52 protein-coding genes, 7 tRNA genes and 5 pseudogenes (1 of these 64 running past the window's edge) are annotated in these 57,671 nt (G+C 45.6%); 14 read left to right on the forward strand and 50 right to left on the reverse strand.

Annotated elements, in window-relative coordinates; all coding sequences use genetic code 11:
• Nucleotides 1-929 precede the first annotated feature (929 nt).
• From guaA to DXA13_RS10505, 6 genes are all read right to left on the reverse strand, one after another.
• Nucleotides 930-2,471: a glutamine-hydrolyzing GMP synthase gene (guaA, locus tag DXA13_RS10480; RefSeq protein WP_118244211.1), complete on the reverse strand. Its 1,542-nt coding sequence runs from the start codon at nt 2,469-2,471 to the stop codon at nt 930-932.
• Nucleotides 2,472-2,681: 210 nt separating this feature from the next.
• On the reverse strand, nt 2,682-3,833 hold the full coding sequence (gene iadA / locus DXA13_RS10485; protein ID WP_118244213.1) for a beta-aspartyl-peptidase: 1,152 nt from the start codon (nt 3,831-3,833) through the stop codon (nt 2,682-2,684).
• 129 nt (nt 3,834-3,962) lie between these two features.
• Complete coding sequence (gene uvrA, locus DXA13_RS10490; protein ID WP_118244215.1) at nt 3,963-6,812, reverse strand: excinuclease ABC subunit UvrA; 2,850 nt, start codon at nt 6,810-6,812, stop codon at nt 3,963-3,965.
• 95 nt (nt 6,813-6,907) lie between these two features.
• Entirely contained in the window at nt 6,908-8,689 is a 1,782-nt protein-coding gene (locus tag DXA13_RS10495) for a M20/M25/M40 family metallo-hydrolase (protein ID WP_181995613.1), read from the reverse strand.
• A 142-nt stretch (nt 8,690-8,831) separates the two neighbouring features.
• Nucleotides 8,832-9,599 (reverse strand): (S)-ureidoglycine aminohydrolase, encoded by a 768-nt coding sequence (gene allE, locus DXA13_RS10500; protein ID WP_118244218.1) that lies wholly within the window; start codon nt 9,597-9,599, stop codon nt 8,832-8,834.
• A gap of 41 nt (nt 9,600-9,640) precedes the next feature.
• Nucleotides 9,641-9,907, reverse strand: a complete 267-nt coding sequence (locus tag DXA13_RS10505; RefSeq protein WP_118244219.1) for a cupin domain-containing protein — start codon at nt 9,905-9,907, stop codon at nt 9,641-9,643.
• 438 nt (nt 9,908-10,345) lie between these two features.
• Between DXA13_RS10505 and DXA13_RS10510 the strand changes: the two genes are divergently transcribed.
• Complete coding sequence (locus DXA13_RS10510) at nt 10,346-11,167, forward strand: GntR family transcriptional regulator (RefSeq protein ID WP_181995614.1); 822 nt, start codon at nt 10,346-10,348, stop codon at nt 11,165-11,167.
• A complete protein-coding gene (locus tag DXA13_RS10515) occupies nt 11,140-11,397 on the forward strand; it encodes an FCD domain-containing protein (RefSeq protein WP_181995615.1) in 258 nt (85 codons plus the stop codon). The genes DXA13_RS10510 and DXA13_RS10515 overlap by 28 nt, the downstream gene beginning before the upstream one ends.
• A gap of 117 nt (nt 11,398-11,514) precedes the next feature.
• On the opposite strand, the gene DXA13_RS10520 is transcribed toward DXA13_RS10515, so the two are convergent.
• From DXA13_RS10520 to allB (DXA13_RS10535), 4 genes are all read right to left on the reverse strand, one after another.
• The gene (locus tag DXA13_RS10520) at nt 11,515-12,879 is read right to left on the reverse strand and encodes an NCS1 family transporter (RefSeq protein ID WP_118244222.1); all 1,365 of its coding nucleotides are present in this window, start codon (nt 12,877-12,879) and stop codon (nt 11,515-11,517) included.
• A gap of 146 nt (nt 12,880-13,025) precedes the next feature.
• A complete protein-coding gene (allB, locus tag DXA13_RS10525) occupies nt 13,026-14,429 on the reverse strand; it encodes an allantoinase AllB (protein WP_118244223.1) in 1,404 nt (467 codons plus the stop codon).
• Nucleotides 14,430-14,628: 199 nt separating this feature from the next.
• On the reverse strand, nt 14,629-15,987 hold the full coding sequence (locus DXA13_RS10530) for an NCS1 family transporter (protein WP_118244224.1): 1,359 nt from the start codon (nt 15,985-15,987) through the stop codon (nt 14,629-14,631).
• A gap of 45 nt (nt 15,988-16,032) precedes the next feature.
• On the reverse strand, nt 16,033-17,391 hold the full coding sequence (gene allB, locus DXA13_RS10535; RefSeq protein WP_118244226.1) for an allantoinase AllB: 1,359 nt from the start codon (nt 17,389-17,391) through the stop codon (nt 16,033-16,035).
• 608 nt (nt 17,392-17,999) lie between these two features.
• On the opposite strand from allB (DXA13_RS10535), the gene DXA13_RS10545 reads away from it, so the two are divergent.
• Nucleotides 18,000-18,359 (forward strand): VOC family protein, encoded by a 360-nt coding sequence (locus DXA13_RS10545; RefSeq protein WP_118244231.1) that lies wholly within the window; start codon nt 18,000-18,002, stop codon nt 18,357-18,359.
• A 214-nt stretch (nt 18,360-18,573) separates the two neighbouring features.
• Here DXA13_RS10545 and DXA13_RS10550 read toward each other — a convergent pair whose 3' ends face one another.
• Entirely contained in the window at nt 18,574-19,377 is an 804-nt protein-coding gene (locus DXA13_RS10550) for an IclR family transcriptional regulator (protein WP_118244234.1), read from the reverse strand.
• Nucleotides 19,378-19,646: 269 nt separating this feature from the next.
• On the opposite strand from DXA13_RS10550, the gene DXA13_RS10555 reads away from it, so the two are divergent.
• The gene (locus tag DXA13_RS10555) at nt 19,647-21,326 is read left to right on the forward strand and encodes a thiamine pyrophosphate-binding protein (RefSeq protein WP_118244236.1); all 1,680 of its coding nucleotides are present in this window, start codon (nt 19,647-19,649) and stop codon (nt 21,324-21,326) included.
• A 234-nt stretch (nt 21,327-21,560) separates the two neighbouring features.
• Nucleotides 21,561-22,971: pseudogene (locus DXA13_RS10560) on the forward strand (amidophosphoribosyltransferase).
• A 132-nt stretch (nt 22,972-23,103) separates the two neighbouring features.
• Here the strand turns inward: DXA13_RS10560 and DXA13_RS10565 are convergent.
• The 6 genes from DXA13_RS10565 to DXA13_RS10585 form a co-directional block, all read right to left on the reverse strand.
• Complete coding sequence (locus tag DXA13_RS10565; RefSeq protein ID WP_118244238.1) at nt 23,104-23,616, reverse strand: PepSY domain-containing protein; 513 nt, start codon at nt 23,614-23,616, stop codon at nt 23,104-23,106.
• Between the two features lie 174 nt (nt 23,617-23,790).
• Complete coding sequence (locus tag DXA13_RS10570; protein ID WP_118244240.1) at nt 23,791-25,242, reverse strand: 4Fe-4S dicluster domain-containing protein; 1,452 nt, start codon at nt 25,240-25,242, stop codon at nt 23,791-23,793.
• Between the two features lie 23 nt (nt 25,243-25,265).
• Nucleotides 25,266-26,447, reverse strand: a complete 1,182-nt coding sequence (locus DXA13_RS10575) for a SpoIIE family protein phosphatase (protein ID WP_118244243.1) — start codon at nt 26,445-26,447, stop codon at nt 25,266-25,268.
• Complete coding sequence (locus DXA13_RS10580; protein ID WP_347559820.1) at nt 26,448-27,989, reverse strand: [Fe-Fe] hydrogenase large subunit C-terminal domain-containing protein; 1,542 nt, start codon at nt 27,987-27,989, stop codon at nt 26,448-26,450.
• Nucleotides 27,986-28,177: a 4Fe-4S binding protein gene (locus DXA13_RS23080; protein ID WP_347559821.1), complete on the reverse strand. Its 192-nt coding sequence runs from the start codon at nt 28,175-28,177 to the stop codon at nt 27,986-27,988. The genes DXA13_RS10580 and DXA13_RS23080 overlap by 4 nt, the downstream gene beginning before the upstream one ends.
• The gene (locus DXA13_RS10585; protein ID WP_118244245.1) at nt 28,123-28,422 is read right to left on the reverse strand and encodes a (2Fe-2S) ferredoxin domain-containing protein; all 300 of its coding nucleotides are present in this window, start codon (nt 28,420-28,422) and stop codon (nt 28,123-28,125) included. The genes DXA13_RS23080 and DXA13_RS10585 overlap by 55 nt, the downstream gene beginning before the upstream one ends.
• A gap of 441 nt (nt 28,423-28,863) precedes the next feature.
• Here DXA13_RS10585 and DXA13_RS10590 point away from each other — a divergent pair, with 441 nt between their 5' ends.
• The 5 genes from DXA13_RS10590 to DXA13_RS10610 all read left to right on the forward strand — a co-directional run bounded on the left by DXA13_RS10590 (nt 28,864) and on the right by DXA13_RS10610 (nt 32,533).
• Nucleotides 28,864-29,943 (forward strand): ABC transporter substrate-binding protein, encoded by a 1,080-nt coding sequence (locus tag DXA13_RS10590; protein ID WP_118244247.1) that lies wholly within the window; start codon nt 28,864-28,866, stop codon nt 29,941-29,943.
• Between the two features lie 133 nt (nt 29,944-30,076).
• Nucleotides 30,077-30,802 carry an ABC transporter permease subunit gene (locus DXA13_RS10595; RefSeq protein WP_347559822.1) on the forward strand — a complete coding sequence of 242 codons (726 nt, stop codon included), beginning with the start codon at nt 30,077-30,079 and terminating at the stop codon, nt 30,800-30,802.
• Complete coding sequence (locus DXA13_RS10600; RefSeq protein WP_118244249.1) at nt 30,784-31,362, forward strand: ATP-binding cassette domain-containing protein; 579 nt, start codon at nt 30,784-30,786, stop codon at nt 31,360-31,362. Before DXA13_RS10595 ends, DXA13_RS10600 begins: the two co-directional genes overlap by 19 nt.
• Nucleotides 31,363-31,506: 144 nt before the next feature.
• The gene (locus tag DXA13_RS10605) at nt 31,507-32,106 is read left to right on the forward strand and encodes a recombinase family protein (protein ID WP_118244252.1); all 600 of its coding nucleotides are present in this window, start codon (nt 31,507-31,509) and stop codon (nt 32,104-32,106) included.
• A 193-nt stretch (nt 32,107-32,299) separates the two neighbouring features.
• Complete coding sequence (locus DXA13_RS10610) at nt 32,300-32,533, forward strand: hypothetical protein (protein WP_118244254.1); 234 nt, start codon at nt 32,300-32,302, stop codon at nt 32,531-32,533.
• On the opposite strand, the gene DXA13_RS10615 is transcribed toward DXA13_RS10610, so the two are convergent.
• From DXA13_RS10615 to DXA13_RS23095, 8 genes are all read right to left on the reverse strand, one after another.
• A complete protein-coding gene (locus DXA13_RS10615) occupies nt 32,508-33,305 on the reverse strand; it encodes a TIM barrel protein (RefSeq protein ID WP_118244257.1) in 798 nt (265 codons plus the stop codon). The genes DXA13_RS10610 and DXA13_RS10615 overlap by 26 nt on opposite strands.
• Nucleotides 33,274-34,368 carry an ABC transporter ATP-binding protein gene (locus DXA13_RS10620; protein ID WP_243009072.1) on the reverse strand — a complete coding sequence of 365 codons (1,095 nt, stop codon included), beginning with the start codon at nt 34,366-34,368 and terminating at the stop codon, nt 33,274-33,276. Before DXA13_RS10620 ends, DXA13_RS10615 begins: the two co-directional genes overlap by 32 nt.
• Nucleotides 34,341-34,484, reverse strand: a complete 144-nt coding sequence (locus tag DXA13_RS21740) for a hypothetical protein (protein WP_243009073.1) — start codon at nt 34,482-34,484, stop codon at nt 34,341-34,343. Before DXA13_RS21740 ends, DXA13_RS10620 begins: the two co-directional genes overlap by 28 nt.
• Before the next feature lie 29 nt (nt 34,485-34,513).
• The gene (locus tag DXA13_RS10625; protein WP_118244259.1) at nt 34,514-35,338 is read right to left on the reverse strand and encodes a carbohydrate ABC transporter permease; all 825 of its coding nucleotides are present in this window, start codon (nt 35,336-35,338) and stop codon (nt 34,514-34,516) included.
• Nucleotides 35,328-36,218: a sugar ABC transporter permease gene (locus tag DXA13_RS10630; RefSeq protein ID WP_118244261.1), complete on the reverse strand. Its 891-nt coding sequence runs from the start codon at nt 36,216-36,218 to the stop codon at nt 35,328-35,330. The genes DXA13_RS10625 and DXA13_RS10630 overlap by 11 nt, the downstream gene beginning before the upstream one ends.
• A gap of 117 nt (nt 36,219-36,335) precedes the next feature.
• Complete coding sequence (locus tag DXA13_RS23085; protein WP_347559823.1) at nt 36,336-36,620, reverse strand: hypothetical protein; 285 nt, start codon at nt 36,618-36,620, stop codon at nt 36,336-36,338.
• 5 nt (nt 36,621-36,625) lie between these two features.
• A complete protein-coding gene (locus DXA13_RS23090) occupies nt 36,626-36,913 on the reverse strand; it encodes a hypothetical protein (RefSeq protein ID WP_347559824.1) in 288 nt (95 codons plus the stop codon).
• Complete coding sequence (locus DXA13_RS23095) at nt 36,892-37,731, reverse strand: extracellular solute-binding protein (RefSeq protein ID WP_347559825.1); 840 nt, start codon at nt 37,729-37,731, stop codon at nt 36,892-36,894. Before DXA13_RS23095 ends, DXA13_RS23090 begins: the two co-directional genes overlap by 22 nt.
• 174 nt (nt 37,732-37,905) lie before the next feature.
• Between DXA13_RS23095 and DXA13_RS10640 the strand changes: the two are divergent.
• From DXA13_RS10640 to DXA13_RS10650, 3 genes and pseudogenes are all read left to right on the forward strand, one after another.
• Nucleotides 37,906-38,771: pseudogene (locus DXA13_RS10640) on the forward strand (AraC family transcriptional regulator).
• Nucleotides 38,764-39,680: pseudogene (locus DXA13_RS10645) on the forward strand (DMT family transporter). The pseudogenes DXA13_RS10640 and DXA13_RS10645 overlap by 8 nt, the downstream one beginning before the upstream one ends.
• Nucleotides 39,664-40,086, forward strand: coding sequence for a DUF2000 domain-containing protein (locus DXA13_RS10650; protein ID WP_118244263.1), 423 nt, complete (start codon nt 39,664-39,666; stop codon nt 40,084-40,086). The pseudogene DXA13_RS10645 and the gene DXA13_RS10650 overlap by 17 nt, the downstream one beginning before the upstream one ends.
• A gap of 18 nt (nt 40,087-40,104) precedes the next feature.
• Here the strand turns inward: DXA13_RS10650 and DXA13_RS10655 are convergent, their stop codons facing one another.
• The 22 genes and pseudogenes from DXA13_RS10655 to DXA13_RS10755 all read right to left on the reverse strand — a co-directional run bounded on the left by DXA13_RS10655 (nt 40,105) and on the right by DXA13_RS10755 (nt 52,766).
• Entirely contained in the window at nt 40,105-40,533 is a 429-nt protein-coding gene (locus DXA13_RS10655) for a prepilin-type N-terminal cleavage/methylation domain-containing protein (protein ID WP_118244265.1), read from the reverse strand.
• 12 nt (nt 40,534-40,545) lie between these two features.
• A complete protein-coding gene (locus tag DXA13_RS10660) occupies nt 40,546-41,070 on the reverse strand; it encodes a sporulation initiation factor Spo0A C-terminal domain-containing protein (protein WP_243009080.1) in 525 nt (174 codons plus the stop codon).
• 249 nt (nt 41,071-41,319) lie between these two features.
• Nucleotides 41,320-42,446: pseudogene (locus tag DXA13_RS10665) on the reverse strand (aldo/keto reductase).
• Nucleotides 42,447-42,508: 62 nt separating this feature from the next.
• Nucleotides 42,509-43,587 (reverse strand): annotated as a pseudogene (gene rsgA / locus DXA13_RS10670) (ribosome small subunit-dependent GTPase A).
• Nucleotides 43,588-43,623: 36 nt separating this feature from the next.
• Nucleotides 43,624-44,118 (reverse strand): YARHG domain-containing protein, encoded by a 495-nt coding sequence (locus DXA13_RS10675; RefSeq protein WP_118244269.1) that lies wholly within the window; start codon nt 44,116-44,118, stop codon nt 43,624-43,626.
• 193 nt (nt 44,119-44,311) lie between these two features.
• Nucleotides 44,312-44,391 (reverse strand) — tRNA-Leu (locus DXA13_RS10680).
• A gap of 83 nt (nt 44,392-44,474) precedes the next feature.
• A tRNA-Lys gene (locus tag DXA13_RS10685) sits at nt 44,475-44,547 on the reverse strand.
• A gap of 4 nt (nt 44,548-44,551) precedes the next feature.
• Nucleotides 44,552-44,623: transfer RNA gene (locus DXA13_RS10690), tRNA-Gln, on the reverse strand.
• A gap of 38 nt (nt 44,624-44,661) precedes the next feature.
• Nucleotides 44,662-44,735: transfer RNA gene (locus tag DXA13_RS10695), tRNA-His, on the reverse strand.
• Nucleotides 44,736-44,775: 40 nt separating this feature from the next.
• Nucleotides 44,776-44,849, reverse strand: a tRNA-Arg gene (locus DXA13_RS10700).
• 366 nt (nt 44,850-45,215) lie between these two features.
• A complete protein-coding gene (locus DXA13_RS10705) occupies nt 45,216-45,662 on the reverse strand; it encodes an Hsp20/alpha crystallin family protein (protein ID WP_118244272.1) in 447 nt (148 codons plus the stop codon).
• Between the two features lie 216 nt (nt 45,663-45,878).
• The gene (locus tag DXA13_RS10710) at nt 45,879-46,517 is read right to left on the reverse strand and encodes an HAD family hydrolase (protein ID WP_118244275.1); all 639 of its coding nucleotides are present in this window, start codon (nt 46,515-46,517) and stop codon (nt 45,879-45,881) included.
• Nucleotides 46,518-46,675: 158 nt separating this feature from the next.
• Nucleotides 46,676-46,746: transfer RNA gene (locus tag DXA13_RS10715), tRNA-Gly, on the reverse strand.
• A gap of 26 nt (nt 46,747-46,772) precedes the next feature.
• Nucleotides 46,773-46,846 (reverse strand) — tRNA-Pro (locus DXA13_RS10720).
• A gap of 116 nt (nt 46,847-46,962) precedes the next feature.
• Nucleotides 46,963-47,457, reverse strand: a complete 495-nt coding sequence (locus tag DXA13_RS10725; RefSeq protein ID WP_118244277.1) for a YfcE family phosphodiesterase — start codon at nt 47,455-47,457, stop codon at nt 46,963-46,965.
• A gap of 1 nt (nt 47,458) precedes the next feature.
• The gene (rdgB, locus tag DXA13_RS10730; RefSeq protein ID WP_118244279.1) at nt 47,459-48,064 is read right to left on the reverse strand and encodes an RdgB/HAM1 family non-canonical purine NTP pyrophosphatase; all 606 of its coding nucleotides are present in this window, start codon (nt 48,062-48,064) and stop codon (nt 47,459-47,461) included.
• Nucleotides 48,064-49,482, reverse strand: a complete 1,419-nt coding sequence (locus DXA13_RS10735) for a lectin like domain-containing protein (protein ID WP_243009074.1) — start codon at nt 49,480-49,482, stop codon at nt 48,064-48,066. The genes rdgB and DXA13_RS10735 overlap by 1 nt, the downstream gene beginning before the upstream one ends.
• Nucleotides 49,479-50,600, reverse strand: a complete 1,122-nt coding sequence (locus tag DXA13_RS10740; RefSeq protein WP_118244406.1) for a class I SAM-dependent RNA methyltransferase — start codon at nt 50,598-50,600, stop codon at nt 49,479-49,481. The genes DXA13_RS10735 and DXA13_RS10740 overlap by 4 nt, the downstream gene beginning before the upstream one ends.
• 62 nt (nt 50,601-50,662) lie before the next feature.
• Entirely contained in the window at nt 50,663-51,235 is a 573-nt protein-coding gene (gene yfcE / locus DXA13_RS10745; RefSeq protein ID WP_118244282.1) for a phosphodiesterase, read from the reverse strand.
• Between the two features lie 58 nt (nt 51,236-51,293).
• On the reverse strand, nt 51,294-51,632 hold the full coding sequence (locus tag DXA13_RS10750; RefSeq protein WP_243009075.1) for a rhodanese-like domain-containing protein: 339 nt from the start codon (nt 51,630-51,632) through the stop codon (nt 51,294-51,296).
• A 133-nt stretch (nt 51,633-51,765) separates the two neighbouring features.
• The gene (locus tag DXA13_RS21000) at nt 51,766-51,936 is read right to left on the reverse strand and encodes a hypothetical protein (protein ID WP_181995617.1); all 171 of its coding nucleotides are present in this window, start codon (nt 51,934-51,936) and stop codon (nt 51,766-51,768) included.
• 86 nt (nt 51,937-52,022) lie between these two features.
• Entirely contained in the window at nt 52,023-52,766 is a 744-nt protein-coding gene (locus DXA13_RS10755; protein ID WP_181995618.1) for a C40 family peptidase, read from the reverse strand.
• Between the two features lie 511 nt (nt 52,767-53,277).
• Between DXA13_RS10755 and DXA13_RS10760 the strand changes: the two genes are divergently transcribed.
• The gene (locus tag DXA13_RS10760) at nt 53,278-53,835 is read left to right on the forward strand and encodes an NUDIX hydrolase (RefSeq protein WP_118244284.1); all 558 of its coding nucleotides are present in this window, start codon (nt 53,278-53,280) and stop codon (nt 53,833-53,835) included.
• Nucleotides 53,836-53,868: 33 nt separating this feature from the next.
• Here DXA13_RS10760 and DXA13_RS10765 read toward each other — a convergent pair whose 3' ends face one another.
• From DXA13_RS10765 to DXA13_RS10775, 3 genes are all read right to left on the reverse strand, one after another.
• Nucleotides 53,869-54,864 carry a kinase gene (locus DXA13_RS10765; protein ID WP_118244287.1) on the reverse strand — a complete coding sequence of 332 codons (996 nt, stop codon included), beginning with the start codon at nt 54,862-54,864 and terminating at the stop codon, nt 53,869-53,871.
• 99 nt (nt 54,865-54,963) lie between these two features.
• The gene (locus DXA13_RS10770) at nt 54,964-56,469 is read right to left on the reverse strand and encodes an AAA family ATPase (protein WP_181995619.1); all 1,506 of its coding nucleotides are present in this window, start codon (nt 56,467-56,469) and stop codon (nt 54,964-54,966) included.
• Nucleotides 56,470-56,485: 16 nt separating this feature from the next.
• Nucleotides 56,486-57,671, reverse strand: the 3' end of a protein-coding gene (locus DXA13_RS10775; RefSeq protein ID WP_118244291.1) for a HAMP domain-containing protein. The gene runs 1,508 nt beyond the window's last position; the window shows 1,186 of its 2,694 coding nt (coding positions 1,509-2,694); the start codon falls outside the window, past its right edge; its stop codon occupies nt 56,486-56,488.

Consider the following 57,671-nt stretch of genomic DNA (forward strand, 5'->3'; position numbering starts at 1 on the left):
CTTTAGTGTTGGCAGATTAACTCATACCTCTTTTGATAATATGTCATTTTATAAATGTATTAACTCATACCTCTTTTGATAATATGTCATTTTATAAATGTATATTTCATAGAATTTGTTTTAATAATGTGGAGTTTATAGGTAAAACCATTTTGAATCAGACATCTATTTTCTCCCCATCACGTAATTTTAATATTGCATTCCGTGGTACTATGGAAGATTTTAGTATTGACTCAAGATGTAAAATCACTGCTTTTTCATTTCATGACATAGTCAATTTTTCTAGTATACGACAACTTAAAATATACAAAATATGGAAACGTTCTATATATGAAGAAGTAGCCAACACCTATTATTCTATAGAACAAATATGGGCTTCTAATCATATTCGAGAAGAAGATAATCATATTGCTAATTTTTTATTATCAGCGTAAGAAAGCAGAAACAAGAAGTAAAAAAAGGCATATCCACTATACCTTGTTTTTTATTAGAATCAACTATTGGATATGGCGAGAAACCTTCTAGGGCTTTTATAAGTATCACTTTATTGATATTTCTATTTAGTATTATTTATATGTTTACGGGCTTCACTCCAGCTTCATCACAACTACCAATAAACTACTTTTATAATTTCAATTTCTCATTTAACTTTCAACTATTAAATGATTGGTTTCAGAGTTTATTTTATAGTTTCTTTACACTTATAACCGTAGGGCAAGGAAGTGCAGCGCCTTCATCAGGTGCCACACAATTTGCTATGTCGATAGAATTATTATGTGGCTCGATTTTAATGACCTTATTTACTGCAACCTTATTCAGAAAGTACACGAAATAAAATCATTTTATGATATAGGTATCAAACAGGTATCACGCCACACACAAAGAGCCGGAAAGTCCGCTGTTTAAGCGGCTTCCCGGCTCCCTTTCTACTATTCAAACTCTATCGTTGCCGGCGGCTTCCCTGTGCAGTCATACAGCACTCTGTTCACGCCTTTCACTTCGTTTACAATTCTGCTTGTCACTTTTCCGAGCACCTCCCATGGAAGGTCTGCGGACTCGGCTGTCATGAAATCGGATGTCAGTACGGCACGCAGTGCGATCGCATAGTCATACGTTCTTCCGTCACCCATACAGCCTACGGAACGCATATTGGTAAGGGCTGCAAAATACTGGCCGAGGTTCTTATCCACGCCTGCTTTTGCGATTTCTTCACGATAAATCGCGTCTGCCTCTTGAACGATCTTAACCTTTTCTGCCGTCACTTCACCGATGATGCGGACGCCCAGACCGGGACCTGGGAACGGCTGTCTGTATACGAGATATTCCGGAATGCCAAGTTCCAGACCTGCTCTGCGTACTTCATCCTTAAACAGAAGTCTAAGCGGCTCAATAATCTCCTTGAAATCCACATAATCCGGAAGGCCGCCCACATTGTGATGGGACTTGATTACTGCGGATTTTCCCAGCCCGGATTCGATAACGTCCGGATAGATGGTTCCCTGTACCAGGAAATCAACAGCCCCGATCTTCTTTGCCTCTTCCTCAAATACACGAATAAATTCTTCACCGATAATCTTTCTTTTTCTTTCCGGATCTTCTACTCCGGCCAGCTTTTCATAAAAGCGTTCTTGTGCATTCACGCGTATGAAGTTCAGGTCATAGTGGCCGTTTGGACCGAATACAGCCTCTACTTCATCCCCTTCATCCTTACGGAGAAGTCCATGGTCCACAAATACGCAGGTAAGCTGTTTTCCTACCGCCTTTGACAGTAGAACTGCCGCTACGGAAGAGTCTACTCCGCCGGAAAGGGCACAGAGGACACGGCCTGATCCAACCTTTTCGCGCACTTCTTTAATCGTGGTTTCTACAAAGGAATCCATCTTCCAATCTCCGGAACAGCCGCATACATTATATACGAAATTGGACAGCATCTTCATGCCTTCCTTCGTATGCATCACTTCCGGATGGAACTGGACTGCGTACAGTTTCTTTTCCGGCATTTCCATTGCTGCTACCGGGCATACAGGAGTATGGGCAATTACCCGGAAGCCTTCCGGAGCTTTCTCAATATAATCCGTATGACTCATCCAGCATACGGTCTTTGGAGACACATCACCGAAAATGACAGAGGAAGGATCCACTTCCACCTCTGTATGACCGTACTCGCTGACAGGAGCCGTCTTTACGCTTCCGCCCAGAAGATAGCTCATCAGCTGGGAGCCATAGCAGATCCCCAGTACCGGAATTCCCATCTCGAAAATTTCCTTAGGACACCTTGGGGAATCATCTCCATATACGCTGTTGGGGCCGCCTGTGAAAATAATTCCTTTTGGATTCATTTCCTTTATCTTTTCCAGTCCCATACTGTAAGAATGCACTTCACAGTAGACATTACATTCTCTGACCCTTCTGGCAATCAGCTGATTATACTGTCCGCCGAAGTCAAGTACGATAATCATCTCTCGATTCATCGGGAGTCCTCCTTTTATTGTCTTCAATCATTGAACAAAGTGGGCATACCCACCAGAATAACGGTTTCTTCTTGAACAACAAAACGGCATCCAAATTTGTCTGCCGTTTCGACTGTTTTCTCATTATAGAATAGGAATGGAAGATTGACAAGGATTTCTGAAAAATTTCTTCCCGTTTTTTCTTAAAAAGGTATCCCGGTCGCTCTCATTTTAATCCTCATACGTTCCTTTTACCACGATATTTCCTTCATTCATCATGATCTTTCCCATAGCGATAACCGTATGAAGGCTGCAGTTTTTCTCCATGAGAAGAATATCTCCGTCTGCACCTTCCTCAATACATCCCTTTTTCGGATACAGCTCAAGGGCGCGTGCTACATAGCTTGTCATGTGAGGCAGGATCTCTTCCATGGAATATCCATGGTTTTCTATCAGATCTTTCAGCTGGTGAAGCATGGCCGACAGGCTGGAGACGCCCATTTTTGTAAGATTTCCCTGGCTGTCATAGCTGGAGAAGCTTCCCTGCCCATCAGAGCTCATGGTAATCCTGTCAAGTGGAACACCTTCCTGTTTCGCCAGTAACAGCGCCTCTGCCACTTCTTTGTCCTCTTCATTATCACATGTCAAATCAATATATCCGCCCATTTTTGCAAACCGGAAGGCCTGCAGAAGCAGGTTATGGTTCCTGCTCACATGAGTTGGGCGGAATGTTTTAATGGGAATCGATGTTTTCTCAAGGGCATCGAATACCGGCTGAAGCCCCGCCTTGTCATCTCCCATATGAAGAACGAGAATCCCCGGCTTTCCGCTTACCATTCCGGCAGTACGCACGTCGCTTGCCGTACGAATCAATTCATCTGTCGGAATATTCGGCGCCCGATGATCCGATATAGCCAGTTTAAGGCCGAGAATCTCATCGATAAATACGATATCCTTCTTTACATCTCCCGTAATCGTCGGACTGGGATAGCCATATGAACCCGTCAGGGCATATGCGGTCATTCCTTCTTCTTTCAAGGCCTTCGCTTTGGCCGTCAGGTTTTCCACACTCCTAGTAATTCCATCGGTACCCAGAAGGCCGACAACCGTCGTTACGCCTCCATTGACGAAGTCAGAAAGTTTCGCTTCCGGAACACGGGTATGAAAACTTCCTTCTCCACCGCCTCCCGTAATATGAACATGCTGATCGATCAGCCCCGGAGTCATGATAAGGCCTGAACCGTCGATCTCCCGGCAATTCGGAAAGTCTGCCGGAACTTCAATCCTCTCACGAATCAGCTCAATTTTCCCTCCGCAGACCATCACATCACGGATTCCTATATGGTCGGGGGCATATATGTCTGCTCCTCTGATTATTAGCATAATTGTCTCCTCTGTTTTCTGCAGAAACCGCGTATCAAATCAGAACATACTGCGCGTCTGCCACATCCTGGTCCCAGGGGGCACGGTTCCGGGGCTTCTGCAAGATATTCCCTTTATAAATTCCTGATTTTATTCATGTACCTGTATCTGCTGTTCTTGCAGATACTTCTTTACGTACTGCCCTGTGTAGGAAATCGGGTTCTCCGCCACTTCTTCCGGTGTTCCCTGAGCGATTACCGTACCGCCCTTGTCGCCTCCCTCAGGGCCGATATCGATGATATAATCCGCCGTCTTGATCACGTCCAGATTATGTTCAATTACAATTACCGTATTGCCGCCTTCTGATAAGCGCCTTAAAATCTCGATCAGCTTATGCACATCCGCAAAATGAAGCCCCGTCGTCGGTTCGTCCAGAATATAGATCGTCTTGCCCGTACTTCTTCTGCTCAGCTCCGTAGCCAGTTTAATTCTCTGCGCTTCACCTCCGGAAAGCTCTGTGGAAGGCTGCCCGAGGCGTATATAAGAAAGGCCTACGTCATATAATGTCGCAATTTTCCTGTAAATGGAAGGTACATTTTCGAAAAATTTCATCGCCTCTTCTACGGTCATATTCAGTACATCGTATATATTCTTTCCTTTATATTTCACTTCCAGCGTTTCTCTGTTGTACCGCTTTCCACCGCATACTTCACAGGGCACATAAACGTCCGGCAGGAAATGCATTTCGATCTTAATGATTCCGTCTCCGCTGCAGGCTTCGCAGCGGCCGCCTTTCACATTAAAGCTGAAACGCCCTTTCTGATATCCCCTCTCTTTTGCGTCCGTCGTGGATGCGAACAGATCACGGATCATATCGAATACGCCCGTATACGTAGCCGGATTGGAACGGGGTGTCCTTCCGATGGGAGACTGGTCAATCGCGATAATCTTATCCAGCTGTTCCACGCCTTCCATGGATTTATATTTTCCCGGTATGGTCCGCGCGCGGTTCAGTTTCTTTGCCAGGGATTTATAGAGAATCTCATTTACAAGAGAAGATTTTCCAGACCCGGATACACCTGTTACACACGTCATTACGCCGAGAGGAAATGTCACATCAATATTTTTCAGATTGTTTTCCCGCGCTCCGCGGACTGTCAGAAATCCTGTCGCTTTCCTCCGCTCTTTTGGCACCGGAATCTGAAGCCGTCCGCTCAGGTATGCCCCTGTTATGGAATCTTCACACTGCATAATCTCTTCCGCGGTGCCCACTGCAACTACATTTCCGCCGTGTTCTCCTGCCCCCGGCCCGATATCCACGATACAGTCCGCAGCCTTCATGGTATCCTCATCGTGCTCTACGACTAGGACGCTGTTGCCCAGATCGCGTAGGTGAAGCAGCGTTTTCAGAAGTTTGTCATTATCTCTCTGATGCAGCCCGATGCTTGGTTCATCCAGGATGTAGGCTACGCCTACAAGACCGGAACCAATCTGGGTAGCAAGGCGGATTCGCTGTGCCTCGCCTCCGGAAAGCGTGCCTGTCGCACGGCTTAAAGAAAGATAGTCCAGTCCCACGTTAATGAGGAATGTCACTCTGGCTCTGATTTCTTTTAAAATCTGATGTCCAATGGCATTCTGCATATCGGTAAGCTGCAGGCCGTCCAGAAATTCGCGGAACTTTACGATCGACATATTCGTAGCATCAAAGATGTTTTTATCACCCACCGTCACTGCCAGCGACTCTTTCTTCAGCCTTTTTCCGCCGCAGGCCGGACATGGAGTAATGCGCATGAATGTCTCATATTCTGCCTTGGAGCTCTCTGAAAACGTCTCTCTGTAACGCCTTGCAACATTCTGAACCAGGCCTTCAAACTCCACGTCATACACGCCTTCGCCCCGCTGTCCCTTATAGTACACTTTTATTTCTTTCCCATTGGTTCCGTTAATCAGTACATCGTGCACCTCCTGGGGGTAATCCTCAAACGGGGTATCCAGGTCAAAATGATATTCTTTGCACAGCGCGTCCAGAATTGCCCTCGTAAAACTTCCCTTTGTAGAACAGGACTGCCATCCCAAAACGGTAATAGCCCCCTGATTGATGCTCAGGGATTTGTCCGGTATCATCAGATCTTCGTCAAACTCCATCTTATATCCCAGGCCGAAACAGTCCGGGCACGCGCCGAACGGGTTGTTAAAGGAAAAGCTTCTCGGCTCCACCTCGTCGATGCTGATCCCACAGTCCGGGCACGCAAAGTTCTGGCTGAAGTTCATAATTTCACCGTCCAGAACATCCACCATCATCAGGCCGTTTCCCAGTGAAAGAGCCATCTCGATAGAATCGGTCAGACGCTTTTCAATTCCCTCTCTTACCGTCAGGCGGTCCACAACAATTTCAATATTATGCTTAATATTCTTATCCAGCTTAATCTCTTCAGACAGTTCATAGAGATTTCCATCAATACGGACACGTACGTACCCGCTGCGCCTCGTATGATCCAGCAGCTTAACGTGCTCGCCCTTTCTTCCCCTTACAATCGGAGCAAGAATCTGGATTCTGGTCTTCTCAGGATACTCCAGAATCTGGTCTACCATCTGATCCACCGTCTGTTTCTTAATCTCCCTTCCGCACTTCGGACAATGGGGAACGCCTATTCTGGCATATAAAAGACGCATGTAATCATAAATCTCCGTTACAGTTCCAACCGTCGAACGCGGATTGCGGTTTGTCGACTTCTGATCGATGGAAATCGCGGGAGAAAGCCCCTCTATGCTCTCAACATCCGGTTTCTCCATCTGCCCCAGGAACTGCCTGGCGTAAGAGGACAAAGACTCCATATACCGCCTCTGGCCTTCTGCGTAAATGGTATCAAATGCCAGCGAAGACTTTCCCGATCCGCTTAATCCGGTCAGAACAACGAGTTCATTTCTGGGAATGTCCAGCGATATATTCTTCAAATTGTGCTCATTTGCACCGCGTATTTTAATAAATTGTTTTGCCATGGTAAATCCTTTCCTATGGATGAGTAAAGTGTCCGGACTGCCGGAACCACAACCGATTGTCTGATATCTATGCGGATATCTTACCACACATCGCGTTATTTTGCAAACATTTGTTCGATCATTTCCATGATAATTTCTGGAATTTCCTTTACCAGGCTTTCCCTATTTACGCGCTCCGTCCTCTGATGAATATCCTTGGATAAGGGACCAAACAATAAGGACGGAATATTGAGTTCTTTTATTGAGTCGAAGTCGATCTGGTACAGCTTTCCCCAAAGCGGTGCATGAAGTCCGTAAAATTCCATTTCCCCCTTATCCTGTTCCGTTTTAGACTGCCCGCAAATACTCCCATCAATTCCCTTTCTGCTGATTCCGCAGTAGCTAAGATCAGAGATTCCCGTAAAATAATGCTTCCGACGCATCCTGCGGCCGAACCGTTTCTCACCTGCACGCTCCAGCACCTCAAACCAGCGATCCCCTGCATTTTCTTTTCCCAGCATACTGCTGTGAAAAGCCGGGTAATAAGGCGGAGCAAATCCCAGCAGAACCAGAGGGGAAGCGATACCTGAATAATCCAGCACCGCTTTCATCATTTCGATCGTCGCCTGAGGATAATTCCACTCTCCGGTCCGTATCCTGTCTGCCGCCATCTGATAAAGCTCCGTATTAAATTTTTCAAATGCATCTTTCCCTTTCAAACGGCATACTTCCAGAAGATCCCCGTATTTCATTACCTCTGCACGCACGAAAGCTCCATGGCATCCCTCTTTTTCACTGCCCGTATTGAAAGCGGTACTATCATCGGCCGCGCTGTCTTCTGCCTTCTTCATAAGCCGCTTCCACATCTGTTCCATTTTATTCTGGTAAGAGGAAACGGCCTCTCTGGAAACGGCCTCCAGTTTCTCCATCACCTCCTCCGGAGTCATTGAAAAACTGAGCATATTGAAATATCCGCCGGCCCTGTACGGCACCGATACATCGTATTCTTCCTTACGGTCACGAATTTGAAGCCATGTAGGCGGCATACATACTTCTCCGTCAAAACTTTCTGCAAATTCCGGCGAAAGCTCCGTCCGCGCGAATATTTCTCCTATGATACCCGCCGCACTCAGCCCTTGAAAGCAGCTTCCCACATGCGCTTTTGCACCCTGAACAAAAACGGCCGGCATACACTTTCCTGCCGATCCTACGAACACCTCCTGAGCCCCCTTCGACATAAAGTTTGGTTCCAGATCGATCAGGCACTGATAATCCAGGTCGTATTGGTCCTTCAAGCTGTTCAGAAGCGATACGGCTCCTCTCATTCCGGCTGAATAGGATTCCTCGTCCGGCACCGCCATAAACAGCAGATTCCCTTCCAGCTGTTCTTTTTGCATCCGCTTCCCGTACTCATTCAGAAGGGCAATCCCCACTGCCAGGCCGCCTTTCATGTCAGCCGTTCCCCTTCCAAATATCCATTCTCCGGAGGCCGCATCCATCAGGACCTCATCATCAAATCCGCCGTCTTTTCCACACAAGCTGATCTTTTCCAGAAGCTGATCCACCGAAAAGGCATAATCTTTCAGATTTCCATATTCTTCTACTCCCACGACATCGTAGTGGCCTGTAAGAATCAGAGTTTTTCTGCCCTTGCCTTTTACAAGTCCGTATACGGCTCCTCGTTTCAGATAATCTCCAGGAATTGAATAACTGCCGGCAGGAGGAAGCATGTTTCCCATCCATTGATTCCGATACTGCAGAACCTTGTGAAAATACTCCTGGTTTTCCAGCCTGTCTTTTATATATTCTTCTGCCAGCCGTTCCTGATCCGTATCAGAAATACTCCTGACTTCCGTCAATTCCTTTAATATCTCAAGAATTTCTTCTTCTCTCGTCATGAAATCATTCCTCTTTTCATCATCTGTCATATTCCCTAGTATACGGTTTTTTTGTCAAAAAACAAGAGCTGCCCTGACGGTTATTCCGCCGGACAGCTCCCGCTGTATAAAGAATATGAAAGAAATGGAAAATATGCGGTAATTACAGTTCTACGTCTCTGTTGCAGTCTTTGGAGTAGATATATGTAAAGTTTGTTCTGCCACAACCGTAAGCAGCCTGTGGGCAGTATGCGCCAAACCATACGAAATCATTTTTCTTGATCATCTTCCACTCGTCATCCAGCAGATAAACGCCCTCGCCTTCAAGGATGTACATGCCGTGCTCCTGAACGTGAGTTTCTACGAATGGATGGCATCCGCCTGGTGCAAAGGAAAGGATGTGCATGTTCATGTCAAACGCCTTATCAACTGGAAGGAGATCCTTGATGAATACATTTTCCATATTGTCATATAAAGCGTATTCCATCTCGTTGACATTGCCGAAGTATACGTATGGCTCGCCTACGCCTTCAGCCGGAATAAATACCTGTTTGTATAACACAGCCTTCATCTGCTCAGAACCTGTATTCTTGAATTCAAGGCCGACACCTGCAGGTGCGTAGATGTATGCGCCTTCCGGTGCGTCATATGTCTTTCCGTCAACGGTAAAGCTTCCGTGGCCTTCGCTGATGAACATGAATGTCTCAATATTGGATTCTGTTCCGAATTTCTTTGTCGTACCGCCGTTTGGCTCAGCAACAACCATGTACTGAACGAAGCTTGCGCCGTATTTTGGAGAAGCGATGATGCTCACTTTACATCCTTCGATTCCCGGAATTACGTTATTTACTAATCCCTCTGGAGGAATTACTACAAATTTGCCTGGTTTGATGATTGCTCTTGTTGATAAAATGTCACTTGGATATCCCATGATTTTTTCTTCCTTTCTATCTGTTACGTAAACAGTGATAATTATGCTTCCTTCTTTGTTTCGCTGTAAAGAATAACTGCTATGTATTCCAGATCGCAGTCGCCGATATTTTCGATTGCGTGGAAATCGCCGTCCTTGCAGTGTGTCATGTCACCTGGTTCCAGAATGTACTCCGTACCATTGTCATTCACCTTTGCCTTGCCCTTTAAAATATAGTATGTTTCAAAATCTCCCTGATGTGTATGCTGTCCAATAGAACCGCCGACCGGGATAATGCTTACTCCAAACAGTCTGCCTGTTCCGTACATTCCGTCTGGTTCAAGAATGTTTACAACTCTCGTTGTACCTCTTCCCCCTTTTAAATGTGCTCCAGTGTTACGCTTAATTCGCTGCCTTTTCTTGTCATTTTACTTTCTCCTCTCCTTGATTGTCGCTTAAACTCTCGCGTTTTTGAAATTATGCCTCTTCCCCAATCGAGACAATGTTTTACGCCATAACGTAAAATCCAATTACGTGGTCGACCTCTTTTTACTATTATTTTACCACATTTTTTATAATTTGCAAGGTTATTTTTCCTTAATTTCCATGTATTTTTCCTGATTTTTTTAATATAATTCTGTTATACAAAAAAATATGTTCGATATTCCCATTATACTCTTGTCAATTGCTTCTTATTTATATATAATTAAAACTATAAAATGTATCAGACCGGTTTTTACAACATTATACTGAAAGGACTTGCTGTTATGGAAAAACCTACTGGCATCGCTCAGGATGCTGCAGAATCTATTTTAAATCCCGCCTTTGTCCATGAAAACCTGCTGCTTCTACGACGGAGGCTCATGCTTTCCCAAAGCGAATTTATCGCTAAATATTTGTCTGATGAAGATAAAAAGCCGCTTTTAAGCATATCAAAATTATCAAATATCGAAACAAAAGGCGGAAAAGACGCCTTAAAATATGCGAATATCATTTCAGAACAGCTCTCTGTCGATCCGAATCTGTTCCAGTTGACGCCGGATGCATTTGCAAAAAATATCGAACTGTTTATTGAAAGCCAGCTGAATAATACGACGTCTGGGGATATCTCTGAGTTGGCACAGATGGTACAGAAAACCAGTTATGTCGAGACTCTCGTCCACGTCATGTCCGACTACCTGACTGATAACCTGATTTCAGGTGAATTAAAGCCGGGCGACAAGCTTCCGTCAGACAGAAATCTGGCTGCCATGTTCGGCGTTGGAAGAACTGCCGTCCGTGAAGCGCTTAAGGTTCTTTCCGTACTGGGTCTTGTGCGCATTCTGCCTGGACAGGGAACCTTTGTCGCTTCCAAGAGCGCCAATTTCTTCATGGCTCCATTATCCTGGACCTTCCTTTTGGGTGAGCATAACCTTGGTAATATTATCACCGTGCGTACCATGCTGGAAGATACGTCCTCTCGTCTTGCCGCAGAAAAGGCAACAGCCGAGGAGTTGGACGAGATGGGAACGATCATATCCTCTGCTCAGGAGCTTTTGCCAATTATAATTTCCAGAAATTTTTGGAGTATGATATTGATTTTCACCTGAGCATTGCGAAAGGATCCCATAATCAGATCATCTACGAACTCCTCCTCACATCCAGGAAGCTGATTACACATATCAGTAAAAGCGGTCTGATGGGAATCGAGGATATGGTGGGCGTCGATATCGAGCACGTCGCGATTCTGGAAGCACTCAGAGCCAGAGATCCTCAGCGGGCACAGGAAGCTATGGCGCTTCACATGCTCAATTCCAACAAGCGCTACAAACTCTCCTGATGTTACGTTAAAAATTTATATTGATACAAAAGAAGCCTGAATGGAGATCATGACGACCGCCGTTCAGGCTTCTTTAATTATATGTATATCTGTGTATTTATCTGCTTCTTGTTACTATTATTTTTTCTCCAGAATCGTTCCTCTTCTGAATCGTTCACAAGATGGCATGCTCTTCATGCAGAAGTAGTAAATTAATCCTGTAGGAATCGTTGCAGTGAAGAAGGAGATATCAATGTTCATAAATCCGATGATAGCGCCTACTGCGATAGCGATAATTGCTGCCCAGTTTACACCTGCATGATTTCCGTTGTCATTATACAAATCATCCAGTGCTTCTTTTGTATAATTTCTCTTATGAAGAATGAAGTAGTCCGTAATCAATACTGCGAAAATAGGTCCGAAGAAAGCAGTATAAACCTTTACAAACACATCAAGTCCTGCAGCAGAGCTGTCGTTGGTAAGAATCCAAGGACAGGTAGCAACAGCCAGAACGCCTACTAAGATAACGGCTGTTCTATGTTTCATCTTAAATGCATCCATAAATGCATATGCCGGCGGAATTACGTTACTTGCCAGGTTGGTTGATAACTGCGCAAAAAGAATAAATCCTAAAGTTACGATAAGAACCAGCTTATTGTCTACCATCTGTGCAAATGCGTTGATTGGGTTTGCAATTCCGGTAGCAGTAGAAGCCATAGCTCCGATTACGCCGAGCATTACGGTAGCAGGTACCATAGCCAGGAAATAGGAAACTCCACGGACAGGTGACGAATAACCGGCTTTTACCTCTCGTGAATAGTCACCCGCATTCAGCATAACTGTAGTACTGTTGCCGAAGAATGCAATAATAGCTGCGATAAATGGCATACCCCATGTACCTTCTTTATTCATCAGCTTATCGCCGATTACATCGCCATACTGGCTTACACAGATGTACAGCAGGTAGCACATAGCGAGAACGATTACAACACCGCCGATGTTTCCTACCCATTTTGCGCCCTGGAAGCCCTTAATGGACAGAAGAATCTGAATTACCTGGAACAGGATGAAGAACAGTACAATGTTGTCGTATCCGAATAATGCTTTTGAAATGTTGTTGATAGCAGCGCCGCCTAACCATGTCTGGAAACCATACCATACGATAGCAGGAAGACCACGAATCATAACAGGAACAATACTTCCCTTTGTACCAAACGCACTCTTTAACTGAACCGCATATGGAGCGCCTGTCTTGTAGCTGAACTGGTCATTGGCTGCAATACCGATAATCAGGATCGTAGAACCAATTAAAACTGCCAGGAATAACTGGAGCAGATTCAAGCCCTTTTCCAGCTGTGCAGATCCCATGGTCAGAGTACCGATTGAAATACATCCGCCAAGCCATAACATCGTGTTGGAGCCCCAGCTCATAATACGGTCTTTTGGCTGAATCGGAGCTAAGGAACTGGCTTCTTTCTTAACTTCATTATTAACTTCACTCATATTATTTTTCCCCATTTCTATATTTATCCCATTCGGGAATGCTGTAAAACACAGTCATCTGCGGATTCCCAAAATCTGCAGTCAGTATTCTGCAGCATTCCCAGCAAACCTCTTATATACGAAACTGTTTCTTATATCACGGTCTCTTATTTTACAGGTGTGATATATTCGCCGTAGCCAATGGCCTCTTCTTTGTACATTCCGTCAGCAGCAACAACCTTGCCTCTGATTACTGTACAAACAGGCGCTCCCTTTCCTTCCTGTCCGTCGAAACAGGATACATGGCCCTTTGTAAACAGTTTTTCCTGCTCACATTTCCATGCTTTTTCAGGATCGAGGATAACGATATCGCCGTCAAATCCCAGCTCAAATGCGCCCTTGCGTCCATAGAGTCCGAATACCTTAGCTGGGTTATAATCCATAACCTTTGCGATCAGACTTGGGCTCAGGCCCTTCTTATTTACAACCATATCAAACATCATTGGAAGGAAGAACTGAATTGCATTCAGGCCGCCCCATGCATGCCAGATATCCTTTGTTGCATTGTCCTTCTCTTCATCAGCAGCCGGTGAATGGTCGCTTCCGACACATGACAAGGTTCCGTCAAGTACGTAGTCCCACAGTTTTTCCATGTCTTCTTTCGTACGCATTGGAGGTGTACATTTTGCCGGCGCACCTTTTTCAAATACGAAATCCTCAGTAAACCCTAGGTAATGAGGGCATGTCTCTGCAGTAATCGGAAGGCCTTCATGGATCGCATCCTTAACAACCTGCGCTACCAGCGGATGACTTACGTGGCAGATATGTACACGGCCGCCTGTAGCTCTTGCCATATCAATAACGTTCTTCGTTGCTACATACTCCGTCCAAACATCGTGGGAATCCAGGAAGTCACGAATCTTTTCTTCGTTTGTTCTTCCCTCTTTTGCTTTCATTTCCTTTTCTCTCTCAAGAACCTGTCCGAATTCTTCACAGTGGAAACCGCACAGAGCGCCGTATGGCTTAAGGATTTCAAGGGCCTTGCGTACATTTCCCATGTTTACGGTTGGGAACAGATCACCGTTCGGGCATGTAAATCCCTTAAATGCGGCAACGCCGGCCTCATGAAGGTCTACGAGGTCATTCATGTTGTTCTTTACAGAACCTGGCTTATCATCGTAATCGCCTACGATTCCGCCCCAAAGTGCAAAATCCACGAGAGAATGTTTGCTGATCTTTCCCATCTTCATATCAAAGATTTCTTTGTTCATCAGAGACGGATCATTGTTCAGAGGCATGTCAATTAATGTTGTGCAGCCTGCAACAACTGCAGCGCGGGAACCTGTCTCGAAATCCTCACGATATTCGAAGCCCGGCTCATTCAGATGTGCGTGGCAGTCAATGATTCCCGGGAATACATAATTTCCCTTTGCGTCAATCGTTTCCTTCGCTTCTGCTTCTGCCCCAGGAGCCAGAAAAGCTGCGTACTTACCGTCTGTAATTGCTACATCCGCTTCATAAATACGGTCAGGAGTAACCAGCTTTCCATTCCTAATCAATAAATCATACATTACCTTATCCTCCTATTAAAAAATTACAGAAATCTGCGTTCCCCATTCCTGCAGATTTCAGTTAATAAGTTATTCTTTATCATAGTGCGGTAACATGAAGGAACAGCCGGACCGGCCAGACTAATATAGACCGTCGGCCGGCTGTTTCATGGTTTATTTATTTTTACCGTTTATACACCCCATAAACTGATGAAATGATTTACTCGAAAATCGTTCCTTTTCTGAAAGGAGCCGCACCCTTGAGAACCTTCATTAAGATATAGTAAGCAAGAGCTGTAGGAATCAGGCTGACATACCAGGAAATTGTTACGAAGCAGAGTGATACGCCTGCGCCGATAAAGATAGCCAGAACAGCTGCCCAGTTTATGCCCTTCAAATCTCCTTCTGTATTATACAGAACGTTTAAGTCAAGTTTCTGTCTTCTCAGGAAGTAGTAGTCTGTTACCATAACTGCGAAGATCGGTCCTAAGAATGCAGAGTAAACCTGTGTGAACAGTGCCAGACCGCCTGCAGAATCCTCTGTTACGAGAACCCATGGACATGTACATACAGACAGGATACCAACCAGAACTGCTGATTTCTTATAGGAAAGCTTGAATGTATCCATCATTACGTATACAGGAGGTACGATATTGTTTAATACGTTTGTCGTTACCTGAGCGAATGCAATAAATAACAGGGTAACAATTGTTAAGAACTGGCTGTCAAGGGTTGTAGAGAATACGACTACTGGATCGTTGTTTCCTGTCGCGCCGGATACCATAAGTCCGATCAGACCCATGAATAAGGTTGCAGGCAGAATCGCGATTGTGTAGATAGAGCCTGTTAAAACAGGTTTAATCTCATGTTTTAACTCTCTTGAGTAGTCAGAACCATTGATAATCATTGTAGAGTAGATACCTAAGAATGCTGTAGTGCCTGCCCAGAATGGAAGTCCCCATGTTCCATCGATTCCTGAAATAGACTCAGCGATCTCTGTCCCAAATTTTGTCTTAACTACATAGAACATATATGCCAGTGTTGCAAGGATGAAGATACAGCTGATGTTCTCCAGCCATTTGATTCCGTGGAAGCCCTTGATGGAAAGCACTACCTGAAGGATAACAAACAGTCCGAATACGATCGGAAGCTGATCGATGCCAAACAGTGTCTTCAGACAGCTGTTGATCGCGCCTGCGCCGACCCAGCTCTGGAAACCAAACCAAACGATAGCCGGAATTGCACGGAGCATACCAGGAATCTTAACGCCTGAAACACCAAAGCTGCTGCGAAGCTGAATCGTATACGGAATACCGTACTTGTGACCGCAGTTTCCGATTAAAACGAGGGCGATCGCAATAACAACACATCCGATTACCATGGCTAAAATAGCCTGTGTCATGTTCAGAACGCCGATCAGGCTGGCGCCCATGGAGAAGGTACCGATTGAAACACATCCGCCAAGGAAGGCAGCCGTGTAAGATATCTTATCCATAATTCTTTCTTTTGTCGGGAGAAGCTCCGGCTTCACACCCTGTGCAAGATTTGCACTCACTTCCTTATTTTCTACTATTCCCATACTAATTTCCTCCGCTTATAAAATTACCTCTTCAAAAACTCTTATTTATTTCAGTTTTTTTACGAGCTCTCCATATCCCTTTGTACCTACAAGCTGGCCGTCTTTTGCAACTACCTGGCCTCTTACCATAGTACATACAGGAAGTCCTTTGCCCTTCAGTCCTACGAATGCGGAAATCTTATTTACGTAGTAAAGGGATTCCGGTGTGATCTCCCATTCTTTCTCCGGATCAAGGATTACAATATCTGCATCAAATCCAACTTTGATTGCGCCCTTCTTTCCGTAAATTCCGAATGTCTTTGCAGGACCTTCACTCAATACTCTTGCAAGAAGTGTCGGATCATATCCTCTCTTGTCTACGCCTTCGCTGTAAACAACCTGCATTACGTTCTGGATGCCGCTGATGCCGCCCCATGCACCAAGCACGCCGTCCTTTGTCTCATCTTTCTCATAATCCGCACATGGAGAGTGGTCACTTCCGACACAGCTTAAAATACCTGCGTTTACGTAATCCCACATCTCTTCTACAGCGTCTGCTGTTCTTAAAGGAGGTGCACATTTGCAGATCGCGCCTCTCTTAATCACATCTTCTTCTGTCAGGCACAGATAATGGCTGCATGTCTCAGCCGTAACATCAAGTCCTTCTGCCTGTGCCTCTGCAATTGCTTCTGCAACGTCCGGATGGCTTACATGGCAGATATGTACTTTACATCCCGTATCTCTTGCAAGATCCAGAATTGCTTTTGTTGCAATCAGTTCTGCAACAACCGGTCTTGTGTCAAGGAAGTCTCTCCATGTGTTTCTTCCTTCCTTCTTTGCCCTTGCTTCTTCCCATTTGATAATGGAATAGTCTTCGCAGTGGAAACCAGCGCGTCCGTCAAAGGATTTGATAATCTGAAGAGCTTCTCTTGCCTGGCCATAAGATAAAGATACATAGTCAGGAGAAACCGGTCCGATAAAGGACTTAAATGCTACGCATCCTTTTTCATCCATCTCTTTCAGTGCGTCAAAGTTGTAGTCCGTCAGGCCGCCCCAGAAGCAGTAGTCTACATATGCGTTTGGAGATACATGTGCTTCTTTTGCGTCCATGATCTTACCGTCTGTCATAGCCGGCTCATTCTGAAGCGGCATGTCTACGATTGTTGTCAGGCCGCCAACGCCTGCCGCTGCTGTTCCGTGCTCATAGTCTTCTCTCCAGTTATATCCAGGATCATTCAAATGTGCATGGCTGTCAATTGCGCCCGGGAAAACAAATTTTCCTGCGGCGTCGATTACTTCCTTTGCTTCCGGCTCTTCTCCCCAAGAAGTAACCGCTGCAACTTTTCCGTCCTTCACCGCCACATTAGCTTCCAGAACGTCGTCAGAAGTAACAACTTTTCCGTTTTTGATTAAGACATCATACATTTCTTCCACCCTCTCTTTTCTTAAATTCTGCTGTTGGTTATTGTCATTTTCACCAAGCAGGTTTTGAGTTTTACATTTCAAGCTGTCATAATTATAGCACTAAAATGTGGTCGACCGCAAGACCGTAATTACATTTTCGTGCAATGTTACCGATTTTATTTTATTCTTTCATGCATGTTGCACAATATGTTTTTACTGTTTCTTCCTATTTATAATGTATTCCTGTCCCATTGATTCATACTTAAAAATGAAAATATTTCCAATTGTCAATCCGGCCGGCCGGAGTATGGAATCCTCAAAAGAGGCAGCTTCTCCCGCTGCCATTATGTAAATATTCGTTTGCAGATGAAGTCTTTTTGATATAAAAATCAAACGTTCCAATAAAATAAAAAATGGGAAGTCTCCCTTCGAAAGCTTCCTCTTATTAATTAATATTGTACAACAATTCAATTCTTTAGTCAATTATATTCTGAACCCACTTCTATCATTTCCTTATTATAAGATGTTCAACTTTTATCATTCGACTTATATTTACAATTCCATCCATTTTTGATACAATATAGGATACCAGACTTTATTTTATATCGAATTATATTAGGAGGTTTCATATGCAGACAGAAAAACCAACCTTTACCTTTCAGCATGTAGGAGTAAACTGTGACGATCGTGAGGCAGCTTTAAAGACCGTATCTCTTTTGTCAGGACTATTCGGACTGGAAGCCCGTACGGAAAAGAAAGGCTCTCCATTCGCGGGCGCTTCTATCGAAGCTATGGCCGGCAAAGGGCCGGGCACTCACGGGCACCTGGCTTTTTATACTCCGGATATGAATCAGGCGATTCACTATTTTGAGACGATCGGAGTAGATATTAATTACGAATCAGCCAAGCGAAATGAGAATGGCGATATCTATGTGATATACCTGAAACAGGAAATTGCAGGATTCGCCATACAGCTGATCAACAAATAAGGACGGACGAATACACGTGCATACCGGCTGGTTTTCCGCAGATACCGGCGGTACTCAAAATAAAACAGGACATATCATGAACCGGCGGGCCTGTGCCCGGAGCGGAATGGTATGTCCTGTTTCTTCTTTCACTTTTCTTCTATTTTCTTACATATGGTAATCTTTCTTACATATGGTCATCTTTCTTGCATATGGTTATCTTTTTTGCATATGGTCATCCGTTCTGTGTTTTCGCCTCTTCGTAACCCAGTTTTTTGGAAGCTTCATAAGCAACCTGTTTCAGATATGCGATATTCTGATCATTAATTATCTCATCCATTCGGAAGACAGGCCCTGTCACACTGATTCCTGCCACCACGTTTCCGGAATAGTCACGGACCGGTAGTGAAATGCAGCGGGCGCCGATCTCACATTCTTCATTATCGAACGCATATCCCTGCTTTCTGACTTCATCCAGTTCTGTTAAAAGGCCTCTTTTTGTTGTTATCGTATTATCCGTAAATTTCTGAAGCCCCTTGCGTTCAATCATCTTGTCTATATAGCTTTCCTTGTGATTAAGAAGAAGGAGTTTGCCAACGCCGGTGCAATGCATGGGCGCCAGATTGCCGATTCTCTGCATCGTTTTAATCATCTGATCCGGTCCAGGCACAACTTCGATGTATACCACATTCATATCCTGCTCAATGGCAAGGCAGACGGATTCCTTCAACGTCGCCGCGATCTCTTTGGCAAACGGCCTCAATGTCCCCTGCAGCTCAACATTGGAGCTGACCTTATTCGATACTGCGCAGATCTTATAAGTAAGATAGTATTTTAATGTATCTCTTTCCTGATCCACATAACCACAGCCCTGAAGAGTGGATAGAAACCGGATTACTGTACTGGAATTCATTCCCAGGTCATTTGCAATATCCTGCAGCCGCTGTGGGCCGCCCTTTTCAGACAGATATTCAATAATGGCAAATGCCTTTTCCACCGATTGATTTTTTTTTGAAGCTTTTTCTTTTAATTCTTCCATTCTTATTTCACATCCTAAATTCTAGTTTCAAATAATGAAGTTTCAGTATGCCCATTATATCATTAATCAATTTTCTTTTCAATGCAGTTTTTTATAATATTGTCACAAATGCTCTAATTATTTAAAAAAATTTTTTAACATTTTTATAAAAAACATCTTGCAGTTTTATGGTACTTGTGCTAGACTGTAATTACAGATGTGAAATTGATTTTCACATAGTGAAATCTCGTAAACCAATACGTAAAGATTTTAGAAAGGACGATGTTATTATGAATTTATCAAAAGCAATCGTGGAAATTTGTAAAAAAGAAGGCATTACAGATGCTTTCGGTATCCCAGGTGCTGGATGTAATGCATTTTACGATGCATTAAAAGATGAGAAAGATGCAATCCATCACATTACTATGCGTCATGAGGAGTGCTGTGTGCACGCTGCTGACGGTTACTACAGAGCAAGCGGCAAGCTCGCTTTAGCTATCTGTACTTCAGGCCCTGGTGCAACAAACTTCACCACAGGTATTTATACAGCTAATATCGACAGCATCCCGTTAATCGCTATCACTGGCCAGGCTGTAAGAGCTCAGTTAGGCAAAGACGCTTTCCAGTGTGTAGACATGGTTGACATCGCAAGACCAGTTGCTAAGCATGTTGTTTGCTTAACAGATCCTAAGACAGCTGTTGACGAAGTAATCAAGGCTTTCAAGCTTGCTAAGACAGGCAAACCAGGCCCTGTTCTGATCGACTTCCCGCTGGATATGCAGAAGGCAGAAGTTGACTTTGATCCGGATACATACGTACCGGTTGCTAACGACAATCCTAAGGCTTCTCCATCCGCAATCAAAGCTGCTATGGATATGCTTCTGGAAGCTAAGAACCCGGTTATCTTAATGGGCGGCGGTGTTATCCTTGCTAATGCTGAAAAAGAATTAGTAGAATTCGCTGAGATCATGAATATCCCGGTTGTTATCACATACATGGCTAAGGGCGGCATCGCTTCCAACCACAGATTATATGCAGGTATGCCAGGTATCCAGTGCGGCAGCCCGGTTGGCAACAAGGTATTCTCTGAGTCTGATGTTGTATTAGCTATCGGTAACAGATTTACTGACAGACATACAGGCGCTATCAACGTTTATACAGAAGGCAAGAAGTTCATCCATATCAACGTTGAAAGAACTGAAGTTGGCAAGATCTTCAATCCTGATTTAGGAATCGTAGCTGACGCTAAGGATGCAATCGATCAGTTACTCGCTTCTGCAAAGGCTCTCGGCCAGCAGAAAGGTTCTGACAGAGTTGCAGGTATCCCTGCTCTTCGTGAAGAACTGGCAAGAAAAGTTGATCATGACTGCGTTCCGATCAACCCACACAGAGTATTCGGTGAAATCAACAAGGCATTTGATGATGACACAATGTATACAACAGGCTGTGGTATTACACAGATCTGGTCCGGACAGTTACAGGAAATCAACAAGCCTAGAAAGTACATGCCATCCGGCGGTGCTGGCTGCTTAGGCTGGGATATCCCAGGTGCTATCGGCGCTATGGTTGCTACAGGCTGCAAAGATAAATGTGTATGCTTAATGGGTGACTTCGGTTTCACATTCCATGTACAGGAAATCGCTACAGCTGCAACAAATAACGTTCCGTTAATCGTATGTATCGTTAACAACGCTTACTTAGGATTAATCAGACAGAACCAGAAATTCGCTTATGACTATGAGTATGGTGTAGCTATGCCAGAGAACCAGGGAATCATGGACTACGTAAAGGTAGCTGAAGGATTCAACTGCGAGGCAGAGCGTGTATTCAAGCCAGAAGATATCGCTGGAGCTTTCGAAAGAGCAAAAGCTTCCAAGAAACCTTACATCATTGATATCGTTTGTGAGCCACAGGCACACTGCTCTATGGGTAACGACATCCTTCATGTAAGAGAATTCAACGCTGAATAATCATTCCTATAAAACAGAGGGGACAGGTTTTACTACCTGTCTCTTTTGTTTTTTCCGTATAATAAAGAAAATTGCTCCACTTCTTATCAAAAGTATTCACATTTATATATATTAGTATATTTAATATATTTTTCCTATTGTTATAATGTACTAATATGTGGTAGTATAGGAATGTGTTGTTTTCTTACAGCACATAAGAACAGGTAAAATAAATATTATTAAAGGAGTGTTATCATGGGCGGATTTTTTGGTGTTGCATCAAAATCGAACTGTTCACTGGACCTTTTTTTCGGTGTTGACTACCATTCCCATCTGGGAACAAAACGCGGAGGCATGGCGGTTTACGGGCCTGCCGGTTTTCATCGCTCCATTCACAATATTGAAAACACGCCGTTTCGAACAAAATTTGAAAACGACTTAGACGAGCTGGAAGGCAATCTGGGTATCGGCTGTATCTCGGATATGGACCCCCAGCCCCTTCTCATTCAGTCCCACCTGGGCAGTTATGCGATTACGACTGTGGGTAAAATCAATAACCACGACGAGCTTATACGGGACGCTTACGAAAACGGTCACATTCATTTCATGGAAATGAGCGGCGGCAGAATTAACGCCACCGAACTCGTAGCCGCTTTAATCAACCAGCGCTCCAGCCTGGTAGAGGGACTTCTCTACGCGCAGGAAAAGATCAAGGGCTCCATGACGATCCTGCTTCTCACTCCGGAGGCATATATGCTTCCAGAGACCGTATGGGCAGGACACCGGTTATCATCGGCCGTAAGGAAGGCTCTTACTGTGCTTCCTTTGAGAGCTTTGCTTATCTCAATCTGGGATACTCTGATTTTTCAGAACTGGGGCCGGGCGAGATCGCCTGATCACCCCGGAAGGAGTGGAAACCTTAAGTAAGCCGCGGAAGGAGATGAAAATATGTGCTTTTCTGTGGACTTATTACGGTTACCCCACTTCCACCTATGAGGGCATTAATGTAGAGCAGATGCGCTACAACTGCGGTAAAATGCTGGCTCAGCGCGACAATGGCAGGATCAGCATCGACAGCGTTGCCGGCGTTCCTGACTCAGGCATCGCCCATGCAATCGGATATGCGACAGAATCGGGCATACCGTTCACCCGGCCATTTATCAAGTATACGCCTACATGGCCCCGTTCGTTTATGCCACAGAAACAGAGCCAGCGAAATCTGATCGCCAAAATGAAGCTGATCCCTGTGGATTGTCTGATTCGCGACAAGAAGCTGCTTCTCATCGACGACTCCATCGTCCGCGGTACGCAGTTGGGAGAAACGACTGATTTTCTTTACCAGAGCGGCGCGAAGGAGGTTCATGTGCGCCCTGCATGCCCGCCGTTGTTGCATGCATGTCCATATCTGAACTTCTCACGTTCTACATCGGTTATGGACCTGATTACAAGGCGCATTATCAAGGAACGGGAAGGCGATGGCGTATCTGCCGAACTGCTGGATGACTACGCGGACCCGGACAGCGCGAATTATAAGGAAATGGTGGAAGAAATCCGCAAGAAGCTGAATTTCACCACTCTGGCGTTCCATCGTCTCGACGATATGGAGAAATCCGTTGGAATTTCCCCATGCAAGCTGTGTACGCACTGCTGGAACGGAAAAGGATAAACATAAAAAGAGTGTTTCAAAAAGTCGAATTAGCTGTGCCACTGATACCTGATTCCGTTCCAGGCAGTGGCAATGCTATATTCCTTTTTGCAACACTCTTATTTCATTTCCATATTCAATTTTTAAAATTCGTTATTCCATATCCATCTGTCTTCCGATGATCTGTCCGCTTTCGGGATTAATCTCAAATGTTCCCTGCATCCCATCTGCATTAAAACTCACAAGATAACTTTTTAAATCGCCCTTGTAATTCAGATTCACTGCCAGATTATCTGCGTCCGGATATTCGTCTGTAACCAGCTGCATCGCCTCTTCTTCGCTCAGGACCACGTTCTTGCTTCCCTTATGCCGGAACAGCCAGCTCTTATACGAGAGCACCTCTCTGTTATGGGAATCCAGATTAACCTGATAATATTCCTGGAGGGAATCATTGTAATAGACTACCTCAAAGGCATCGCCCTTTTTCTCAGCAAACTGGAACTTGCTGCCTTCTGCGATGTACTCACAGGCTGCCGCTTTCGCTTCTTCTTTTGTAATACAGGCTGCCGTGCTGTGCGGCTCTTCCGCTTCCGAGCCGGCATAGGCTGTTAACTGGACAGCGAACATAAAACATACTGTGCATGCTGCCAATACCCATTTTTTCATAACTACCTCCCGTATTTTTATTTCGCTGCGTCTGTACAGCAAAATTTATATACATCCGGCGGATATGACGTCCGCTTTACATGCATTATATCATAATCCCCCGGAAAAGTCATCTTTTTAATTCTTACGATGAAGGCGTCTGATTTTTATGGGCCTACTGATTTACCACTTGTTTTATTTTCTGTGCATGGAGAAAGAATCCATAGCATAATTCTTCAGGTTCTCATGTACCTGGCGCGCATCTGCTTCTCCAATCAGGGCGTCTCTGTCCTTCTTTGCCTCAGTCTCTGTTTTGTGCTTGCTTGGACCGCCTACGCAGCCGCCTACACATGCCATGCCTTCCACAAAGTCCGCCGGAAGCTTGCCTACCTTCATGAGAAGAAGCGCTTTTTTACACTCTGCTGCCCCGTTACACTTCATGACATTGATATCTGTAATTTCTTCCTTTTCTTTCAGGCACTCTACAACAGCTGCCGTCACTCCGCCGCCGTTTCCAAAACGTTTTCCAAAAACGGAAGCCTCCTGATCCTTGTTCTCTTCCGGTTCCAGTTCGACATCCTTCGCCCTCATCATGGCGCGGACTTCTCCAATAGTCAGGGCATAGTCTGCATTATCCTTAATATTTAAGTCAAGAGTCTCGCTCTTCTTTGCAATACACGGTCCAATAAATACGGTAACCGTCTCCGGATCCTTTGCCTTCAGCATTCTCGATACAGCACACATCGGTGAAACTGTAGTGGACATGTGATCCAGAAGCTCGGGGTAATGCTGTTTGATCATATTTACAAAGGCGGGACAGCAGGAAGTCGTCAGCTTCTTACCTTCCTTATACGCTTCTGCCCATTCTTCCGCCTCGTAGGCTGCCGTCATATCTCCGCCCAGGCCTACGTCGATCAGATCCTCAAATCCTAATTTCTTTAATGCAGTTCTCCAGCTGGCAACCGTAATATCTTTGCCAAACTGTCCCTCTATTGAAGGCGCGATCATGGCTACGACTTTCTTGCCTGCGCGGATCAGATTGATTACATCCACCAGAAATGTTTTGGAACCAATTGCTCCGAAGGGGCAGCTGTGAATGCACATTCCGCACTGAATACATTTCTTTTCATCGATGATACAAATGCCGTATTCATCATATGTAATAGCGTCCACCGGACATACTTTTTTACATGGCCGTTCCAGATGGGCAATCGCATTATAGGGACATGCCTGAGCACACTTTCCGCATTCTTTACATTTATTCGGATCGATATGCGCCCTTTCCTCACCCATGGTGATCGCTCCGAAATGACAGGAATTCTGGCATGCCTTGCCCATACATTTTCGGCAGTTATCTGTTACTATATAAGAAGCGATCGGACACTCTTCGCATGCTGCGCTGATAACCTGAACCACATTTCTGGAATCCTTGCCGGACGGGCAGAGCCCTTCAGCCAGACGTACCCTCTGACGTATGATTTCTCTTTCTTTATAAATACAGCAGCGGAACTGAGCCTGCGGTCCTGGAATCATTTTATGGGGGATTTCATCCTTTTTCTTATCCAGTTCGCCCTCCCATGCCATTTTTGCAACCTCGTACAACACGTCGTGTTTAATCCTCAGCACTGTAGCGTCATTCGTTACCATTATTTTCCTCCTATGCTTTTCCATCAATAATAAGTTACTGTGACCCTTTTCCCCATTGCCTCGACTGCCCGCCGAAGCTGCTCCACCAGATTCTGACGTATTCCCAGATCAAAGGGAAGTCCCGGATTCTGATAAGCACTGTTAATCGCTTTTCCTACATAAAGATTCAGTTCGGTGCAGTCTTCAATCAGCATTTTCGCTACCATGGAAGCACCGTTCGTTTTATCCAGTTCCATAAAGAAATCTTCAAAAACAGTTTCATTCTCCACATATCGTTTCAACAGCTGAACGACTCTGTTTAATGTCAGCACCCCTTCTGTTACAAGTTCGATCCCATCCATATATGCCATGGGCGGAATCTCAGGGTCTACATAATTTAACGACACATCAAGCTTCTTGTCAAGTACTCGTGAAACAATCGTTGCACTCGTACCGCCGCATACGACTCTCTTTGTGCCGGCGTCTCCGCTCATAAAGTCTTTTACCATCCGTCTGTCATCGTCCGGATTCTGTGCCGGACCGGTCATCAGATGTACCGGCTTGCTGTCAATGACGCGCATAACCGCAACCGTCGTATCGTCTCCCGGACGATACATATACAGTTCGTCACACGCCTGGCAGACAGCCGTCGCAAGGCGGATCGCCGAGATCGTCAGGCCGTACTGCTTCACCGCATAGGCCGCGATTTCCTTCCAGTCCCAGCCAAAATTCAGGAGCTTTCCCACACCTGCGTGGATCGTTCCATCACTCATCAGAAGAAGTGCATCCCCCTTCTGGACTTTAAAGCGAAATTCATTTATTTTTTTATCTTCAATAACCCTGATATTCTGCGGTATCTCTACCAATACCCCATTCCTGATAAAAATACAGCTCGGATTATCAAATTCAACAAGATAGGCGTCTCCATTGTTGAAGACCTGCAGAATACTGAAGGTGGAATATGCCACTTTCCGCACCTGGCAGATCGGAAGAGTCTGCACGATTGTCTCCACACATTCTTCCAGAGTCGCCCCGTTTAGAAACATGGTTCCAAGAATTTTGGATGTCAGCGTCGCAAGAATATTGGCCTTTACGCCGCTTCCCATTCCATCAGCGAGGATTACGATGTCCGAATCTTCGGTTTTCAGAATTTCCACCTTGTCCCCGCAAAGTACTTCTGTAAATTTGTTCAGACTTTTATACGCAACATCTACTGTAATTCCCATCTACAGGCCCCCGCTTTCACTTCCTTCATCCAAAAGCGACCTGCACAGCTTCGTCAGGGTCGTCTTTGTCTCAGCTGTCGTTTCACCGAGAAGCCCTGCTATTTCCTGAGCGACCATCATCTGCTTATGTATGACCTTCTGTGCCAGGTCAATGGTTTCCAGTTTCTTTTCGTAATCTTCCTGGGCCAGTTCTTCCTCTTTTGTAATATCGATAAATGTTGCGAGGACCACATCCTGTTTCGGAATATATACGATGTTCTGCAGAGTGGAAAAATGATAATCCGGATACGATACCTTTTTTCCGTGGATGTTCTGATGGCTGTCAAATACCCACTGGAAGTCAGACGGGTCCACAAATTCGAACAGGTACATCTGAAGCGCTTCCTGCCTTGTCTTTCCAAAGTACTTTTCTCCGACTGCAGAATATTCCAGGATTTTCATATCCCTGTCCACAATCAGGACAATGTTCGGAGAAGTCTCCATAACCAGATTGGCAAATGACTCCGCCTTTTCATTCATAAACGGAATACACATGTTCAGTTCTGCCTTTTTCTGATATACGGCAATTGCTTTTTCCCGGCATGTGGCGTAACCGCAGGCGCCGCAGTTCAATTCGTCCTCCGGTCTCATTTTGCCCGTCATCTTCAGAATTTCCTGTATCTCTGCTTCCGTAGGCATCGGGTCTTCCGGAGCCCGGCTCATAAACTCCTCAAAGAAGCACAGGCCATCCGTCATCTCCTCCAGGCACGTCTTCTGTGCCGCCTCTGTCTCAATGGCTTCCTCCATATCCAGCTTCACCCTAAAGCGCGATACCTCGTCTCCTGTAACAGCAGGCCCCTTGATACAGCCGCCCTCACACATGTTCATTTCTATAAAACATCCCTTGATTTCGCCCCGCTCCAGGCTTTTACACAGATCAATGCAGTTTTCAGAGCCGTGTACATAGAATTTCTTATAGCCGTCATGTTCCGCCTCCGTAGCCAGTACAGAGCTCACAACACCGCTTGTAATGGGATACAGGCGGTTGATCTTAGGATCCAGCTTCCGGAACGGCACATCCTCACAGTCCTTAATTACGATGTCTTCCTCTTCCAGCCACCTGCTGATATCATTAAAATTCAGCACCGCGTCAATAATTCCATCATGTCGCAGATCGATCGCTTCCTGCTTTTTAGCTATGCATGGTCCCAAAAATACGACTTTTGCCTCTGGGTCTTCCTTCTTTATCATCTTTCCATGAGCAATCATCGGAGAAACGACGGGGGCCATGTACGGAATCAGATCCGGGTAATAGATCTCGATCAGTGAATTCGCGCTTGGACAGCAGGTGGTAATTATATTTTCCATCTTCCCCTGTTTCAGAAGACAGACATATTCTGCCGTAACCGCAGCTGCTCCTTCCGACGTTTCACGCACTTCGGAAAATCCCAGCTTCTGCAGCGCCCCGTTGATCTGACCTGGCGTCTCATACTTTAAAAGTCCCATATAAGAAGGTGCAATAGACACGACAACCCGTTCGCCATGCCTGATAAAATTTTTCACCGTCTGAGGTCACTCGTAAGCGTCTTGGCCGACTGCGGACAGATCTGAAGGCAATGGCCGCAGAGGACACACTTATCCTCCATGATTTCCGCACGCCCGTCTTTAATCATGACAGCTTTTACATCACAGTACCTTACGCATTTATAGCAGTGCCTGCATTTGGTGGCCTTAAAGTCAATAATCCCCATTTATTACAGCTCCCCAGGATTTCTTTATCAAAAAACTCCTTTACTTCGTCTGGCTTAACGGAAAGAAGAGTATCTTCCACCGTCACACATACACCGTCATTCATGCAGTTTCCGCTGCAGAAGGCTCCGTTTAAATCCACTTTCTCAGCTAAACCGTGTTCAGCCACCAGTTTCTGAAGCTCCTGTATGATTTCTCTCGACCCCTTTAAATGACATGCACTTCCGATACAAATTGTAACTCTCATAAAATGATTCCTCCGCCTTTTTAGAATACCCCTATAGTTGTTTCCATTATCTCATATTGTGATATTTTTATCAATTACTTTTTTATTACTTTTCCCCTTTTTCCGACCTCTTTTGTATTGCAGCAGCATAACCGGTCTTATAAGCCAGCTTAACGCTTACTTCTGCCCCAATTTTTACGCCCTTTTTTGCTTTGTAACAGTCCGGACGCCCTTTCTTCTTGACCGGTAAAGCCGGTCAAGAAGCATCGGATGTTCATCCGATGTAAAAATTGGGGCATAACCGGTCTTATAGCCAGCTTAACGCCCGCTTCTGCCCCAATTTTTACGCCGTCCGGACTGTTACTTTGTATTTTTGACAAAACTCTTTTTCTGGTGGTATACTATTGCCTGTATCACTGTGTTTATCAATTCAGCTACACCACTAAGAAATGAGGAATAATTATGAAAAAATTCAGTATGATTACTATTGCCGCCGCTCTGCTTATTTCACTGGCAGGCTGCGGCTCTTCACCGAAAAACTCCTCTTCGGATTCTACCGCCGCAGTTTCATCGTCCGAAGCTGTACCGGCAGAAGGCCCCGAAGAAAACGCAGAGTCTGACGCTGATCCGTCCGCTGCTGCAAAAGATGTGACGATCCGGGTCGGAGCTTTAAAGGGACCTACTTCCATGGGACTTGTATATATGATGGATCAGTCCAAGGCAATAGAAGGAGAGAGCCCCTACGAATTCTCCATGGTTACAGCTGCTGATGAACTGGTTGGCAAGATGGTGAAGGGCGACCTGGATATCGCTCTGCTCCCGGCCAATGTTTCCAGTGTGATCTATAATAAGACGAAAAATGTCTCTGTAATCGATATCAATACTCTGGGCGTCCTTTACATGGTATCCGCCGATGATTCCGTCAGCTCCATCGCTGATTTAAAGGGAAAAACGGTATATCTGACCGGTATGGGAACGACGCCTGACTATGTGCTCCGCTATCTGCTGGGGGAAAGCGGTTTATCTGAAAGCGACGTAACTTTGGAATATAAATCAGAGCCCGCAGAAGTTGCCGCTATTTTGAAGGACAATCCGCAGGCCATAGGCCTTCTTCCACAGCCTTTTGTAACGGCTGCATGCGCTCAGAACGAATCCCTGAACATTATCATCGATATGACAGAAGCATGGGACAGCGTACAGGAAGCTTCCGCCGGCGGTTCTCTTGTGACAGGCGTAACAATCGTAAATAATGATTTTCTTTCCTCCCATCCGGAAGCAGTCGAACAGTTTATCGCCGAACACGAAGAATCCGCTCTCTATACATCGGATCATCCCGATGAATCGGCTGAACTCATAGCGGCTGCCGGCATTATTGAAAAAGCTCCGATTGCAAAAAAAGCGCTTCCATACTGCAACATCACATGCATCACCGGCGAGGCGATGAAGCGTGCATTAAGTGGTTACCTGAATGTTCTCTATCAGGCAGATCCCGCTTCTGTAGGCGGCTCTCTCCCGGATGACAGCTTTTACTATATTCCCTGATTAAACATCGGTTGAACTCGCAGGAAGCGCGGCGTCCTGTGTAAAGAACGCAAAAAGAAAGGTTGAATTGTCCTATGAAACGTCCCGGTTCCTGTCTGCCCCGCTGCGGCATTATTCTGTTCTGGCTGGCCATATGGCAGCTTGCAGCTGCTGCCGTTGGCAATCAGATTCTGTTTGTTGGCCCCGTTCAGGTACTGGCTGCCTCATCCATCTGCTTCCCTCTCCCGATTTCTGGAAGACGGTCATCTGCTCCTTCGCCAAAATCAGCCTTGGATTCCTCCTTGCCTTTTTGTCAGGAATTATACTTGGAACAGCTGCCTGGCGCTTTTCTCTGATCAGGGATTTTCTATCTCCTGTAATCTCCCTGACAAAGTCTGTGCCCGTCGCTTCCTTTGTAATCCTGGCTCTCATCTGGATCGGTTCAAAGAATCTTTCAGTAATCATTTCCTTTACGGTCGTACTCCCCATGATTTACTCCGGTACGGTCTCAGGACTTTCCAGTACGGATCTGCGCCTTATGGAAATGGCTGCAGTTTTCCGTATGCCTTTGCTCAAACAGATCCGGTACCTTTACATTCCAGCTCTGATTCCATATCTCGTCAGCAGCTGCAGGACCGCCCTGGGCATAAGCTGGAAATCCGGTATCGCCGCAGAGGTGATTGGTACTCCCGCATTTTCGATCGGGCGTCAGCTCTACAATGCTAAAATCAGTCTGGAAACGGAGCGTCTTTTTGCGTGGACGATCGTCATTATATTAGCCAGTACAATATTTGAACATATCTTTCTCTGGCTCCTTCGTTCTGTCCCCTGCGGCGCAAAGACAGGGAAGGGAGGTTCCTCATGGATACGGTTACCGTAAAAACTGTTTCAAAGCTTTTTGGAAATACCCAAGTGCTGAATCGCGTATCCGCTTCCTTTCATATGCCGGAACGCTGCTGTCTGATGGGTCCCTCCGGTTCCGGTAAGACCACATTGTTCCGTATCCTGCTCGGGCTGGAACAGCCGTCATCCGGAGCTGTTGAAGGCATGGAAGGGCTGCGCCTTTCCGCCGTATTTCAGGAGGACCGTCTGTGTGAATCATTTTCGGCCGTCCAGAATCTCCTCATGGTTCTGGGTCGGAATACTTCTGCCGAAACAGCTGTAAAGGAGCTTTCCTTGCTGCTTCCGCAAGACTGCCTCGACCGTCCCGTCTCCACATTAAGCGGAGGCATGAAACGGCGCGTAGCCATATGCCGCAGCCTGATTGTTCCATCCGATTTCGTTATCATGGATGAACCGCTCACCGGGCTGGATGAAAAAACGAAGGAAATCACCGCCCAATATATAAAAACACGAACGGAAAATCGGATACTGCTCTTTTCTACCCATCAGGAAGAGGATATCAGCCTTCTAAAGGCTCGCCTGATCACACTCAGCTGACTACAGGCGGGTGACAAAACGGGGAAAGCCCTTCTGCAAACGCCGGACCAGTTTGCAGAGGGGCTTTCTCCTTTCTTACATCTTTTTCTTCCTTCCGGAGACACTTTAGATGAACACAATGAAATAACGGATTGGAGGTATTGCATGAAATCGAATATCTACGGATATGTACGCGTATCCTCGAAGGACCAGAATGAAGCACGTCAGCTCATAGCTATGCACGATTTTCCGGATCCAATCTGCCGGATTTTCACGGATAAAATGAGCGGAAAAGATTTTAACCGTCCCGGCTACAAGAAACTTCTGAAAGTTATCCGCCCGGGAGATGTCATCGTCATCAAAAGTATCGACAGGCTCGGCAGAAACTATGATGAAATTCTGGAGCAGTGGAGACTGATCACCAGAGATAAAAAAGCCCACATGGTTGTACTGGACATGCCTCTTCTCGATACCAGGAACTCCAGCCACAATCTCACCGGTACTTTTATCGCAGACCTGGTTCTGCAGATTCTTTCTTATGTTGCTCAGACGGAAAGGGAAAATATCAAGAAAAGGCAGGCAGAAGGCATTGCCGCTGCAAAGCAGAGGGGCGTCCGGTTCGGCAGGCAAAAAAAGACGCTTCCTGACGAATTTCCGGATATCCTGGAGCTTTGGAAAGACGGAAAATTGTCTGCCAGAGAAGCCGCCAGGCGCCTGTCCGTCTCACATCCCACCTTCCTGAAATGGGCTGGAGTATACCGATAGCAAAACAAATAAAAGGCCGTTTCCATCCGGACCAGCCATGAAAATTGCGGTATAAATGGTAGACTTTATTTACCGGATATGTTAAACTGAAATATATTCCTTTATGTAATAAAAACGTACGTTTATTCGGATAAAATGCCGAAATGGACGGTTGGTTACCAAAGTCTGCTTTATTTACCGGGGAGGGAACATCATGAGTCAATTGCCGCTAATCGATTATCTTTACCAGGAGGTCAATTGCTGCTATCTTTCTGACCTGCACGATCCGGCATACAGAAAGATGGTTCTCACCATTCTTAAGGAAATACCAGAAACGCGCTACTCGATGAAAGAATGGAACGAAATGCTCTCTTATATCATGGAATCTGCACCCAAAATTACATGCCGTTCAAAAGAAGAGATCATCGGCCTTCTGAGTAAGCACTAAGCAGCCGGATGTCTTCCAGAATGCCCACCTTATCGCCCTGCACTTCCAGTCCGTATTCTACCACCAGGTCTGCCTGCGGTGTCATCCTCTCATATGCGTTTATGAAAGATTTAAAATTCAGCGTTCCGTCATGTATACGCCTGTGGCCGTCATGAAATCCGTCATTATTATGGAGATGGTACGCCACAATCCTGTCCTTTAGCTGTTCCATTACATTGTATAAATTCCATCCGTTGGCGTTGGCATGGCCGATATCAATGAGTACAGGATAATTCTCTTTTCTGCATAATTCAATAAATTCATGTTCGTTATAAAGCATGTTCCCATATGCCCTTATTCCCGCGTTTTCTACAAGCAGCTGGATTTTATGGGGCGCATACATTTCCCGCAGCCTCCTGTAATTCATGCAGGATACTTCTTTCATGACATCCGCTTTCCCCTCGTCAATTTTGCAGTTATTATGATGAAACACCACATACCTGCCGTTCAGCCGGTCGGCGTATTTCATTGTCAATTCCATCATTTCCATTGTTCTGTCATATAGCTCCGTGCCGTCTACCGCCGAATGCTCCGCCTGATAATATGGACCGTGAAAGCTGACAGGCACTTTGGAAAATGCGACAAGACATTCCTCTAAAAGTTCTTCGTACCCTTTCTCATGAAACATCGGAAATATTTCCACTCCGATTTTCCCTTGAAACAATTCCAGATATTCCGTTACATTTTTAAGCTCACCTGCTCTATACATATTGGTACTGATTAGTAAAGCCACCTGTCACACCGCCTTTCTCCGCTTCTTTCCCGTCAAAGCCTGCCTGAGTTTTCTGATCTGATCCGAACACAACCGGTATTTTCTTCAAAACCGGAATTTCTTCCGGGTATCCCAAAGAATCCTGACTGTTCCTGTCAAACAGGTGAAGCTTTGCAATATCAGCCGTGATCCATACCTTCGTTCCCGGCTCCGGAATCTCCCCTTCTCTGACCGCAATCATCTCCCTGCCTTCACACTCCAGATAAATTCCATATCGGCTGCCGTAATCCTCCACATATTTAACAGTTGCCGCAAATGTATTCTCTTCAAAATCCAGCTTTAATACCAAATGCTCCGGACGTATGCCAAGATACAGACTGCCGTCTGATTGTTTTTCCGCAACCCGGCACCACATTTCGGGCAGCCTGATCTGCTGGCCGCCCACCGTAAGGCGGCCGGCGGCGTATGAGCTTTCAATGATATTCATGGACGGAGAACCGATAAATTTGGCTGTAAATACGTTAGCCGGCCTGTTGTATACGTTTTCCGGGGTATCCAGCATCTGAAGCCTGCCTTCATGCATCAATGCAATTCTCTGCCCCACCGTCATAGCTTCGATCTGGTCATGGGTGACGTAAATCAGTGTCGGACTGCTGATTTCATGGATTTTTACAAGTTCCTTTCTGGCTCTGAGGCGAAGCTGTGCATCCAGGTTGGACAGCGGTTCATCCAGCAGAAAATAATCCGCCTGTTTTACCACAGCTCTGGCAAGAGCCACTCTCTGGCGCTGTCCTCCGGACAGGTCTCTTGGCCTGCGCTCTTCAAGCCCTTTTAAGTCCAGCATATTCAGGACCTCATTCAGGCGGCTCTCGATCTCCGCCGGATTTACTTTATGAGCCTTCAGCCCGTAAATAATATTATTTTTCACTGTCATATGGGGAAACAGCGCATAGTTCTGAAAGACCATCGCCACATTCCTGTCTCCGCAGGGTACGTTGTTTACAAGGCGGCCTCCCATATGGAGATTCCCTCCTGACAGCTTTTCCAGCCCGGCAATCATCCTGAGCGTCGTAGATTCCCACATCCGGACGGCCCGAGCAGAATCAGTCTCTCCCCTTCCTTTACCTCCAGGTTCAGATCCCTTACGATCACATTCTTTCCATAAGCTTTGACCACATGGTCAAAAACAATATTTTTCATAAGCTTCTCCTTCCACTTGCTTTGTTTCCCTAGCCTTTGATTCCGGACATGGCAAAGGTATTGATGATATAGCGCTGGAACATGATATACAGGGCCAGAGGTATCATCATAGTCAGAACGGAAACGGCCATTGCTATGGTAAATTCCGTACCGCCTTCTGAGCTGATATACATCTGAAGCGCAAGGGACAACGTGTAATTTTCCTTTGACTTCAGAATAAGAACAGGCCATACATATTCATTCCAGGAATTGATAAAGAAAATGATACCGGTTGAAATCATGGACGGCCGTATCAGAGGAATTACAATGTCCCTCATAATCTTCATATGTCCCACATTCTCCATTCTGGCCGCTTCGATCAGCGCTTTTGGAATCCCTCTCATGGATTGGCGCATAAGAAATATTCCCAGCACATCTGCCAGCTGGGGAAGCGCCACCCCCCAGATCCTGTCTCCCAGATTCATTTTGGAAATCATCAGGTAATTGGGGATCATGGTCACGGTAAACGGAATAAACATGGTGCTCAGCATAATAAAGTACAGGCCGCCTTTTCCTTTGAAATCGAAATAGACAAAGGAATATGCCGCAAACAGGCTGGTTGCCGTTTTAAACAGTGTGACCATCGCTGCAATAAGAAATGTGTTGAGTGTTATCCTCATAAACGGCAGCTTTTGAAAAACATGAATATAATTCTGCAGCGTAGGCCGCGCGGGAATCAGTTGGAAGACGGTATTGAAGGCGTCCTGCATCGTCTTGAAGGAATTGGACAGAGCGAATATGATCGGAATCAGCATAAGAAATACGAATGTTCCAAGAAGAACATGCCATCCGATCTGCCTCTCTTTAATTTTCATAGTACACCCCCCTTTCCACAAACCGGAATTCCAGCAGAAGAAGCGCGATAAAAAGGATCATGGTCAGAACAGAGACAGCGGAGGACGTACCTGTCCTGTAGAGCGTAAATGCCTCGTGATAGGACATATATATCATGTTGGAGCTGGCATAGTTGGGGCCGCCCTGTGTGATCACCTTGATGGGGGTAAATACATACTGGAGTCCCTGAACGATCGTAATAATGAAAACGTAGATTCCCGTGGCAGAGCTCATTGGAACCACCATATCTTTAAATATCTTCCACAGCGGAACCCGGTCCAGCTTTGCCGCTTCAATCACCTCCGAAGATACTCCGGAGACCCCTGCCAGGATCACGATGAAATTATAGCCAAACACTTTCCATGACGTAACGATGCTGAGAACGGCGATCACCCAGCCATCCGTTTTGGACCAGAATGGCATGGCGATTCCAAACGATTTCAGTATGAGCGCTGCAGGTCCTGATATGGGATTCAGAATCCAGATATACAGAATGGAACCAACCACCAGAGAAATAACGCTGGGCAGGAAAAATGCCGCTTTATAAAAATTTTTCCCTCTGCGGATAACTGCCGACAGGATAAAGGAAAGGATATATGGCAGCACAAAATTAATTAATAGAAGTATCCCTATGTAGCACGCCGTATTCCCGGCAATCTTCCATGTATTCGGATCGTGGAGCACAGCCGTATAGTTAGCAAGTCCTACAAATTTTTTCACCGGTTTTACCATGTTCCATTCAAAAAAGCTTAAATAAATGGTGTAGAACAGAGGATAGAACATAAATACTGCAAACACGATCAGGGACGGTGCTAAAAATACGTACCCCAGAATCGTCTGCTTTTTCTCTTCCTGACTCAAATTATCTTACCTCCATTGCATTAAACAAAAATATTTCTACAGTCAAAAGATACCACACTCCGTTCCAGGGCACCGGCCATGTACAAAATGTGGTATCCGTATTCGGCGCTTGTCTGCCTATTGTACAGACAGGAGCTGATTAATTGTCTCCTGCGCCTTTGTCATGCCTTCTTCTGCCGTCACCTGGCCTCCCAGAATCTGATCTCTCATATCCAGAAGCATCTGCTCTGCCTGAAGGCCTGCATCACCCGGAAATGCTGTCCACGGTACGACCCCGTCCATCTGCTCAATCGCAGCGTTCATCATATCGTTTTCAGCCAGAAACTCTTTCAATCCGTTCTCGGCGTCCGCCACATCTTTTCTCGGAGGGACATAACCGGTTCCTTCCGTCCAGGCTGCCATGGATTCTACGCTGTACAGGTATTTTTCAAATTCCCAGGCTGCCTTGACTGATCGTCTCCCTGGGCTGTAATCGCCAGAAAACAGCCGCCTGCCGGAACTTTCCGCTCTTTATCTCCCCACACAGGAGATTTAATTGCAGCCACGTCAAATCGCGCCCCCTTCTGAACGGATGCCCTTCTGGCAATTGTCGTATAGAGCATTGCACAGTTGCCGTCAATGAAACTCTGGCAGCCTTCTTCCCAGGAAATGTGAAGTGCCGTCTGATCCTTTATCATATCTGCATAGAGCTGCATCGCTCAATTCCTTCCGGAACTGCAAAAGATGCCTGTTTTTTTCCATCCGCTCCAGTTGTCAGCATCTGAGCTCCGCTGCTCTCAATCAATCCCTGCTGCGCCCAGAAATCAGCCGGTTCCTGCATGTAAAAACCATATTTACCCGTTTTTTCCTTAATCGTCTTTGCAAATTCACTTACTTCCTGCCAGTTCTCCGGCCCGTCTTCCGAAAGCCCGGCCTCCCTCAGCAGATCTCTGTTGATATATAACACAGGGCTGCTTAAAGAATAAGGAATTCCAACCTGTTCCCCGCTGCTGTTAACCGCCAGTTCCAGAACGTTGGGAAGAAATTTATCCTGGAGAAATGCAGTATCTTCCTGATCGAACTTATCGATTGCTTCCTGAGGCGGCACGTAGGAAAAATTATTGGAAAAGTAATCCAGAAATGCCCACCCGATCTGCACGAGGGCCGGCGAATTACCCGCTGCCGCTTCAGCCTGCAGATTCTGCATAAGACCTTTGTACATATCCGGATTATACTTTGCTACTACCTCAATATGATCGTTCGTCTCATTAAATTTCTTTACCAGTTCATCAACTACAAGCCCTCCCTGGGTCTCTGCATTGCAGTGCCAGTATTCAATCACTGTTTTTTCTCCGGATGCCTGACTGCCCTTTTCTGCACCGCTACCTGTCTGCTGCGGGGTTTCAGAAGCAGCTGCCTGCTGGCTGGTTCCTGCTTCCGGTGATTCTGCAGTCGCCGGTGCGCTGCATCCCGCTAAAATGCTCATAAGTCCTGCTGCCGCCAGTGCCATAAGGCGCATGCTTTTTTTTCTCATTCTTTAAATCCTCCTAATATATTTTCTTTCAGACGTTTTTCATGATACAATGTCAATGTTAAATCTGTAAGAACCGTCCTGTTAAATTTTAGTGTAATATCGTCCAAGAAATTTAACTGGGATCATGATAAGATAGACCGGTAACATAAGAATCAGCCAGCAAGGAGGACTGCCATGCTTTCAGAACAGGAACAGCGCCATGTTTACTATGACAGGGACCTGAACATAGAAGCCTATAACTTAAGCGGTATCGTTCAGAAGTTCCCAAATCATTTTCACGAATATTATGTAATCGGCTTTATCGAAGGCGGAAGACGTCATCTGTGGTGTAAAAATGTGGAATACGATCTGTCAGCCGGGGACCTGATTTTGTTCAATCCTCATGATAATCACTACTGTGCACCTATAAATGGCGAGCTTCTCGATTACCGTGCCGTCAATATCAATCCGGATATTATGGAGTCCGCGGTCCAGGAAATTACGGGAAAACCCTTTACTCCCCATTTTACGCAAAACGTCGTCTATCAGAGTGAGATCACCCGGTCAATTGACAGCCTTTACAGCGCGATTCTCCAGTGTTCTCCTATGCTTGAAAAAGAAGAACACTTTTATTACCTGCTGGAACAGATTCTTCAGGAATATGTATCCCCCTTTGAAACCGCTGATATTTCCCAGCCCAACCATCAGATCAGGACTCTGTGCACTTATATGGAAGAACATTTCGAAGAAATATCACCCTGGATGATCTGCTCTCCATGACAAATTTCGGCAAATCCTATCTCCTGCGCTCCTTTGCAAAACAGGTAGGGGTTTCCCCTTACCGGTATCTCCAGACAATCCGCCTGGACCGTGCAAAAAAGTTTCTGGAAACCGGAATCCCGCCGATCGAAGCGGCCAGTATGGCCGGCTTCTCTGACCAAAGCCATTTCACCAATTATTTTAAAGAATTTATCGGTCTGACGCCCAAACAGTACCAGAGGATATTTACCGCTCCCAAGGGTACCGGCCAGCCGCAGAACAAGGAGGAACACCATGACTGACCACCGTACATTTTCAGGCCATGCCGCCGCATTTATCACCATATTTATCTGGGGAACCACCTTCATATCCACAAAAGTACTGCTCCATTCCTTTACCCCTGTGGAAATCCTGTTTATCCGCTTTTTGATCGGATATGCAGCACTATGGATCGTATGCCCCAGAACGCTGTCGCTTGCCGACGGCAAACAGGAATGGTATTTTGCCGCCGCCGGCCTCTGCGGAGTTACGCTTTATTATCTCTTTGAAAATATAGCGCTGACGTTTACACTGGCTTCTAACGTCGGCGTAATCATTTCCATCGCACCTTTTTTCACCGCTATATTCTGCTGCCTGTTCCTGCATGACACCAAGCCTGGAATCCGTTTCTTCCTGGGATTTCTCATAGCCATGGCAGGAATCTGCCTGATCAGCTTCAACAGCGGAACAGAGCTCCGCCTGAACCCTATGGGTGATATTCTGGCTGTCTGCGCTGCAATCATATGGGCGGCTTATTCTACGATTACGAAAAAGATCAGCACCTTTGGATACCTCACCATTCAGACTACCAGACGCACCTTTTTCTATGGGCTTATTTTTATGATTCCCACCCTGTTTTTCACCGATTTCCATGTAACCGCCGGGGAATTCATGGACATGAAAAACCTGCTTAACCTGATGTTTCTCGGTTTCGGGGCCTCTGCCTCTGCTTCGTGACATGGAACTTTGCCGTGCGGGTGCTGGGATCTGTCAAAACAAGCGTCTACATCTATATGGTTCCCGTGATTACGACCGTTACTTCTGCCCTAATACTGAAGGAGACTATAACAAAAACGGCGGTCTGCGGCATCGCCCTGACCCTGGTCGGCCTCTTCCTGTCTGAGAGTAGAAAATCAAAAAAGGAGTGTGTAAAGCATGGATATGCAGAATAAAAAATGTGTCATGATCATTGACAATGAACTTCCAGTCGGAATTATCGCCAACACAGCCGCCATTATGGGCATTACGCTGGGCAAGCACATGCCCGATGCCGTAGGCTGCGATGTATACGATAAGAACGGCCTGCCTCATCTGGGCATTATCGCCTTCCCGGTGCCCGTCCTGAAAGCAGATAAAGAGAAGCTTCATGAAATACGAAGCCGCCTTTACCAGCCGGAATTTTCCGATCTCACCGTCGTCGATTTCTCCGATATCGCACAGGGGTGCAATGAATACGACGAATTCATGAAAAGAGCCGCCATGTCCGAAGAAGGAGATTACACGTATCTCGGAATCGGCATATGCGGTCCTAAAAAACTGGTAAATAAACTGGCAGGCAGCCTACCTCTTCTGAGGTAATGGCTGCCTGCCTTATTGTTATGACTGTTTAATTTTTATACACCCATCCATGCGTCCATCCCGGATTTCTACTTCATACCCTCCGACTCTGCACACGATTGCCGATATTTTCGTCTTTTTTCGGTCTAAGGAAATTCTCACGATTTTTATGTCATCTGAGCACATGCCTTTCAGCATTTCATATAAGCTGTTTTTTTCGTCTCCAACAGGATACATCATCAAATCTTCATACAGGGAAAAATCGTCCACAGTTCCTCTTGATGTCGCATCATCCAGATATACAGTGATGGCTTCATATACCATCTGCGCCTCCGCAATATGACGGTTCATCCTGTTTTTCTCAATCTTTGGTCTGATTACGCTTTCACCAGCCACAGAAACTGCTGCCAGGACCGTTACTGCTATCGTCAATTCCAGCAGAGTCATTCCCTTGTTATCTTTCCACATCTCTTATTCATCCTATCTACTGTCTTTCATCCTGTTTATCAAATCCCATATCATGCGATACATCCAGCCTATCGTCTCTTTTAACTTTTTATTTTCCTCTTCCAATTTCTTTACCTGATTTTTTATCCTTGTCAGCTTTTCGCAGTTTTCTCCGCTGCATTTTTCATCGTTAAAGCTTTTGCTTCCGCTGCAAGAATGATTCTGGTTCATTTTCGCGGCATACTCTGACAGAATTTTCAGGAATTTAGCATTATTCGGTTTTTCCTCCAGGTTCTCGCCGCTCATGCACAGCAGCATTTCCTTGTCTCCATTATTCCAGATTACATCTACAATTGTCCTGATGTCCCGCTCTACACAGTACCAGCTGGTGTTATGTTTTTGAGCAATATCAGGGTACAGCGTTTTCGTAACATATTTTAAACGATTCTCATCTTCCAGAATAAGAAGTGCGCCATCGATCGTATAATCAAATCCCCGATAGGTCTGTGCAGCGCCCAGTTGTCTCAATGTCGTTCGAACGAATTTTTCATTCTTCATGTCTTCCACGGAACTGCCTCCTATCAAATTCATACGATAAAGCTCAAACTTTATCGTAAAATGGAAAATAATGGAATACAATGAAATTCGTTCGTCAAATTTCGTCGAAAAACGCCTTTTAATCATAAAGAGCCGCAATAGTTCGAATTTCCGGCATAAGAAAAAGCCGTTTCAGCAATCGTGCCTGAACGGCTTTTTCTTATGGTTTATTCCGAATCATTCGCAGCCGGATTAATGTATGCGGCAGCTTTATTCCTTCAGTCTGGCAGTAAACTCTGAAAACACTTCTGATATTTTAATCTGCTGAGGACAGACCGCTTCACAGCTTCTGCAGCCGATACACGATTCGGGCCGTTTATCCTCCGGCATAGACATGACCGCTCTCGGCACGATAAATCCTCCGCCTGAAAATATATATTCATTATACAGCTTCAAAAGCCTGGGGATATCCAGTCCTTGTGGGCAGTGCTGGTACAGTAGCGGCAGGATGTGCAGGGGACACCGTTTACCATCTGATCTGCAATCTTCATAACCGTTTTGATCTCCTGCTCATTCAACGGTTCTTCCGTTTCAAACGTATGTATATTCTCCTGGATCTGCTTAAAGTCGGACATACCGGAAAGGATCATGGTAATATTGGGAATAGCCTGGAGGAAACGGAATGCCCATGCAGGCGCCGCCTCATCCGGGCGCAAAGCCTTCAGTTCTGCAATGTTTTCTTCTGAAAGCTGTGCAAGCTTTCCTCCCCTCAGCGGTTCCATAACCCAGATCGGAATATGATATTCGTTGAGCAGTTCCACTTTTGCTTCTGCATCCTGTAAAGACCAGTCCAGATAGTTCAACTGTATCTGACCAAACTCCATATGCTCACCATAGGCATCTAAAAAGCGCTTCATCACATCGTATGAGCCATGGGCTGAAAATCCAAGGTGGCGGATCCGCCCATTTTCCTTCTGTTTCATCAGATACTTGAATATACCGTATTTTTCATCCAGATACCCGTCGATATTCATTTCGCACACGTTATGGAAAAGGTAGAAGTCAAAATAATCCACTCTACATTTTTCTAGCTGCTTTTCAAAAATTTCCTCTGCCTTATCCATGTTCCGGAGATCATAACCTGGAAATTTTGTTGCGAGAAAAAATCTTTCCCGCGGGTAACTGCTCAAAATTTTTCCTATTACAGTCTCAGAACAGCCGTTATGATAGCCCCATGCAGTATCATAATAATTAATTCCATGCTCCATCGCATAAGCGATCATTTCCGCAGCGGACTTTTCATCGATTTCTGCCTCGTTTCCCTCCATCACAGGCAGACGCATCGTTCCCATACCAAGCGCTGATAATTTCATATTCTGAAAATTCTTATAGATCATTTTTTATCCCCTTTCTTCTTGCAGCGGCCTCTTCGTTTGCTCCTCTGGCCGTCTTCCTTCGCCTATCTTCGTTTATCCTTTTCCCTTAAATACTTCCTGGCGTTTTTTATCCCTCCTGCCTCTTTAAACATTTCATTTAATTTTTTCACCTCAATTTCTTTGAAATCGAGCCCCTCGTACTGTACTTCCTTTTCCAGCTTCTGATAACTCATCAGCTGTCTGCCGAAAGGCGGCCGTCGCTGATAGCCTGTAAAACGGCACAGCCAGGTTCTTTCGTGTGTGAACAGTCACGAAATCTGCATTGTTCTGCCAATGCTTCAATGTCGGAAAATGACCTGGATAAGTCGGCGCTCTCTAACCCCATTTCCCTCATGCCAGGTGTGTCAATTACCATACCGCCATTGTCCAGCATGATAAGTTCCCGCTTTGTTGTCGTATGCCTGCCCTTGTCATCATCCCGCAGGCCGTTTGTATCCAGCTTATCTTCGCCAATCAGGCGGTTGATAAGGGTAGATTTGCCTACACCGGATGAGCCGATGAAAGCGACTGTCTCCCCTGGCCTGATGTATTTCATTACAGCGGAATATCCTTCCCCATCAACAGATGATGTGACGATAATTTCAGCGCCGGCCGCTGCCGTGGATGTTTCATAAATAAGCTGCTCCACTTTATCACACAAATCTGCTTTTGTCAGAATGATAACCGGTATGGCGCCGCTGTCCCAGCAGACTGCCAGATACCGTTCCAGCCTGCGCAGATTAAAATCGTTATTTAAGGACATGCAGATAAATACGGTATCGATGTTGCTTGCCACAACCTGTTCATTATTAGCTGTTCCCGCCGCTTTCCTGATAAAAATACTTTTTCTGGAAAGCACATGGTGTATTACGGCGCTGCCGCTTTCATCACTTTTCCGGTCCACCATAACAAAATCACCGACTGCAGGGAAAGCTGATACCACAGCGGATTCATAGCGGAATCGGCCGGATACCGAAGCCGTCATCTCACCGTATTCCCCTATCACCCTGTAAATATCCCTGTGCTGGGATAAAACGCGGCCTGGATATAATTCTTTGTATAGTTGCGCCTCGCGCTCAAAACGGTCAGTAAAGCCGAATGCCTTTAAGTCAGTTTTATTCAATTTCTTCCTCCGTGTTTCCTTCTTTTATTTTATAACCTATTGATATCCGCACTGTTTCTCATACTCGCTGATCAGTTTTATATTGTTCTTTTCATATTCATTCAGCATTTCACTGAAATTGAAATTGTTCGGATCTATTTTACCATTATACCAAGAACAGTTTTCAAAATACTTCTGTAATTGTGCATCTGCAAACTGTCTGCCATGTCTGGCAAATATCTCATTCCTGGCAATTCTCAGTTCCCAGCTGCTTTTCCCTTTCAGTTCGTTCTGTGTCAATTTCCTGATATTGCTATCCTGAAATATGTAATCGCTGCTGCCAGCCATCTTTTCCGTCCCTGATCCGGCGGCTGACTCTCTGTAAACTCCCGAAGAGGAAGAGCTATTGTCTCTATTGAGCACTTCCGTCAGTGGCGCCTGCACAATAAATTCAATCAAAAAAATAATTAAAGCTAAAAAAGCCCTTTTCCAGTCTTTTTCCATAATATAATACAGGCCAAAAAGAACAGTTAATAAAATTATAATTCTCATAGTCACTCCCCCTCTCTTTTTCTATCATACCTCAAAATATGGCAAATGAAAACCAGTTTCATTGGAGATACACCAAGTGTGCGCAGCTCTTTCTTTCATAAATTCAAACCAGTCTTTTGCCTTTTTCCAGCATTATGCAACACGAAATGCAACATAAACTAAAAAAAGTACCGCATATACGGTACTTTTCGCGTGCGGGTAACAGGACTTGAACCTGCACTCTCTCGAACCAGAACCTAAATCTGGCGCGTCTGCCAATTCCGCCATACCCGCAAAAAATGATTATTTAGTTGGAGAATCATACATGTCTTTCATAGAATGAGGTGCCTTTTATATGACATGCTGCTTCATCCGCCTGAGACATCGGGGATTCGAACCCCGGACAACTTGATTAAAAGTCAAGTGCTCTACCACCTGAGCTAATATCCCATAGCTGGGCCAGCCAGATTCGAACTGGCGACTGCAGGAGTCAAAGTCCTGTGCCTTACCGCTTGGCGATGGCCCATTATTTTTGGATAAAAAAAAAATTCCCGAAGGAATAAAGGTGGATACAGGGATTCGAACCCTGGGCCTCCAGAGCCACAATCTGGCGCGCTAACCAACTGCGCTATACCCACCATAAATCTGCAGTCATGCTTTGAAAAGCAAAAATGCAAACGAGCCTGAAGGGATTCGAACCCCCGACCCACGGCTTAGAAGGCCGTTGCTCTATCCAACTGAGCTACAGACTCATATAAAATTTATTCTGCCGTTTCTCGACAGCAAAAGTAGTATACAATAAGTATTCTTTCCTGTCAAGCAGATTTTTCATTTTTTGTAAATTATGTTATTTTTTCGCTACTGTTCACAGGTAATATCCCGCGAGGTGTTTTTTGTGAGTGGAGCGTAGCGGTTTTCTGTAACTGTGTTTTCCCATCCCCTGCACTCACTCCCGTATAAGCAAAAAATAAGAGCGCCGCAGAAGAAAAACCAACCGTGCCTCCTATACCAGCTTTTGTTTCGGATGGAGTGACCAGGTCACCCCATCCGGAACCGAAGGCATTGATGATTTCAATCCTGCGGCACTCCCGTCGTTTCTATGAAAAAGCAATGCTCTGTCAGCCTTCGATTGCAATATACTTTTTCTCTTCCACTTCTGGTTTTGCCTCTAATTTAGGTACAAATAGCCTCAATATGCCATGCTTAAATTCCCCTTTAATGTCATTCTCTGTAACCGCCTCTCCTACGTAGAAAGTCCTTTCACAGATACCGGAATAACGCTCGCGGCGGATATATTTGCCTTTCTCTTCCTTTTCTTCATCCAGGCCCTTTTCTGCCGTTATGGTTAAATAACCATTCTCCAAAGAAGCCTTTACCTCTTCCTTTTTAAATCCAGGAAGGTCTATTTCCAGTTCAAAGCCTTCATCCGTCTCCTTGATGTCGGTCTTCATCAGGTTTCTGCCCCTCCTGCCATAAAGCTTCCTTTCCGCTTTGTCATCATAGAACGGAAAATCTTTCATGAACTCATCAAATAAATCTTCTCCAAAAATACTAGGCATTAACATAAGTCATCTCTCCTTCTTTTACCAATCAATTATGTTTGTTTACCTTGTTTCCTGGAACTTGGGGACTTATGGGAATAAAAAACTTATTTTTTTCTTTTTATAATTCCTGTTCCTTTGTTCTATATATGTTATAACACGTATTGTTAGCACTGTCAATAGGTGAGTGCTAATTTTTTTTAATATTTTTTATTTCTGTAATTTTATTCTCTTATTTCTTTATTCCCCTTCCGCTAAACCGGTTAATTCACAAAAATGATCGATCACAGCGGTGCAGTCTTCCTCCTTAACCTCTCCAAATCCGTATCTGGCAAATACAAACCGAACCCCTGCTTCTTTAGAGGCGCTGAAGTCTCCCTGAGTATCGCCTACATAAATAGGATTTTTCAGGCTGTTTCTTTCTGCTACCAAACGGATATTCCCAGATTTTGCAAGCCCTGTTCTTCCCGGATTTTCATAATCTTTAAAATAATGCTGAAGTCCGTGCGCCTTAAAAAAAGCCTCAATATATCCTTCCTGACAGTTGCTCACAATAAAAAGAGGGATTCTCTGCGAAAGTGTTTTCAGCGTGTCTTCCAGCCCATCGTAGAGAATTCCACCCGTTTTTCCTACGTATTCATTTTCATATGCGCAGCATTCCTTCAGCAGAGAACGCATCTCGTCTTCCGGAAGCTCGGGGAAAAGTGCTCTTCCGATATCCTCCATCAGCATTCCCATGCAGGCCAGTATATCCTGGGTCGTAATCCTGGCCTCTTTTCCCAGTCTCTTTTCGATTACAAGGTTCCATGACTCAGCGACAGGCTCAGCTGAATTCCACAGCGTTCCGTCCAGATCAAATATAATTCCATCCATCTTCATTCTGCATTACCTCCATATACGAACAGTCTAAATGCTGCCTGCAAAATTGTCAATTGATCTGTATACACAAGAATTTACAGAAAATCCCCGGCTCAGACAAACGACTAACGTAAAAATGCCAGGAAAACCTGTTTTAAAGGTTTCCTGGCAATAAAAAGAGCGGGTGATGGGAATCGAACCCACGTATCCAGCTTGGAAGGCTGGTGTTCTACCATTGAACTACACCCGCATAATACATAATATGAAATTTTCAAGTCGGGGTGACAGGATTCGAACCTGCGACCTCCTGGTCCCAAACCAGCGCTCTAGCCAAGCTGAGCCACACCCCGTTTATGCAGAAAGCAAAGCATCCATAAACCGCCTCGCCGTGAACGCAAAAATTATTATATACTATGCTTCCTGCCTTGTCAACTGTTCTTTTTCCGTTTTTTTAATTTCTCATGATCTATTTCCGCTCCAGGAAGTTAACCGCGTAGTGTGCTTCTCCGTCTCCGTCAATTTCCATCATAATATAGGACGGTTTTCTTCCATCCTGGCGTGGATAAGAAAGACTTCCCGGATTCAAAACGGTCAGTCCATTATAGTGATGCAGATACGGCTGATGTGTATGCCCGAACATCACAATGTCCATTCCTCTGGCTCTTCCCTCACTCATAATTCCCTCCGGCCCGAGTGAAACGCCGTAATAATGGCCATGGGTCAGAAGCGCCTTATACCGGCCGATCGAAATCTCCTTTTCTCGGTCCAGGCTGGAGAAAAAGTCATTATTGCCAAGCACCATTTCCAGACGGCATTCCGGATTCACCCATTTGGCAATCTTATCTTCGCTTCCCTCCGCATCGCCCAGATGGATCAGCATGTCGATCGGACACATTTTTGCCAGGAGATTCTTTAAATTTTCATCACGTCTGTGGGTATCGCTTACGATCAAAATTCTCATATTAAGCCTCCCCATAAAGCTTTTTGAGTTCCTCTTTCATCAGTTCCAGTGCCTTTCCTCTATGGCTGATTCGATTCTTCTGGTCTATGGTAAGTTCGGCGGAAGTCACCCCGAATTCGGGAATATAGAGGATTGGATCATATCCGAATCCGCCGTTTCCCGCTGCCTTCTCAGCAATTCTGCCTTCCATGGACGCCTCTGTATGGAGTACGCTGCCATCAGGAAGCACCGCAACGATCGCGCAGATAAACCGCGCGCTTCTTTCCTCACCTGTAGCCTCTTTCACCCGGTCCAGTATCATCTGATTCTTCGTTTCATACGGCGTGTCTTCTCCCAGGTATCTGGCCGAATAGATTCCCGGCTCTCCGTTCAGGTAATCTACTACAAGGCCGGAATCATCTGCCAGTACAATCCCGCCGGTCTTTTCCCATACCGCTCTGGCCTTGATCTCCGCATTTTCCTCGAAAGAACTGCCGTTTTCTTCAATATCCATATCTGCTCCCGCCTCTTTCATGGAAAGGATTTCCATTCCCAGATCGGACAGGATCAGTCTGATTTCTTTCATCTTTCCCTCATTGCCTGTTGCAAATACAATTTTATCCTTCATTATTTTTCCTCCGTGTACGCTTTCAGGCAGATATTGCAGCCCTGTTTCTCTTCCACACGTTCCCAGATATCTCCCTGTAAACTAATATACCCCTCTCCATCGGTTAAGTCAATGCTGCACTTTCCGTCCTTCGCATCATATTCGATCGCAACAGGATGAATCAGGCCCGGACTCTTTATCTTTACTATTACCGCAAAACGTTCGCCCTTGCTTAAAATAACCTCTTGGTCCAGCAAAATCGTATAATACCCCACCTGTTCCAGATATCCTTCTGCCGCCTTTTGCATGGCTCCAAAGATATCCCGGCCTCCTTCACTCATCTTCTCCTCTTCATCCAGATTCCGGGCCACATAGATTTCATAGGAAGTACCAGCCCCAATGGCATAAAATCCGGCTGCTTTCAGTTGCTCCTGTCCCTCTGCCTCGTAAACATTTGAAAACCACGCTGTATCGCTGCCATATCCCAGCTGCCCGATCCAGCCGCACAGATCGCTCTGATAGATACGGCTGTAATTATCCGTGTCCTCTGCTGCCGTATAAACGATATTATGTATTCCAATGTTCGTATCATAATAGGAAACATAAAAGCAGCCGCCGTCTCCAAATTCCTTTCCCCAGCTGTTCATGCACAGAAATGCGCCGTCTCCCGGTGGCTGACTATTAAAATTCTCCTTAGGATAATTGTCGTCCCATCCAATGATAACGGAATCGTGATTTGGCTTTTCTTTCCCGTCATAGTAATATGCAGCTTCCGTCTTATTGTAATACTCAGACTCGCTTCTGGAGTCCTTCAGCGACGTATACAGAGAGCTCTGTACCCCGCCGGTCTGAACAACCGCCCGTTTTATACTGTCATAATCTTTCTCCGGCAGTATCTGGATTTCCTGAATATGCTTTACAGGTTTCAGCCCTTCCGGCGAGACCTTGTCTCCATAGGGATCATCCGTCTCCAAAACCGGCCCCTGCCAGGAAAGGAGATATGCCATGGACATCGTATACTCTCCACCATCATTCTGACCGAGCAAAAAGTTCTTGTTCAGAGACATATGATCTTCCGAAAAATTCAGCTGATCCTCTGGCAGAAGAGATGTCTCCAGGGCCGTCAGAGAGGCAAACGCCCAGCATGTACCCAGCTCTCCCTGATTTTTTATTTCAGGTATGCGGCCTTCCCTGCGTAAATCAAAAGAAGCGGGAAGCTCCATGGCAGGCCCTGCCGCCTGCTCCTGCTCACGGCTGTCTGCCTCCTCTTTCCGTCCTTCCTCCTCATTCTGTACACGGCCTTCCGTCTGGCTCTGAATATTTTCCCGGTTTCCGGCCTCTCCCGCTTCCCGTCCGATTGTCTTGATACCGCAGCATGTAAAAAAAAGGCATGCGGCGGCGCACGATAAAAGATTTATCGATTTTTTTATAATATTCAATCCTGTTCTCCCGCTTTTCTTTTTGGCGGCTTCGGTCCCATGAACTGGTAAAAATATGTTTTCATCATACCATTATAGATCTTTCTGTTTTTATCAGCCTTTCTGCCCATATATTTCTCCGTATCTTCATACGCCGTAATGATATAGGCAGACCAGGAATCGAGCGCCGCAAATCTTTCACCCAGTGTCCGATAAAGCTCCGGCAGGTTTTTCTTCTCTTCTATCCTCTCTCCATAAGGAGGATTTGTGATTAAAAAGCCATATTTTTTCGGATGGCTCAGTTCGCTTACGGGACGCTGCTGAAAATGAATCATATGGCCGACCCCGGCAGCTTCCGCATTGGCTCTCGCCGCCCGGACAATATCTCCATCCACATCGTACCCCTGGATATCCACTTCCACTCCTGGATCGGCCAGGTCGTTCGCCTCATCCATCGTATCATACCATCTTTTTCTCGGAATCAGATTCTTCCAGTCTTCCGACAGGAATGACCGGTTCATCCCAGGAGCCATATTGGCTGCAATCATAGCTGCCTCAATCGGGAATGTTCCGCTTCCGCAGAAAGGATCTACCAGAATCCTGTCGCTTTTCCATGGAGTCAGCATAATCAGTGCAGAAGCCAGCGTTTCCGTGATAGGCGCCCTGCTGGTAAGCGTTCTGTATCCTCTTTTATGAATAGATACTCCCGTCGTATCTATTCCTACGGTCACCTGGTCTTTGTACAAAGCGACTCTTACCGGATAGCTGCTGCCTGTTTCGGGAAACCATTCGATCCCGTAAGCCTGCTTCATCCTCTCTACCATAGCCTTTTTCATAATGGACTGGATATCAGAAGGACTGAATAGTTTACTTTTTATGGATGCAGCCTTTGCCACCCAGAACTTTCCATCCTTCGGTATATAATCCTCCCAGGGAATCGCCTTCGTCGCCTGAAACAGTTCTTCATACGTCGTGGCCTGAAAGCTTCCTGTTTTTAAAAGCAGCCGTTCCGCAGAACGCAGAAACACATTGCCGCGGCAGATCGCCTCATCATCACCGAGAAACGTAACTTTTCCATCCTCTACCTGAGAAATTTCATAGCCCAGGTCGAGAATTTCCTTTTTCATAACTGCCTCCATTCCAAAATGGCAGGGTGCAATCAGTTCGTATGTTTTTTTCAAATCGTATATCCTCCAATATTTTATATTTCCTTCTTCAGTAATAACTCTTTTACAATTTCACCTTCAAACGTCACAATCTGAAATAATCCGTCTTCCAGGACAGCATAAGTAGGCGAATTTCCACCTTTGGGAATCGCTACGGAGCCAGGATTCAGAATCATAACCGATTTTTCTGCCTCTCCGGCCTGAACCCGCTCCGCCCTCAGCAGATGGGTATGTCCATGGAGCAGCACATCCCCATCCATAAGAGGCGGAAGGTTATCTTCATTAAATATATGACCGTGAGTCATATATATGGCAATACCATCTACACAGATCAGCCCATAATCCGCCATAATCGGAAATTCCAGAACCATCTGATCGACTTCTGCATCGCAGTTGCCTCTGACGGCATAGATGCTGTCTTTCCTTTCATTCAGAAGAGAAATGACCGTTTTAGGGGCATAGTCCCTGGGGAGGTCATTTCTTGGACCGTGGTACAGAATATCTCCCAAAAGCAGCAGCTTCTTCGCACCTGTACGGTCCCATGCTTCAAGCATCTTCCTGCAGTAGTATTCTGACCCGTGTATATCTGAAGCAATCATATATTTCATCGCGTATACCTCCGTATTTTCACATTAGTACCATTTTAAAGCTTTCATCCATCTTCTGTCAATCATTCATTCGTTCTGTATACCTGCCTTTATAAAAAGTATAGCCTCCGGCTACGTTTACAACCATATATCCTGCTGTACTGAGCCTGTTGCACACCATCATGCTGGTACTGCCCCTGCTGCAGTAAAATACCAGCGTTTCTCCCCATGGCAGATCTGTCAGCCAGTCATCCATTTCTTCATATGGAAGGTTGATGGCTCCTGTAAAATGAGAAGCGGCATAAGAAGAGGCATCCCTTAAATCGATTATCTTCATGGGCACCTCCTGATCCATCCACTGCTCCAGTTCCTGAAAGCTGATGGTTGCATAAAGCGTCTGCCGGTAACCTGTCATCATGATTCATTCCTTCCTTACAGTTTGTACGCTCTGCGGCTGTACCTGTATATATTAAGATATGCCAGACATGTCCGTTGTGCGCCAAAAAGAGCCGCCTCCCATATAGTGGGCGACGGCTCTTTTCTTTTTGTTACTATCTGTTGTTGTTCTGGTTGTTGTTCTGGCTGTTATTCTTGTTGCTGTTCTGACTGCTGTTCTGGCTGTTGTCCTTGTGGCAGTTCTGATTGTTGTTCTGGCTGCCGTTGTTCTGAGAATTTCTAGAACCAGAGTTGTTCATATCGTTGTAGTTATTCTTGTTAGCCATGTTATAACCTCCTGACTTGACTCAAATTTTTATTACGAGGTTAGTATGGCTCATATGAACTTAATTTATACAAATATACAAAAATTTTAATCGCCAATAACATTCATGATTTTAGCCGGTGCACGATAATTCCATGGAGATGTTTTAATGCCCGTTCTGTATGTAGAAGCATGAACTACCTGGCCGTTCCCGATGTACATAGCAACGTGATCGATCGATCCGCCTCCTGCATAAAAAACAAGGTCCCCCGGCCTCATCTGCTCCGCGCTTACTGCCTGTCCCTGATTTGCCTGAGAGCGGGAACTCCTGGCAACTGAAACGCCTGCTCCATTCTGCAGGACGTAACGGGTAAATCCGGAACAGTCAACACCTGAATGCGGGTCTGATCCGCCGTAACGATAACGTCCTCCGACAAACTGCAGCGCATAATTCACAAGATTCTGTCTGCGCTCGTCAGACGAAGGAGCTGCTGCTGTGCTGTCGCTCTGTACTTCTTTCGTAATATCTTCTCCATTCGGACCGATAATAGAAATATTACCGTCAACCGGAAGATATCCTGTCTCGCCGCCGACATCCAGGCGAACCCATCCGTCTCCAACGGTTTCCGCCACCTGAAAGGTCGCTCCCTGAAGCGCTTCCGTCAGAACCTCTCCGCCTTCAACCGCCGTCTTCACGTCTACACTGTCTGCGAGAACCGTCGCTTTATAATTCTGTAATAAGCCCGTATTCGCCTGAAGTCCAGGAGCCGCGAACGATGTAAACGGCTGTACTGCCATCATCGCTCCGCACATTGCTGCAAACCCTATCGTTCTTATCATTTTTAAACTCATATAACACCTCTGCAATATTTTTTATATTTCCCCAAAATTAAATCCGTTTTATCTCTAGTAAAAATTACATTTCCGTTTTATTATTACATAATTGTTAAATCATGTTACGTTCTTATTGTAAACTACTTTCTTTTATCCGTCAACCACTTTATTAATTCTTAATAATTTCCGTCGTTTTCTTTACTTTTTATCGAAAATGCACACAAATATTACAAAAGTGTTACATACATATTTTAAATCTTTTTCATTGTCATGTCTGGCCAGTTTGTGCTACACTTTAATAACCAAGGCAGAATTGCGAAAACATAATCAGCACATCCGCCTGCAAGTATCATGAAGACAAAATAATTTCTGCCCCGGCATTATAAATGTTTATAATATAAAGGATATTAAGAAAATATAAGATAGGTAATACTCGAAATACTCCGGGCCAGGTTGACCTTTGCAGCATGAAAGGCTGCTGAAGGCTGAATTCTCCGTCCGCATTTATTATTAGAAAGGCGTGTATACCATGGCAATTTTACCCTGGAAGCTCCTCAGCTCCAAAACTATAATTAAAGATAAATGGATTGATCTCCATGCAGATTCCTGTCAGCTGCCTGACGGAACTGTAATTGAACCTTTTTATGTAAATCACATTTCTGACTTTGTCGTCGCCGTAGCGGTCACAAAGGATCATGATTTTATCATGATCCGCCAGTACCGGCATGGTACGAAACAGATTCTTCTGGAGCTTCCGGCAGGCTGCACAGAATCTTCTGATGCAGATTTCGCTGCCGCCGCTGCCAGAGAGCTGCTGGAGGAAACTGGTTTCTCCGGGAATCAGCCGGAATTTTTATGCAAGATCGCTCCGAATGCCACCTGTATCAGTAATTTTGCCCACTGCTATCTGATCACAGGCTGTGAACGCACCTCTGATCAGCTTCTGGATTCGACGGAAGATCTGGAGGTTGTCGTCCTCACAGAAGACCAATTAAAAAAAGCCCTGGAAAGCAACGATATCGTTCAGGCCGTTCACGTTGCGGCTCTGTACTACGCTTTCCAAAGGCTTTCTGTTTCCCGTTCATAATGTTCGGGACAGTCCTTATCTTTTTATATGAACTTATCTCTTCTCATACGTTTCCGGTGTATAATGAATCACTCTCGTACCTCCGTTTTCGAAGCGGAACGGCACATAGAGAAGGTTGGAGAGAGCTTCCTTAACAGCTTCCTGTCTGTCTTCCTCCACGTAGAACAGCAGGAAACCTCCGCCTCCCGCCCCTAAAAGCTTTCCTCCAAGGGCGCCTGCCTGCATCGCTTTTCCATAAAGGCCGTCGATGGAGTCCGTGGAGATATCACCTGTGATCCCCCGTTTCAGCTTCCAAGTATAGTCGAGAAGACGTCCAAAATCATTTAAATCCGTCTTCGATGTCAGCACTGCTTCTGCTTCATCAACAAGTTTCAGCATTTCCAGCAGCTGAGCCTGTTTATCGTGCAGAGCCTGCTGCGTCTTCACTTGAATATCAGAAGAAAATCTGGAAAATCCCGTAAAGAACAAAAGGAGCTTGCTGTTTAACGCTTCCTTTCTCTCAGGAGAAATGATCACCGGGCTTACCTCGTATCCGTCTGCGCTGAAGTTGATCCTGTTGAGGCCGCCGAAGGAGGCTGCAATCTGATCCTGTACGCCGCCGCTTTCCCTGCACAGAACCCGCTCTAAATAAATCGCGTCATCTGCCAGTCTTCGCTTATCCGCATATTTCCCCTTCAGCGCATAGAATGCATTCAGCATTCCGACTGCAAAAGAGCTGCTGGTTCCAAGGCCGGAACGGGCCGGCAGGTCCGCCTCATATGTCAGTCTGATTTCATGCATGTCCAGCATCTTCATCGCCTCGCGGATCGCCGGATGTTCGATCTGATCCACAGATGTCACCCGCTCCGTTTTCGCATAGGACAGTTCCGTCGTATAATCAAAAAATCTGGGAAGATGACGTACGTTTACATAACAGTATTTATCAAATGTAGTGGAAATCACCGCACCGCCGTGCTCTTTATAAAAATCAGGAAAATCCGTTCCGCCTCCAAAAAATGACATGCGGAATGGAGTCTGTGTAATAATCATATCCATTCTTTCCTTTCTTCACATTTCTAATATGCATTATAATCGGATTTTGACGAAATGTATACAGGAAAAAATTATTTTGTCCTCCGTCTCCAGGCTCTATCCCCGCAGTTCTTCGTCCGTCAGGTTTCGTCCCAGCTTCTGGTAATAACCTCTTATGGCACCTTTTAGATGCCTGCCGCCTATGGCATTTCCCTCTTCCACCGCCAGATATGCCGCATTCATGATAATCTCCCGTATTCCGCTTCCCGGTATCTCAAATTTTTCTCCCAGAAAATCAGTCGGCAGACCTTCTTCAATTGGCGCCTCTTTCGGAAACATGGACTTCCACATGATTTTTCTCATGGCGGGGTTCGGAAACGGAAAACGGACCATAAAGCGGATTCTTCTCTTAAACGCGTCATCCATGTTGTTGATATAATTGGTTGCCAAAATCGATACTCCTTCATAGTCCTCAAAACGTTGCAGAAGATAGCCGGTCTCCATATTCGCATACCGGTCGTTGGACGTGGTCACGGAAGAACGCTTTGCAAACAGTCCATCGGCTTCGTCGAAAAAGAGCACGGCATTCTTTCCCTCTGCTTCATGGAAAAGAGAGGATATATTCTTTTCCGTCTCCCCGATATATTTACTGACAATCCTGGAAATATCGATCCGGTACAAAGGCAGCCCTAGCTCCCTGGCGATCACCTGTGCAGCCATTGTCTTTCCTGTTCCGGGAGGGCCAAAGAAGACTGCCGAAATTCCGTTTCCATAAGGCGACTTCTTGCCAAAGCCCCACTCTTCACGCACCTTTTTTCTATTTTTTATCTGTGCGCACATATGCCTCATCTGGTCTTTCTGTTCTTCCTCCAAAATCAGATCGTCCCAGACGTAGCTGCATTTTATCCGGGTAGTCAGGCGCCCCAGTTCTCCCTCTCCGTCTTCCGCCTCCCGTTCCCCCTTTATATAGGAAAAAACATTCTCTCTGACTGCCAGTACAGCCGACAGCCGTGATTCTTTCCGCTCTCTCTCTTCCGTTTGATCCAGGAGTTCCCATACGCGGCTTTTTTCCGAAAGCCACAGTTCGCCGCCATAGTCCTCAAACAGGCTGAAAAGTGCCAGTCCCAGGCCTTCTGTCGGCAGTTTTGCCGCTACATTATCCTGAAGATATCCATAGAGACGCTCATATTTTCTGTCTAAATCGCTACAGAGGGCAACGAAAAACACGATCTGCTCCAATGTATTCAATTCTCTGTCACGTATGAGCCTCCACACCCGGATATCCCGGTCTGATTCGATCGAGCAGCCGGCTCTTTTCCGGATATGATTGAGAGCGTATGACAGTTCCTGTTTCTGTCCGTCCCTAATTTCCTTCATCCTGAATTCCCGCTCTTTCAGAGCAGAAAGCCTTCGTTCCGTAAGAGCTGCTCCGCACTCCTGCGGTGTGATGACAATGCCCCTCATGTCCAGCCGTTCGTTATTTGCGTCTTTCCAGTAAAATGCATGTTCCAGACACAGATCCACCATAGACATAATTTCTTCCAGTGCTTCTCTTTCGCAGCAGTATGGCTGAACCGCCTGTTCTTCATGAAAATAGTCTGCGTATTGTCCCAAATATTCCATATTCGTTCCTCTGCCCTTAATATCTCTCCAGGAAAATGTTCCTTTCTTCCCCGCCGTTCTGACAGTACCTGTCACACCGGTATGCATAAGACCGGGCTGCCAGATCGTTTTTGCTCTGTCTTAAAACTGCTGCAAATTTCTGTCTTGCTTCATAATAGCGGCCGGACAGGAAGTCAGACAGAGCTTTTTCAAACAGCTCTGACGTTTCTTCTTTTTCCCGTCTTCCAGGAAGTCCTTCTCCGTCATAGACATCATAAACCGGCTCCATCCGGTCTTCTTTTTCAATATACACATAGCCCAGCAGCCGGCTGTGGTATGATGTCTTAAAATCCTCCACCTGCTCCGCCAGCGTTCCGGTAACGAGAATCTGCGCCCCATATTTTTTTCCAGTCTCCTGAAGGAATTCATTCAGTGAACCCAGTCTGGAAATCGTAGCCACTGCCGTCCTCTGCACCTCCCCAACGATGCCCACACGAATCTGTCCATAAGACAGAGCCGCACGGCAGTTTCCCCTGTTTTTTTCACAGGCCAGGATCGCGGCATCCAGCGCATTTTTTCCGCCGTTTTCAAAAAAGGCCGTAATTTCATCTTCTGTAATCTGATCGACGACACCGTTCTTTTCGTTGACAAACGGAATTGTCTGGCGCAGAAACTGATTCATTCCGTCATAGATTTCCTGCCCGTCCGCTTTGTGCGTCATCGTTCGAAATCCGCTGTTTTTCATGACTGCAACCGCTGCGGTAAGACTTTTCTGATCTCCAAGCTGCACGTCGATAATCGTCTTTCTGTTTAAAATCCGAAAAATCTGTTCCGGAACAAACTTTTCATATCCGTCCGCACATTGCTGAATCCAATCCATCTGTTCTTTTAACCGTTCCGACATCTCATTGAACGCAGCTGTTACACCGGCAATTTCATCATGACCGCAGACTTTCAGCGTCACCCCTAGATTTCCCTCGGTCATGCTGGATACGGCCCGTTTCAGACGTCCCAGAGGCCGCAGGAAAATAACGAGCAGCAATACGGAAACACCGGCTAACACTGCCATGATGATCCCGATCATCAGGTGCACCATCTTCATCTGCTGCTCCATCTGATACAGCACCATTCCAAGGCTCATGCCGCTTTCCATTACGCCCAGCACATGGCTGCTGCTGTCCTCAATCGGAATGTAGATGACCAGCCAGTTCCCTTCCTGGTCA

The organism is Clostridium sp. AM58-1XD (genome assembly GCF_003464085.1).
Classification (GTDB): domain Bacteria; phylum Bacillota; class Clostridia; order Lachnospirales; family Lachnospiraceae; genus Lachnoclostridium_A.

Excerpts from the sequence above, each read along its gene's own strand:
- guaA (WP_118244211.1), bottom strand. The coding sequence starts at position 2,471 with ATGAATCGAGAGATGATTATCGTACTTGACTTCGGCGGACAGTATAAT.
- iadA (WP_118244213.1), bottom strand. The coding sequence starts at position 3,833 with ATGCTAATAATCAGAGGAGCAGACATATATGCCCCCGACCATATAGGA.
- uvrA (WP_118244215.1), bottom strand. The coding sequence starts at position 6,812 with ATGGCAAAACAATTTATTAAAATACGCGGTGCAAATGAGCACAATTTG.
- DXA13_RS10495 (WP_181995613.1), bottom strand. The coding sequence starts at position 8,689 with ATGACGAGAGAAGAAGAAATTCTTGAGATATTAAAGGAATTGACGGAA.
- allE (WP_118244218.1), bottom strand. The coding sequence starts at position 9,599 with ATGGGATATCCAAGTGACATTTTATCAACAAGAGCAATCATCAAACCA.
- DXA13_RS10505 (WP_118244219.1), bottom strand. The coding sequence starts at position 9,907 with ATGTACGGAACAGGCAGACTGTTTGGAGTAAGCATTATCCCGGTCGGC.
- DXA13_RS10510 (WP_181995614.1), top strand. The coding sequence starts at position 10,346 with ATGGAAAAACCTACTGGCATCGCTCAGGATGCTGCAGAATCTATTTTA.
- DXA13_RS10520 (WP_118244222.1), bottom strand. The coding sequence starts at position 12,879 with ATGAGTGAAGTTAATAATGAAGTTAAGAAAGAAGCCAGTTCCTTAGCT.
- allB (WP_118244223.1), bottom strand. The coding sequence starts at position 14,429 with ATGTATGATTTATTGATTAGGAATGGAAAGCTGGTTACTCCTGACCGT.
- DXA13_RS10530 (WP_118244224.1), bottom strand. The coding sequence starts at position 15,987 with ATGGGAATAGTAGAAAATAAGGAAGTGAGTGCAAATCTTGCACAGGGT.
- allB (WP_118244226.1), bottom strand. The coding sequence starts at position 17,391 with ATGTATGATGTCTTAATCAAAAACGGAAAAGTTGTTACTTCTGACGAC.
- DXA13_RS10545 (WP_118244231.1), top strand. The coding sequence starts at position 18,000 with ATGCAGACAGAAAAACCAACCTTTACCTTTCAGCATGTAGGAGTAAAC.
- DXA13_RS10550 (WP_118244234.1), bottom strand. The coding sequence starts at position 19,377 with ATGGAAGAATTAAAAGAAAAAGCTTCAAAAAAAAATCAATCGGTGGAA.
- DXA13_RS10555 (WP_118244236.1), top strand. The coding sequence starts at position 19,647 with ATGAATTTATCAAAAGCAATCGTGGAAATTTGTAAAAAAGAAGGCATT.
- DXA13_RS10565 (WP_118244238.1), bottom strand. The coding sequence starts at position 23,616 with ATGAAAAAATGGGTATTGGCAGCATGCACAGTATGTTTTATGTTCGCT.
- DXA13_RS10570 (WP_118244240.1), bottom strand. The coding sequence starts at position 25,242 with ATGGTAACGAATGACGCTACAGTGCTGAGGATTAAACACGACGTGTTG.
- DXA13_RS10575 (WP_118244243.1), bottom strand. The coding sequence starts at position 26,447 with ATGGGAATTACAGTAGATGTTGCGTATAAAAGTCTGAACAAATTTACA.
- DXA13_RS23080 (WP_347559821.1), bottom strand. The coding sequence starts at position 28,177 with ATGGGGATTATTGACTTTAAGGCCACCAAATGCAGGCACTGCTATAAA.
- DXA13_RS10585 (WP_118244245.1), bottom strand. The coding sequence starts at position 28,422 with ATGAGAGTTACAATTTGTATCGGAAGTGCATGTCATTTAAAGGGGTCG.
- DXA13_RS10590 (WP_118244247.1), top strand. The coding sequence starts at position 28,864 with ATGAAAAAATTCAGTATGATTACTATTGCCGCCGCTCTGCTTATTTCA.
- DXA13_RS10595 (WP_347559822.1), top strand. The coding sequence starts at position 30,077 with ATGGCAGCTTGCAGCTGCTGCCGTTGGCAATCAGATTCTGTTTGTTGG.
- DXA13_RS10600 (WP_118244249.1), top strand. The coding sequence starts at position 30,784 with ATGGATACGGTTACCGTAAAAACTGTTTCAAAGCTTTTTGGAAATACC.
- DXA13_RS10605 (WP_118244252.1), top strand. The coding sequence starts at position 31,507 with ATGAAATCGAATATCTACGGATATGTACGCGTATCCTCGAAGGACCAG.
- DXA13_RS10610 (WP_118244254.1), top strand. The coding sequence starts at position 32,300 with ATGAGTCAATTGCCGCTAATCGATTATCTTTACCAGGAGGTCAATTGC.
- DXA13_RS10620 (WP_243009072.1), bottom strand. The coding sequence starts at position 34,368 with ATGTGGGAATCTACGACGCTCAGGATGATTGCCGGGCTGGAAAAGCTG.
- DXA13_RS21740 (WP_243009073.1), bottom strand. The coding sequence starts at position 34,484 with ATGAAAAATATTGTTTTTGACCATGTGGTCAAAGCTTATGGAAAGAAT.
- DXA13_RS10625 (WP_118244259.1), bottom strand. The coding sequence starts at position 35,338 with ATGAAAATTAAAGAGAGGCAGATCGGATGGCATGTTCTTCTTGGAACA.
- DXA13_RS23085 (WP_347559823.1), bottom strand. The coding sequence starts at position 36,620 with ATGGCAGCCTGGACGGAAGGAACCGGTTATGTCCCTCCGAGAAAAGAT.
- DXA13_RS23090 (WP_347559824.1), bottom strand. The coding sequence starts at position 36,913 with ATGCAGCTCTATGCAGATATGATAAAGGATCAGACGGCACTTCACATT.
- DXA13_RS23095 (WP_347559825.1), bottom strand. The coding sequence starts at position 37,731 with ATGAGAAAAAAAAGCATGCGCCTTATGGCACTGGCGGCAGCAGGACTT.
- DXA13_RS10650 (WP_118244263.1), top strand. The coding sequence starts at position 39,664 with ATGGATATGCAGAATAAAAAATGTGTCATGATCATTGACAATGAACTT.
- DXA13_RS10655 (WP_118244265.1), bottom strand. The coding sequence starts at position 40,533 with ATGTGGAAAGATAACAAGGGAATGACTCTGCTGGAATTGACGATAGCA.
- DXA13_RS10660 (WP_243009080.1), bottom strand. The coding sequence starts at position 41,070 with ATGAAGAATGAAAAATTCGTTCGAACGACATTGAGACAACTGGGCGCT.
- DXA13_RS10675 (WP_118244269.1), bottom strand. The coding sequence starts at position 44,118 with ATGAGAATTATAATTTTATTAACTGTTCTTTTTGGCCTGTATTATATT.
- DXA13_RS10705 (WP_118244272.1), bottom strand. The coding sequence starts at position 45,662 with ATGTTAATGCCTAGTATTTTTGGAGAAGATTTATTTGATGAGTTCATG.
- DXA13_RS10710 (WP_118244275.1), bottom strand. The coding sequence starts at position 46,517 with ATGAAGATGGATGGAATTATATTTGATCTGGACGGAACGCTGTGGAAT.
- DXA13_RS10725 (WP_118244277.1), bottom strand. The coding sequence starts at position 47,457 with ATGAGAATTTTGATCGTAAGCGATACCCACAGACGTGATGAAAATTTA.
- rdgB (WP_118244279.1), bottom strand. The coding sequence starts at position 48,064 with ATGAAGGATAAAATTGTATTTGCAACAGGCAATGAGGGAAAGATGAAA.
- DXA13_RS10740 (WP_118244406.1), bottom strand. The coding sequence starts at position 50,600 with ATGGAGGCAGTTATGAAAAAGGAAATTCTCGACCTGGGCTATGAAATT.
- yfcE (WP_118244282.1), bottom strand. The coding sequence starts at position 51,235 with ATGAAATATATGATTGCTTCAGATATACACGGGTCAGAATACTACTGC.
- DXA13_RS10750 (WP_243009075.1), bottom strand. The coding sequence starts at position 51,632 with ATGATGACAGGTTACCGGCAGACGCTTTATGCAACCATCAGCTTTCAG.
- DXA13_RS21000 (WP_181995617.1), bottom strand. The coding sequence starts at position 51,936 with ATGGCTAACAAGAATAACTACAACGATATGAACAACTCTGGTTCTAGA.
- DXA13_RS10755 (WP_181995618.1), bottom strand. The coding sequence starts at position 52,766 with ATGAGTTTAAAAATGATAAGAACGATAGGGTTTGCAGCAATGTGCGGA.
- DXA13_RS10760 (WP_118244284.1), top strand. The coding sequence starts at position 53,278 with ATGGCAATTTTACCCTGGAAGCTCCTCAGCTCCAAAACTATAATTAAA.
- DXA13_RS10765 (WP_118244287.1), bottom strand. The coding sequence starts at position 54,864 with ATGATTATTACACAGACTCCATTCCGCATGTCATTTTTTGGAGGCGGA.
- DXA13_RS10770 (WP_181995619.1), bottom strand. The coding sequence starts at position 56,469 with ATGGAATATTTGGGACAATACGCAGACTATTTTCATGAAGAACAGGCG.